The organism is Streptococcus anginosus (assembly GCF_900636475.1).
GTDB lineage: Bacteria > Bacillota > Bacilli > Lactobacillales > Streptococcaceae > Streptococcus > Streptococcus anginosus.
The window spans coordinates 346,028-403,698 of record NZ_LR134283.1 but is presented as its reverse complement, the minus strand read 5'-3'; the positions used below and the strand labels follow the sequence as shown (position 1 = coordinate 403,698).

54 protein-coding genes and 1 pseudogene (2 of these 55 running past the window's edge) are annotated in these 57,671 nt (G+C 38.5%); 10 read left to right on the top strand and 45 right to left on the bottom strand.

The window, feature by feature from the left end; translation table 11 throughout:
• Nucleotides 1-1,386 carry the 5' portion of a DNA helicase PcrA gene (gene pcrA, locus EL079_RS01990; protein ID WP_003032568.1) on the bottom strand. 897 nt of this gene lie to the left of the window's left edge, so only the first 1,386 of its 2,283 coding nucleotides appear in the window; the start codon lies at nt 1,384-1,386; its stop codon lies beyond the left edge, outside the window.
• A 152-nt stretch (nt 1,387-1,538) separates the two neighbouring features.
• Here pcrA and EL079_RS01985 point away from each other — a divergent pair, with 152 nt between their 5' ends.
• Nucleotides 1,539-2,741 (top strand): cation diffusion facilitator family transporter, encoded by a 1,203-nt coding sequence (locus EL079_RS01985; RefSeq protein WP_003032571.1) that lies wholly within the window; start codon nt 1,539-1,541, stop codon nt 2,739-2,741.
• Nucleotides 2,742-3,001: 260 nt separating this feature from the next.
• Here EL079_RS01985 and EL079_RS01980 read toward each other — a convergent pair whose 3' ends face one another.
• From EL079_RS01980 to EL079_RS01950, 7 genes are all read right to left on the bottom strand, one after another.
• Nucleotides 3,002-3,835 (bottom strand): amino acid ABC transporter substrate-binding protein, encoded by an 834-nt coding sequence (locus EL079_RS01980; RefSeq protein ID WP_018543522.1) that lies wholly within the window; start codon nt 3,833-3,835, stop codon nt 3,002-3,004.
• A 9-nt stretch (nt 3,836-3,844) separates the two neighbouring features.
• On the bottom strand, nt 3,845-4,474 hold the full coding sequence (locus EL079_RS01975) for an amino acid ABC transporter ATP-binding protein (RefSeq protein WP_003032573.1): 630 nt from the start codon (nt 4,472-4,474) through the stop codon (nt 3,845-3,847).
• Between the two features lie 9 nt (nt 4,475-4,483).
• Nucleotides 4,484-5,125 (bottom strand): amino acid ABC transporter permease, encoded by a 642-nt coding sequence (locus EL079_RS01970; protein WP_003032494.1) that lies wholly within the window; start codon nt 5,123-5,125, stop codon nt 4,484-4,486.
• A 142-nt stretch (nt 5,126-5,267) separates the two neighbouring features.
• Nucleotides 5,268-5,825 (bottom strand): signal peptidase I, encoded by a 558-nt coding sequence (gene lepB / locus EL079_RS01965; RefSeq protein ID WP_003032497.1) that lies wholly within the window; start codon nt 5,823-5,825, stop codon nt 5,268-5,270.
• Nucleotides 5,826-5,978: 153 nt separating this feature from the next.
• A complete protein-coding gene (gene pyk, locus EL079_RS01960; RefSeq protein ID WP_003032509.1) occupies nt 5,979-7,481 on the bottom strand; it encodes a pyruvate kinase in 1,503 nt (500 codons plus the stop codon).
• A gap of 59 nt (nt 7,482-7,540) precedes the next feature.
• Nucleotides 7,541-8,551 (bottom strand): 6-phosphofructokinase, encoded by a 1,011-nt coding sequence (pfkA, locus tag EL079_RS01955; RefSeq protein WP_003032502.1) that lies wholly within the window; start codon nt 8,549-8,551, stop codon nt 7,541-7,543.
• Between the two features lie 82 nt (nt 8,552-8,633).
• A complete protein-coding gene (locus tag EL079_RS01950) occupies nt 8,634-11,735 on the bottom strand; it encodes a DNA polymerase III subunit alpha (RefSeq protein WP_003032519.1) in 3,102 nt (1,033 codons plus the stop codon).
• A gap of 155 nt (nt 11,736-11,890) precedes the next feature.
• Between EL079_RS01950 and EL079_RS01945 the strand changes: the two genes are divergently transcribed.
• The 3 genes from EL079_RS01945 to EL079_RS01935 are packed head-to-tail and all read left to right on the top strand — an operon-like array spanning nt 11,891 to nt 13,770.
• Nucleotides 11,891-12,256 carry a GntR family transcriptional regulator gene (locus EL079_RS01945; protein ID WP_003032491.1) on the top strand — a complete coding sequence of 122 codons (366 nt, stop codon included), beginning with the start codon at nt 11,891-11,893 and terminating at the stop codon, nt 12,254-12,256.
• 3 nt (nt 12,257-12,259) lie between these two features.
• Entirely contained in the window at nt 12,260-12,955 is a 696-nt protein-coding gene (locus EL079_RS01940) for an ABC transporter ATP-binding protein (protein ID WP_003032516.1), read from the top strand.
• Between the two features lie 17 nt (nt 12,956-12,972).
• Nucleotides 12,973-13,770, top strand: coding sequence for a hypothetical protein (locus EL079_RS01935; RefSeq protein WP_003032492.1), 798 nt, complete (start codon nt 12,973-12,975; stop codon nt 13,768-13,770).
• Between the two features lie 135 nt (nt 13,771-13,905).
• Here EL079_RS01935 and recJ read toward each other — a convergent pair whose 3' ends face one another.
• The 9 genes from recJ to miaA all read right to left on the bottom strand — a co-directional run bounded on the left by recJ (nt 13,906) and on the right by miaA (nt 22,463).
• Nucleotides 13,906-16,140, bottom strand: coding sequence for a single-stranded-DNA-specific exonuclease RecJ (recJ, locus tag EL079_RS01930; RefSeq protein ID WP_003032528.1), 2,235 nt, complete (start codon nt 16,138-16,140; stop codon nt 13,906-13,908).
• 95 nt (nt 16,141-16,235) lie between these two features.
• Complete coding sequence (locus EL079_RS01925; RefSeq protein WP_003032540.1) at nt 16,236-16,652, bottom strand: GNAT family N-acetyltransferase; 417 nt, start codon at nt 16,650-16,652, stop codon at nt 16,236-16,238.
• Nucleotides 16,630-17,367 (bottom strand): class I SAM-dependent methyltransferase, encoded by a 738-nt coding sequence (locus EL079_RS01920; protein ID WP_003032493.1) that lies wholly within the window; start codon nt 17,365-17,367, stop codon nt 16,630-16,632. Before EL079_RS01920 ends, EL079_RS01925 begins: the two co-directional genes overlap by 23 nt.
• A 9-nt stretch (nt 17,368-17,376) precedes the next feature.
• A complete protein-coding gene (locus tag EL079_RS01915) occupies nt 17,377-18,132 on the bottom strand; it encodes an SDR family NAD(P)-dependent oxidoreductase (RefSeq protein ID WP_003032504.1) in 756 nt (251 codons plus the stop codon).
• A gap of 9 nt (nt 18,133-18,141) precedes the next feature.
• Nucleotides 18,142-18,750: a histidine phosphatase family protein gene (locus tag EL079_RS01910; protein ID WP_003032562.1), complete on the bottom strand. Its 609-nt coding sequence runs from the start codon at nt 18,748-18,750 to the stop codon at nt 18,142-18,144.
• Nucleotides 18,751-18,785: 35 nt separating this feature from the next.
• Nucleotides 18,786-19,715: a ribonuclease Z gene (gene rnz / locus EL079_RS01905; RefSeq protein WP_003032525.1), complete on the bottom strand. Its 930-nt coding sequence runs from the start codon at nt 19,713-19,715 to the stop codon at nt 18,786-18,788.
• 10 nt (nt 19,716-19,725) lie between these two features.
• Nucleotides 19,726-20,355, bottom strand: a complete 630-nt coding sequence (locus EL079_RS01900) for a cystathionine beta-lyase (RefSeq protein WP_018543524.1) — start codon at nt 20,353-20,355, stop codon at nt 19,726-19,728.
• A complete protein-coding gene (gene hflX / locus EL079_RS01895) occupies nt 20,348-21,586 on the bottom strand; it encodes a GTPase HflX (protein WP_003032924.1) in 1,239 nt (412 codons plus the stop codon). The genes EL079_RS01900 and hflX overlap by 8 nt, the downstream gene beginning before the upstream one ends.
• Complete coding sequence (gene miaA / locus EL079_RS01890) at nt 21,579-22,463, bottom strand: tRNA (adenosine(37)-N6)-dimethylallyltransferase MiaA (RefSeq protein WP_003032920.1); 885 nt, start codon at nt 22,461-22,463, stop codon at nt 21,579-21,581. Before miaA ends, hflX begins: the two co-directional genes overlap by 8 nt.
• 77 nt (nt 22,464-22,540) lie before the next feature.
• On the opposite strand from miaA, the gene EL079_RS01885 reads away from it, so the two are divergent.
• Nucleotides 22,541-22,711 (top strand): DUF3042 family protein, encoded by a 171-nt coding sequence (locus tag EL079_RS01885; RefSeq protein WP_003024081.1) that lies wholly within the window; start codon nt 22,541-22,543, stop codon nt 22,709-22,711.
• Nucleotides 22,712-22,816: 105 nt separating this feature from the next.
• Here EL079_RS01885 and EL079_RS01880 read toward each other — a convergent pair whose 3' ends face one another.
• The 3 genes from EL079_RS01880 to EL079_RS01870 are packed head-to-tail and all read right to left on the bottom strand — an operon-like array spanning nt 22,817 to nt 25,924.
• Complete coding sequence (locus EL079_RS01880) at nt 22,817-24,094, bottom strand: ABC transporter permease (protein ID WP_018543525.1); 1,278 nt, start codon at nt 24,092-24,094, stop codon at nt 22,817-22,819.
• A complete protein-coding gene (locus EL079_RS01875; protein ID WP_003024078.1) occupies nt 24,094-24,786 on the bottom strand; it encodes an ABC transporter ATP-binding protein in 693 nt (230 codons plus the stop codon). Before EL079_RS01875 ends, EL079_RS01880 begins: the two co-directional genes overlap by 1 nt.
• On the bottom strand, nt 24,770-25,924 hold the full coding sequence (locus EL079_RS01870) for an efflux RND transporter periplasmic adaptor subunit (protein WP_003031312.1): 1,155 nt from the start codon (nt 25,922-25,924) through the stop codon (nt 24,770-24,772). The genes EL079_RS01875 and EL079_RS01870 overlap by 17 nt, the downstream gene beginning before the upstream one ends.
• 260 nt (nt 25,925-26,184) lie before the next feature.
• Here EL079_RS01870 and gorA point away from each other — a divergent pair, with 260 nt between their 5' ends.
• The 4 genes from gorA (at nt 26,185) to EL079_RS01850 (ending at nt 29,832) form a co-directional block, all read left to right on the top strand.
• Nucleotides 26,185-27,534, top strand: a complete 1,350-nt coding sequence (gene gorA / locus EL079_RS01865; protein WP_003031332.1) for a glutathione-disulfide reductase — start codon at nt 26,185-26,187, stop codon at nt 27,532-27,534.
• Between the two features lie 691 nt (nt 27,535-28,225).
• On the top strand, nt 28,226-28,762 hold the full coding sequence (locus EL079_RS01860; protein WP_003031329.1) for a biotin transporter BioY: 537 nt from the start codon (nt 28,226-28,228) through the stop codon (nt 28,760-28,762).
• Between the two features lie 153 nt (nt 28,763-28,915).
• Nucleotides 28,916-29,389, top strand: coding sequence for a GNAT family N-acetyltransferase (locus EL079_RS01855; protein ID WP_003031318.1), 474 nt, complete (start codon nt 28,916-28,918; stop codon nt 29,387-29,389).
• A 101-nt stretch (nt 29,390-29,490) separates the two neighbouring features.
• On the top strand, nt 29,491-29,832 hold the full coding sequence (locus EL079_RS01850; protein WP_003031328.1) for an MFS transporter: 342 nt from the start codon (nt 29,491-29,493) through the stop codon (nt 29,830-29,832).
• An 86-nt stretch (nt 29,833-29,918) separates the two neighbouring features.
• Here EL079_RS01850 and EL079_RS01845 read toward each other — a convergent pair whose 3' ends face one another.
• The 20 genes and pseudogenes from EL079_RS01845 to EL079_RS01750 form a co-directional block, all read right to left on the bottom strand.
• Nucleotides 29,919-30,608 (bottom strand): YjjG family noncanonical pyrimidine nucleotidase, encoded by a 690-nt coding sequence (locus tag EL079_RS01845; protein ID WP_003031330.1) that lies wholly within the window; start codon nt 30,606-30,608, stop codon nt 29,919-29,921.
• A gap of 361 nt (nt 30,609-30,969) precedes the next feature.
• Nucleotides 30,970-31,233: a hypothetical protein gene (locus EL079_RS01840; RefSeq protein ID WP_003031341.1), complete on the bottom strand. Its 264-nt coding sequence runs from the start codon at nt 31,231-31,233 to the stop codon at nt 30,970-30,972.
• Nucleotides 31,233-32,603: a glycoside hydrolase family 1 protein gene (locus EL079_RS01835; RefSeq protein ID WP_003031308.1), complete on the bottom strand. Its 1,371-nt coding sequence runs from the start codon at nt 32,601-32,603 to the stop codon at nt 31,233-31,235. Before EL079_RS01835 ends, EL079_RS01840 begins: the two co-directional genes overlap by 1 nt.
• A gap of 3 nt (nt 32,604-32,606) precedes the next feature.
• Nucleotides 32,607-34,004, bottom strand: a complete 1,398-nt coding sequence (locus tag EL079_RS01830) for a PTS transporter subunit EIIC (protein WP_003031322.1) — start codon at nt 34,002-34,004, stop codon at nt 32,607-32,609.
• 133 nt (nt 34,005-34,137) lie between these two features.
• Nucleotides 34,138-34,587: a MarR family winged helix-turn-helix transcriptional regulator gene (locus tag EL079_RS01825; RefSeq protein ID WP_003031337.1), complete on the bottom strand. Its 450-nt coding sequence runs from the start codon at nt 34,585-34,587 to the stop codon at nt 34,138-34,140.
• A 190-nt stretch (nt 34,588-34,777) separates the two neighbouring features.
• Complete coding sequence (locus EL079_RS01820) at nt 34,778-35,116, bottom strand: hypothetical protein (protein ID WP_003031339.1); 339 nt, start codon at nt 35,114-35,116, stop codon at nt 34,778-34,780.
• Nucleotides 35,117-35,266: 150 nt separating this feature from the next.
• Nucleotides 35,267-35,829, bottom strand: a pseudogene (locus tag EL079_RS01815) (TMEM175 family protein).
• A gap of 143 nt (nt 35,830-35,972) precedes the next feature.
• The gene (locus tag EL079_RS01810; RefSeq protein WP_003031314.1) at nt 35,973-36,755 is read right to left on the bottom strand and encodes a nucleotidyltransferase domain-containing protein; all 783 of its coding nucleotides are present in this window, start codon (nt 36,753-36,755) and stop codon (nt 35,973-35,975) included.
• 90 nt (nt 36,756-36,845) lie between these two features.
• Nucleotides 36,846-39,251 carry a phenylalanine--tRNA ligase subunit beta gene (gene pheT, locus EL079_RS01805; protein ID WP_003031306.1) on the bottom strand — a complete coding sequence of 802 codons (2,406 nt, stop codon included), beginning with the start codon at nt 39,249-39,251 and terminating at the stop codon, nt 36,846-36,848.
• 123 nt (nt 39,252-39,374) lie between these two features.
• Nucleotides 39,375-39,902, bottom strand: coding sequence for a GNAT family N-acetyltransferase (locus EL079_RS01800; RefSeq protein ID WP_003031301.1), 528 nt, complete (start codon nt 39,900-39,902; stop codon nt 39,375-39,377).
• A gap of 5 nt (nt 39,903-39,907) precedes the next feature.
• On the bottom strand, nt 39,908-40,954 hold the full coding sequence (gene pheS, locus EL079_RS01795) for a phenylalanine--tRNA ligase subunit alpha (RefSeq protein WP_003031311.1): 1,047 nt from the start codon (nt 40,952-40,954) through the stop codon (nt 39,908-39,910).
• A gap of 311 nt (nt 40,955-41,265) precedes the next feature.
• A complete protein-coding gene (locus EL079_RS01790; RefSeq protein WP_003031334.1) occupies nt 41,266-43,131 on the bottom strand; it encodes an ABC-F family ATP-binding cassette domain-containing protein in 1,866 nt (621 codons plus the stop codon).
• A complete protein-coding gene (locus EL079_RS01785) occupies nt 43,128-44,327 on the bottom strand; it encodes a CCA tRNA nucleotidyltransferase (protein ID WP_018543528.1) in 1,200 nt (399 codons plus the stop codon). The genes EL079_RS01790 and EL079_RS01785 overlap by 4 nt, the downstream gene beginning before the upstream one ends.
• On the bottom strand, nt 44,324-45,091 hold the full coding sequence (gene dapB, locus EL079_RS01780) for a 4-hydroxy-tetrahydrodipicolinate reductase (protein WP_003031331.1): 768 nt from the start codon (nt 45,089-45,091) through the stop codon (nt 44,324-44,326). The genes EL079_RS01785 and dapB overlap by 4 nt, the downstream gene beginning before the upstream one ends.
• A gap of 10 nt (nt 45,092-45,101) precedes the next feature.
• Nucleotides 45,102-45,950, bottom strand: coding sequence for a DegV family protein (locus EL079_RS01775; RefSeq protein ID WP_003031309.1), 849 nt, complete (start codon nt 45,948-45,950; stop codon nt 45,102-45,104).
• A gap of 3 nt (nt 45,951-45,953) precedes the next feature.
• Entirely contained in the window at nt 45,954-46,328 is a 375-nt protein-coding gene (locus EL079_RS01770; RefSeq protein WP_003024043.1) for a DUF1149 family protein, read from the bottom strand.
• 160 nt (nt 46,329-46,488) lie between these two features.
• The gene (locus tag EL079_RS01765; protein WP_003031342.1) at nt 46,489-48,438 is read right to left on the bottom strand and encodes a PTS fructose transporter subunit IIABC; all 1,950 of its coding nucleotides are present in this window, start codon (nt 48,436-48,438) and stop codon (nt 46,489-46,491) included.
• On the bottom strand, nt 48,435-49,346 hold the full coding sequence (pfkB, locus tag EL079_RS01760) for a 1-phosphofructokinase (protein ID WP_003031304.1): 912 nt from the start codon (nt 49,344-49,346) through the stop codon (nt 48,435-48,437). The genes EL079_RS01765 and pfkB overlap by 4 nt, the downstream gene beginning before the upstream one ends.
• Entirely contained in the window at nt 49,343-50,086 is a 744-nt protein-coding gene (locus EL079_RS01755) for a DeoR/GlpR family DNA-binding transcription regulator (RefSeq protein WP_026248173.1), read from the bottom strand. Before EL079_RS01755 ends, pfkB begins: the two co-directional genes overlap by 4 nt.
• A gap of 159 nt (nt 50,087-50,245) precedes the next feature.
• Nucleotides 50,246-52,789: a M1 family metallopeptidase gene (locus EL079_RS01750; RefSeq protein ID WP_003031327.1), complete on the bottom strand. Its 2,544-nt coding sequence runs from the start codon at nt 52,787-52,789 to the stop codon at nt 50,246-50,248.
• Nucleotides 52,790-52,915: 126 nt separating this feature from the next.
• Between EL079_RS01750 and EL079_RS01745 the strand changes: the two genes are divergently transcribed.
• On the top strand, nt 52,916-53,884 hold the full coding sequence (locus tag EL079_RS01745; RefSeq protein WP_003031343.1) for an NAD(P)/FAD-dependent oxidoreductase: 969 nt from the start codon (nt 52,916-52,918) through the stop codon (nt 53,882-53,884).
• A gap of 181 nt (nt 53,885-54,065) precedes the next feature.
• Here EL079_RS01745 and EL079_RS01740 read toward each other — a convergent pair whose 3' ends face one another.
• The 5 genes from EL079_RS01740 to EL079_RS01720 all read right to left on the bottom strand — a co-directional run.
• Nucleotides 54,066-55,757, bottom strand: a complete 1,692-nt coding sequence (locus tag EL079_RS01740; RefSeq protein ID WP_003031336.1) for a phospho-sugar mutase — start codon at nt 55,755-55,757, stop codon at nt 54,066-54,068.
• Between the two features lie 382 nt (nt 55,758-56,139).
• Nucleotides 56,140-56,382 (bottom strand): hypothetical protein, encoded by a 243-nt coding sequence (locus EL079_RS01735; protein ID WP_155237280.1) that lies wholly within the window; start codon nt 56,380-56,382, stop codon nt 56,140-56,142.
• 45 nt (nt 56,383-56,427) lie between these two features.
• On the bottom strand, nt 56,428-56,883 hold the full coding sequence (locus EL079_RS01730) for a hypothetical protein (protein ID WP_003031317.1): 456 nt from the start codon (nt 56,881-56,883) through the stop codon (nt 56,428-56,430).
• The gene (locus EL079_RS01725) at nt 56,884-57,534 is read right to left on the bottom strand and encodes a hypothetical protein (protein ID WP_003031319.1); all 651 of its coding nucleotides are present in this window, start codon (nt 57,532-57,534) and stop codon (nt 56,884-56,886) included.
• Nucleotides 57,535-57,565: 31 nt separating this feature from the next.
• A protein-coding gene (locus EL079_RS01720) for a hypothetical protein (RefSeq protein ID WP_003031310.1) crosses the window boundary here: on the bottom strand, nt 57,566-57,671 show its 3' end. 530 nt of this gene lie beyond the right edge of the window; 106 of the gene's 636 nt are visible here — the last part of the coding sequence; its start codon lies beyond the right edge, outside the window; its stop codon occupies nt 57,566-57,568.

Genomic DNA, 57,671 nt, shown 5'->3' with positions numbered 1-57,671 from the left:
GAGATTGGCAAAGTCAAAAACAGCCTGAGCAGCTTTCCCCTTAACAAGTGAGAGCATAATCTGCGAAGAAGCATCCAAAAGAGACATCTCTTGACCAGCTGCAAAATTACGAATTTTCTCCACTGTACCCGGTCCGACTCCCCGCTTGGGCTCATTGACCACGCGCTCAAAACTAATGTTGTCGCTAGTGTTAGCAATAAGATTGAGATAGCTGATGACATCCCGAATTTCCTTACGGCTATAAAACTTAGTCCCCCCCACCATGGTGTAAGGAATATTAGCTTTGAGGAGAGCTTCCTCAATATTCCGAGATTGGGCGTTGGTTCGGTAAAGAACAGCAAAATCCCGATAGACATAGTCAGATGTGCTAGATAGTTCATCAATGGTTTTAGCTACAAAGAGAGCTTCGTCTTGCTCATCATTAGCCCGATAATAAACAATATCTTCACCATCAGCATTTTGTGTCCAGAGATTCTTTGGACGGCGGTTGCGGTTGTTTTTGATCACATCATTAGCAGCTTGCAGAATGGTCTTAGTTGAGCGATAATTTTCTTCCAAAAGAACAACTTTAGCTTCAGGATAATCCTTTTCAAAATCCAAGATATTTTGCATATCAGCACCTCGCCAGCCATAAATAGACTGGTCGGCATCACCAACTACACAGATATTTTTAAAGCGTGAAGCCAACAGTTTAACTAGTTGGTACTGAGCGTGGTTCGTATCTTGATACTCGTCCACATGGATGTATTGATAGCGCTGCTGGTAATAAGTCAACACATCTGGATTTTTATCAAAAAGGCGCAAGGTCAGCATGATTAAGTCATCAAAGTCCATCGCTTCTGACTGACGGAGTTCTTTTTGGTACATCTCATAGCACTTCGCCACAATCTCTGTATACATGTCTCCTGCTAAAGCTGCATAGGCCACTTCATCAATCAAATCATTTTTCGCATTGGAAATAGTACCTAGAATAGTCCGTTCATTCCACTTTTTAGGATCTAAATTGAGTGTTTTGAGAATACGCTTCATCAAAGTTCGCTGCTCGCCAGGATCGACAATCGTAAAATTACGATTATAGCCGATATGGTCAGCTTCCCTACGCAAAATCCGCACGCACATCGAGTGAAAAGTCGCAATCAAGCAATCTTCTGTTGCTGGATTTAAGGAAAATGCCCGCTCCTTCATTTCTCGAGCAGCCTTATTGGTAAAGGTGATCGCCAAGATATTCCAAGGATTGACTAACTTTTCATCAATCAAATAGGCAATACGGTGGGTTAAAACACGTGTTTTTCCAGACCCAGCTCCTGCCATAATCAGCAAAGGTCCTTCTGTTGTTTGAACCGCCTCCGCCTGACGGTCATTCATACCAGTTAATAAGGGATTCATCTTTTTTCCTCTTTCAAAGTCAATGACTCTATTATAACAAAAATCACTCATAAGCTAAACTAGAAAAGAAAATCTTTACTTTATTTCTTCCCCATAAACGTTTGAAAAAACAATAAAAAAGCGTTATAATAAACATTCTGAAAGGAAAACGCATGAATAATCCAGCAAAGAATCTTAAACTCGCAGAGCGCGGTGCTATCTTAGCCATTCTAGCCTATATCGTTTTATCCATTGCTAAAATCATTGCCGGATCTGTCTTACAGTCCTCTAGTTTGACAGCCGACGGTTTTAACAATGTTTCAGATATTGTGGCTAATATTGCCGTTTTGATAGGGCTTCGTATGGCACGCAAACCGGCTGACACGGATCACAAATTTGGTCACTGGAAAATTGAAGATTTAGCCAGCCTTATCACTTCTCTTATCATGTTTTTTGTCGGATTTGATGTTTTGATTGATACCGTTCAAAAAATTATTTCTCGCCAAGAAACGACTATCGATCCCTTAGGCGCCATCGTCGGGATTATTTCCGCCTTAGTCATGACAGGAGTGTATTTTTACAATAAAGTTTTAGCAAAAAAAGCACAGTCTAAAGCACTCGACGCAGCTGCCAAAGACAATTTATCTGATGCTATTACTTCGCTTGGCACAACCATTGCAATCATCGCAAGCGCTTTAAATTTCCCGATTGTGGATAAACTGGTTGCCATCATTATTACATTTTTCATTCTTAAAACAGCTTACGAAATTTTCATGGAATCTTCTTTTAGTTTATCAGACGGTTTTGATGAAAATCTTTTAAAAGAATACAAAGAAGCCATTTTAGAAATTCCCAAAATTTCCCGTGTTAAATCTCAAAGAGGGCGGACTTACGGTAGCAACATCTACCTTGACCTCATTTTAGAAATGAATCCCGACTTGTCTGTCTATGAAAGCCACGAAATTGCCGATCAGGTTGAAAATATGCTCAAAGAGCGCTTTGGTGTCTTTGATATTGACATCCACATTGAGCCTGCTCCTATCCCCGAAGATGAAATATTGGACAATGTTTATCGAAAGCTCTTTATGAGAGAGCAATTGGTTGAGCAGGGAAGCCAATTAGAGGATTTACTAGCGCCTGAATTTGTTTACATTTCTCAGGATGGCTACCAAATGAACAAAGAGGAATTTCAAATCGAAAAAGGAAAACAATCTCCTATCAAAAATTTTCAATTAACTTCTATCAGCCAAAAAACCAAATTAATTTGTTACGAAGAAGACGGGATTATTCATACCAGCCTTTGGCGTCGTCACGAAACGTGGCAAAATATTTTCCACCAAGAAACACGAAAAAACGAGAGTGAACAACAGTCGTAATCCCATAGAAATTGACTTTCCTATCTCACTCCCACAAGGCTAACAAGGAGTTTTGCTATAAAAAACAAGGCTGAGATAAAAATATTCTCAGCCTATAATTTTTAGGAATTTATCAGTAAAGCAAACTAATTTGGTCCTCATTTCTCACAATCAATAAATCATCAAACCCAAAGCCCTCACTAAGATGACACTCCTAGTGAAAACTTTGGGTTTTGTCTTTACTTCTTCTGTGGGGGCTGATGCAACAATCAGATGTTCTCTCATTTTTTGACTTCATCTGTCGCAATATCCTCACCAAACCATTTATTTGCTATTTTTTGAAATTGACCTGTTTGATATAATTTTTTGAATGCTTGGTTTATGTTTTCAACGAGCTGCTTATCCGTTTTTCTAGCACCAACCGCAAATGATTCGCTATCAAATCCGGCTGGGAAAACATAATAATCCGGCAAAATCCCCTCTTCTTTTAAATAATAATTAGCATAAACTCGGTCAATCAACAATCCATCAATCCGGCTATTTTGCAAATCAATCAACGCCTCTGTAAAACTTTGATATTGAGCAGCTTTATGATTTTTAACCAGATTCTTCAAAAGCTCCGGATGAGCCTCAAACTCATCGTAACCCGAAGAACCTGTCTGAGCGCCAAGAATTTTATCCTTCATGTCAGCTGTTTTTGCAATATTAGATGACTTTTTAGCAACTAATACCTGCTCATTTTTCATATAAGGAATGGTGAACTGTACTTTCTTCCGCCGCTCATTGGTTGCCGAATACCCATTCCAGATAAGATCAATCGTTCCATTTGTGAGCTCCGTTTCTTTCATATCCCAATCAATCGGCTGCCAATTCACTTTTATCCCATATTCTTTAAAAACAGCATTTGCCAAGTCAATATCAAAACCAACATATTGACCATTTTTTTGTTCAAATCCCATAGGAACAAATGTATTGTCAAAACCAATAGTAATGCTCTTTTTTTGTTGGTATTTTGACCAATTATCTACTTTAGGGTTGCTAACATTGCTACAAGCTGTAAGGAGCAAAAAAAGAATCAAACCACAGAGCATAAGAACATAACGTTTTATCTTCATATTTTCCTCCTACTTAGGCTGCACTTTGAGAATCGTATCTGCAATATTTTCTGCAAACTGCAAATCATGGGTCACCACAATTTGCATCATTCCTAGCTCACGATTCTGAAGAATCAACTTTTCAACTTCAAGACGCAATTCCGGATCCAATGCGGAAGTTGGCTCATCATAACCGATAATTTCTGGGTCAATCATCATCGCACGAGCTAATGCTACACGCTGTTTTTGACCACCTGATAAAGAATAAGGATACGCTTTTGCATATTCTGCTAGTCCCAATCGGGTCAACAAGCTAATTGCTTTCTTTTCTGCGTCCTCTTTTGTAAAATTTTTTGTTTTAATGGGTGATAAAGTTAAATTCTCCAGAACCGTTAAATGTGGAAATAGCTGAAAATCTTGAAACACAAATCCCAATAAATTACGTTTTTCAAGTTCATCCAAGGGAAGCTCTTCGCCATTGTAAATAATGTCACCCGAATCAATTGTTTCCAAGCCAGCTAACATCCGCAATAATGTCGTTTTCCCGCCGCCAGACGGTCCTACAATGGCAAGGATTTGCTTTTCTGGCACCTTTAAATTCAAGTCGGAAATAATTTGCTTTTCGCCAAAACGTTTGCTAATATTCTTTAATTCTAACATAAGCGCCTCCTACTTATAGTAACTATATCTCTTTTCAACTTGCTTCGATACAATCGTCACAAGACCAATCAAGACAAGGTAAATAGCCCCTGCTATAAACATCGGTGCTAAACTCGCATCACGATTGGCTGCAGTCCGACTAGCCAAGATTAAATCGGAAACACCAAGCGCATAAACAAGGGATGTATCTTTTACCAACGTCATCACTTCATTAAAGACACTCGGAAGCACCACTTTGACAACTTGCGGTAAAATAATAAACCGTATCGTTTGAAATGGTGTAAACTTCAAAACCTTAGCCGCCTCATATTGTCCTGCTGGAATAGATAAAATCCCACCACGGAAAATTTCGGCGAAATAAGCAGCATAATTTAGCGTGAATGCTATGATAGCTGCTGGAAGCCGATCCAAACGTACACCAATACTTGGCAACACATAATAAATAAAAATTAGTTGTAACAAGAGAGGTGTACCGCGCATAATCCAAATATAAATATTTATAAGCCAATGAAGCAGCTTAAAGTGGATTTGCATTAAAAAGGAAATCACAATTCCAAGTGGTATGGATAAAACTAAGACTAAAACAAATACTTGCAAAGTCACCAATGCGCTATTTAATAAGCTTGGCAAAACTTCAAAAATATAGTTCATGCGTACACCTCCTAAATAAATATTTATCATTATATCAAAAATTTTTATATATTCAACATCTTTTTGAAAATATATCCATGAATTTTTACTAAATATCGCAAAAACTTCATTTTCCAAAGAATAAAAAAACAAAATAGTTGAACTACTTTGTTTTAATAAATCCAAATTGATTAAGCGGGAGTACTCTAAATGAGATGACTCCTTTAATTTGTTTCTCTGTAATCAAGCCGAACTTCCGACTATCTTCCATATCTTGTCGATTATCATTCAGAATCAGATACGACTGCGCTGGAATTTTATTTGCATTCGATTTAGTTAATGTCCGAATGGTGAAATCATGAGTGAAATAACCCGTACTAGTAGCTTTTGCTAAGTACTCTTCCTTAGCCTTCGTTAAATAATCTTCTGACTTGATTTTATTATTTAAGTAAAGAACATCATCCATATAAACAACGGAGTCATTTTCTAGACCAATGACACGTCCGACATGCTCTTTTCTCTTCACCTCGTACAAGACAAAATCATCTCTTTTGATTGCTTCATTTTTATTGGCAATAACAACATCTTTATCTTGCAAAAAATGATTCGCATCTTTTGCAGTAATCCTGTATGGTGTAAAAATAAAAATTCGCAAACAAGCAATGATTATCACAACAATAGATAAAAAAATAACATTCCTAATTAAATCTCTTTTAACCATAGTCTCTCCTCTTCTTCTACTCATTATATCATGTTTTCAGAAAATAAACAAAGGTAGGAAAGTCAACTCTTATCTCTGCTCCCATTTACAACTAAAAAGCCTATCAATCAGATAATCGTTGGATTGATAGGCTAGTTTTCTGAATGAAATAGATTAACGGACTGTACGGATACGCATCGTATTTGTTCCACCAGTTCCGACCGGAACACCAGCTACAATCACAATATTGTCGCCAGATTCTACAAGACCACTTTCAAGAGCAACTTTTTCAGCAACTTCAAACATATCATCAGTAGATGCAGGTTTTTCAGTTACTACTGGAATAACACCCCAGTTCAACATCAATGAACGTTGTGTCAATTCATCAAATGTAATTGCCAAGATGTCAGCATCTGGACGATATTTAGAAATCAAACGAGCTGTATTTCCTGATTCAGTCATTGTTACAACCAATTTGATGTCCATTGAGTTTGTAGCATCTTTAACAGCTGAAGCCACAACTTCTGTCTTAGAACTACGTGCGTAATCAACTGATGACAAGCGTCCATACTCGTTCAATAGAGTTTGAGCGTTTTTATCAATTGTAGCCATTGTTGTTACAGATTCAAGTGGGTATTTACCATTTGCAGATTCACCTGAAAGCATTGTTGCATCTGTTCCGTCAATAACAGCGTTAAATACGTCTGATACTTCTGAACGAGTCGCACGTGGTTTTTCAGTCATTGTTTCAAGCATGTTTGTTGCTGTGATCGCAATTTTACCAGCTGCATTGACTTTTGTGATAATCATTTTTTGGTAAACTGGAACCATTTCAAATGGTACTTCAATACCCATATCACCACGAGCAATCATGATACCGTCCGCTACTTCAAGGATTTCATCCAAGTTTTCGATACCTTGTTGGTTTTCGATTTTAGCGAACAATTTCACATGTCCATTACCAGTTTCTTCACAGATTGCACGAACTTCGTTGACGTCTTTTGCAGTACGTACGAATGAAATAGCGATAAAGTTGATTCCTTGTTCAAGACCAAAACGAATATCGTCATTGTCACGTTCAGCAAGTGCTGGGAAAGGAATTTTTGTATTTGGAATATTAACACCTTTTTGTTTAGCGATAATACCGTCGTTTTCAACTTCTACTTCAAATTCACGTGTAACAGGATCTTTTGCAATAACGCGAAGACCAAGTTTACCGTCATCAACAAGAACTTGTTTTCCAACTTCAACATCGTCATAGATATCAAGTGCACCAGCAACATTCAATGCGATAACTTCACGAGTTGATTTGATACCTTGTTTAGTTGCAACACGGATTTTTTCACCTGTTTTGTAAGAATATTCTTTAGCATCGCCTTCAAATAATTCTGTACGGATTTCAGGACCTTTGGTATCAAGAAGATAACCAACTTTTTGACCAGCAATTTCTTCAGCACGATGAACAGTAGCCATACGGTCACCTTGCTCTGCGTGGTCACCATGTGAGAAGTTGAAACGGAAAGTATTAGCTCCAGCTTCGATCAATTTAGCGATATTTTGCGCTGATGCTTCAACGTCAAGCTTTTCACCCCAATATCCGTCTTCACCGAATCTTTTACCACCACGGATTTCTACCGCAGGACCTAAAGTTGCAACGATTTTTACACGTTTATTCATGATATATGAAAACTCCTTTTTATTTAAATGGTCTTTATGACCAGAATAACAAATTAAAATTACATTGAAATACTACGGTTTAATTTAGCGAGATCAAGATCAGCTTTGTGTGGATTATTAACAATAATCTTACCGTCTTCTGTTAAACTAAACAAAGCACCTTCTTCTGCTGTACCGAGAATTGGATTTTCAACCATTTGTTCGTTTCGAATACCAACCGCAACACCACCAATACCTTTTTTAAGAAGGCTAACGGCATGAGCACCCATACGTGAAGCAAGAACACGGTCACGTGCAGTTGGTGAGCCACCACGTTGAATATGTCCAAGTTCCGTCACACGAAGATCGCTCACATCACCAGCTTCTTTCAACTTCTTACCAAATTCATCGGCCGACATAACACCCTCTGCCAGAACGATAATGTTATGCTTCTTTCCTTCTTCATAGCCACGTTTAATGCTAGCGACGATATCCTCAATCTTAAAGTCTTCTTCGGGAACGATGATTTCATCAGCTCCTGTAGCAATACCAGCCCAGAGAGCAATGTCTCCAGCATTGCGTCCCATGACTTCAACAACAAAAGTACGACGGTGACTAGATGATGTGTCACGAATCTTATCAATGGCGTCCATTGCAGTTGTTACAGCAGTATCAAAGCCGATTGTGAAGTCTGTACCAACAATATCATTGTCAATCGTGCCAGGAAGTCCGACAGCTGGGAAACCATGTTCTGTCAAACGCATAGCACCATGGTAAGAACCATCACCACCGATAACTACGACTCCTTCAATACCATGTTTTTTAAGTTGCTCAATCCCTTTTAATTGTCCTTCTAATTGGGCAAATTCTGGATAACGAGCTGAGTGAAGGAAAGTACCACCACGTGAAATAATATCTCCAACTGATGCAGCATCAAGCGGATAAATTTCACCAGCAACCATACCGGCATAGCCGTCATAGATACCGTAAACTTCCATTCCTTCTGAAATTGCTTTACGAACAACTGCACGGATAGCAGCGTTCATACCAGGGGCATCACCACCACTAGTCAAAACAGCAATACGTTTCATTCGTTTGCGCTCCTTTTTCTTTTTACATTCACCCTTGATTATACCACAATCAAAATCAAAATTCCTCTTTTTTCCTAACTTTTTATTGATAAATCGTTTTCATGGTTATTTTTTTCAATTCTTCTTGTAATTTCTCTGATTTTTGAACACGATATTGAGTAATTGCTACTGTTTTTCTTTCTTTTTCATATCGAAGAACAACCGGGATATCTCCTCGAAATTGTCGTAAAATAGCGGATATTGCTGCATCGCTTTTATGATCTTCTACTTGTATCCAAAAACGTTCTGTAACAGCTTCCTGCAAATCATTTAAAATCAGCTGCAAACGCTCCTCGCGTTTTTGAACCCGACCATTCAGATAATAAAAGCCTTTTTCATGCAAACCTTTGCTGAACTGTTTAAAAGCATCTGGAAAGACTGTTACCTCCATTTTTCTTTTAGCATCACTCACTTGTAAGAAGGCCATATTTTCACCCGTTTTGGTACGGATAACACGAATGGACAAAATCTCTACTAAAATCGTTGCATGATTGTTTTCAACCAAGTCTTGAATAGGGGTAAAGGCTTGAGTAGCAGATTTTGCAAGTTTTACCAAGGGATGCTCGCTCAAACCGACACCGATAATTTCTTTTTCTAACTCAAATTTTTCTGCTTCTGTATAATCCTCTGCTTCTGTCCAGCTATAATTTGTATCTGCAAAAAGACTGCCCAGCTCATCTGCAAAGACAAATAAGTTCGGAAGATTTTGTAGGATTTTTTGGCGATTCTTTTCAAATACATCAAACAAACCGACTTGTACCAAAGGGGTTATCAACTGAATCTTATGATATTGCGTTGGCAACTTCATAATAAAATCTTCCACATTTGTAAATGGGCGGTTTTCAATAATCCAATAAGCAAAATCTCGTGGCAAACCTTTGATATTTTTCAGTCCTAAATAAATCTGCTTATCTTGAAACTTATCTCTATAAGGAATGTTATTGATATTTAAAGAAGCAACTTGAAAGTCGAATTCTAGCGCATCTGTGATGTAATCACTGCTTGAATAATTCAGCATAATATCAAAGAAAATATCAGGATAATGCACCTTGAAATAAGCCAACTGAAAAGCAAGTGCAGAATAGGCATAAGCGTGACTACGGTTGAAGCCATAACCTGCAAACTTTTCCATAACTGCAAATACTTCTTTTGCTTTAACCTCAGAATGCCCAAGTTCGAGAGCTCCTGTGACAAATTCTGCTTCCATTTTGTGCATTTCGGCAACATTTTTCTTACCCATAGCACGACGTAAAATGTCAGCTTTTCCGAGTGAAAAGCCCCCAAACCGTTGCGCCACTTGCATTACTTGCTCTTGATAGAGCATAATACCGTAAGTTGGCGCCAAGATGTCTTCCAAACTTGGGTCCAGCATTTCTACTTTTTCTTGTCCATGCTTTCTTCTGACAAAATTATCTATATAGTCACTAGCTCCTGGACGATTGAGTGAAGTTGTTGCAACCACTTCTTCAAATTGAGCAGGCTGCACCCGTTTCAAAAGGTTAATGGCACCTGCTTGCTCAAATTGAAAAATCCCTTTGGTTCTACCAGCAGCAAAGAGCTGTAAGGTTGCTGTATCTTCTAAGTTAATCTTTGAAATATCAATAGCGACACCGTATTTCTCCAAAGCTGCTTCTTTCATTCGTTGAACAAAAGTCAGATTGCGCAAGCCAAGGAAATCCATCTTGAGCAGACCGTTACTTTCAACCCCATGTGCATCATATTGCGTGATATACATATCTTCCCCGTATTTAAGTGGAATGTGATCTGTCAAATCATTGTCACTCATCACCACACCCGCTGCATGGATAGAGGTTTGACGAGGGTTCCCTTCAATTTTTTTCGTAATTTCAAAAGCTTTTTGATATTCCAGCTTACTGTTGATAATCTGGCGGAAGGACATATTCTTTTCATAAGCAGATGTCAGATTATCTCGAAAACTAATTTTACGGGTAATATTGGTCAATTCATACTCTGGAACACCATAACGTTTAAAAACATCACGAATCGCTTGCTTAGCTCCAAAAGTCGAATAGGTCACGATTTGAGCTGCATGCATGGTTCCATAACGATCGCGGACATAGCGAATAAATTCTGGACGATAGACATCAGGAATGTCAATATCAATATCGGGCATAGTATAACGTTCTACATTTAAAAAACGCTCAAAAAGAAGATTTTTCTCAACAGGATCAATCCCTGTAATCTCTAGCGCATAGGCAACCAGACTTCCAACTGCAGACCCACGCCCCATACCCATATAATAGCCCTGACTACGACCAAAACGCAATAAATCCCAGACAATCAAAAAGTAGTCGTCAAAACCCATTTGGTGGATGACAGACAGCTCTTGCTGCAATCGCTCTTTATAAACCAGACTATTTAACCTTTTTTTCTCTAGCCCTGCTTCTGCTCGTTCTTGTAATTCTTCTGCTGCTGGTCGTTCTGGATTAAAACGTGGTAATTTCAACTCTGTATTGATTTCGTAATGAATGCCTGCAACTAGCCGCTTTAAATTATCCAGACTTTCTGGATAATTTTCTTGAAAGGATTGTGTGAATTGCTCAGGTGATAAGAGATACTCGTGATTTGGCAAATTTCCAACTTCCCGCAAGCTACTATTTTCACGAATGGCACATAGCATTTGCAAGGTTTCTAAATCGCCTGCATCAAAATAGCGAACTGTCTGCAAAGGTAAGGTTGCATGAGAAAACGCCTGCTTAGGAGTGTCAGGAAATACGCCAATATAAAACTCTCGTCCCAAATCTAAGGCTTCAATGCCCTCAAACACAGGCACAATAATCGCTATCCCTTCCAATAAGTGCTGAAATTCTTCCCACTTGCTTTTTCCTATCATCTTTAAAGTAGAAAGTTTCATTAAATTGCGATAACCTTGACTGTCAAGAGCTAGAAAGCGAAGATTAAGAGGAAGTCCAGTATAATCCAAGGTCATTTCCACGCCTAAAAGCGGCTGAATCCCTTGCTCGGTCGCCGTTTCCATGAAATGATAAGCCCCATAGAGATTATCAATATCCATTATCCCTAGAGTTTGATAGCCTAAATTTTTAGCTGTTTCTACATATTTTTTTATAGAAATCAAACTATCCATAAATGTATAAACAGTTTTGGTATCTAATTGAGCAACCACGGCATCCTCCTTTGATCTTTCTTTTTTCTATTATACTAAATTTCTGGCTTGCTTGCTAAAGAAAAAATAATAGAAGTTTTTTCTAAAGGCTTGCTATTTTTTAAAAAATATTGTATTATTTAATTAGAACAAAGATACAGAAGAAAGGAGAAATTATGAGTTGGACTTTTGATAATAATCTTCCCATTTATTTGCAAATCATGGACAGGATAAAACTACAAATCATCTCCAATCAACTGCATGCTGGCGAAAAGCTACCTGCTGTTAGAGAATTGGCTGCTGAAGCGGGGGTCAATCCAAATACAATCCAGCGTGCTTTATCTGACTTGGAAAAGAAAGGGTTTGTCTATTCTCAACGAACATCAGGACGTTTCGTCACAGATAACCGCGACTTGATTTTACAAGCAAGACAAAAACTTTCTGAGGAGGAAGTAAGAAAATTTGTAGAAAATATGACTCGCTTCGGTTATCACAAAGACGAATTACCAACTATCATTGCAGATTATATAAAAGGAGTTTAGGAAATGGTATTACTTGCATTTGAAAACGTTTCAAAATCATATGGCAGCACACCTGCTTTAGAGCACATCAATTTTGAAATTGAAGCTGGAAAAATTATCGGCTTACTTGGTCCAAACGGCTCTGGAAAAACAACAATGATTAAACTTATCAACGGTTTGCTTCAGCCAAATGACGGAAAAATCCTCATCAATGGGCTTCAACCGTCTTCAGAAACCAAGAAAATCGTATCTTATTTGCCAGATACGACTTACCTGAATGAAAATATGAAAGTCAAAGATGCTTTGCAATACTTTCAAGCCTTCTATGCAGACTTTGAGATAGAGCGTGCACAGGCACTCTTGCAAGATCTTCATATTGACGAAAATCTGGCATTCAAAAAATTATCCAAAGGAAATAAAGAAAAAGTTCAGTTGATTTTAGTCATGAGCCGCCAAGCCAAACTGTATGTTCTGGATGAACCTATTGGAGGGGTTGACCCAGCAGCGCGGGACTACATTCTAAAGACGATTATCAACAATTACTCACCTAGCGCTTCTGTTCTCATTTCAACACATTTGATTTCAGATATTGAACCAATCCTAGATGAAATTATCTTTATTGATAATGGCAAGATTGTTCGACAAGGGAATGTAGATGATATTCGCCATGAGTCTGGTGAATCTATTGACCAGCTCTTCCGCCAAGAATTTAAGGCTTAGAACAAAGGAGATTGACTATGTTTTGGAATTTATTAAAATACGAATTTAAAAATGTGAACAAGTGGTATTTAGGTTTATACGGAATCGTGCTATTTTTATCCGTTAGTATCGGGCTTTGGCTTGGACAGTTGGCAAATGGAAGGAACTTTTTCGACCGTTTGCAGTCTTCTACTAATGAAGCAGGGAGTATGACAAGTACTTTCTTCGGTTTTACAATGCTGATTTTCTCAGGTCTCCTTGTAGCACTTGCCATTTCAACACTCTTTCTGATTATTCGTCGCTTTAAAAATAGTGTTTATGAAAGAGAAGGATATCTAACGCTCACTTTACCAGTTAACGAACATCAAATTATCCTCTCAAAATTACTCGGTGCTGTTATATGGACGATTCTTAGCACACTTGCATTGTTTCTTAGCTTTGGAATCATTGTTCTTATCGTAGGGGTAGCTTCTCATACACAATTTGAAATGGGAACAGTTCTACAATTATTCGGCAAGCACTTTTGGGAAATTGCTAGTGAACTATTGAAATCATTTGGATACTATCTTGTAGCCCTTATTCCAAATATCCTATTGATTTATCTTTCTATCTCTATTGGTCAACTTTTCCAAGACCACCGCGCCGCTATAGCCTTTCTAGCTTATTTTGGAATTCAATTTGCTCTGATTATCGCTGCTAATCTATACGTTTCAGCCTTCCCATCACTTTCAACTTCTTTAGGTAGTTTGAGCGGAGTCATAACCTCTCTTCTTTTGGGACTTATCTACTATGCCGGAACGTATTACATCCTCAAAAATAAAGTGAATTTGCAGTAGATAACACAAGCTGTAGCAATACTTAGATAAACAATAAAGTCATGAGATTCATCTTACTCATGACTTTTTTATTATGTGACTTTCAGTCCGTCTCGCGGCCTTCGGTGCGAGACAAATAAATAGTTCATCTAAAATTTAGTTTGAAAATTCATCTTTTTCTATCAGATAATCATAAATTTCCTGCACCGTTCCTAGAGCCATAAGCTCCTGCTCCTTGACTGTTTTCTTCAGTTCTTGATAAATATGGCTGTTTTCAATAGCCTTTTTTTCTGCTTTTTTGTTTACTTGCATCACTCCATCTTGAATTGTCACAAAGTCCAGCTCTTCAAATATCTGAATCATCTTGATGAGTAGAATTGGGTCAATCTTGAGATAAGCAGCTAGTTCTTTGAGCTTATAACGAATGTCAAACTCTGGAAATTGATAAATTGTTTTATAGAGTTTTGCAAACTGGTCTCTCGTTCCGAAACCTGTCAGATAATAGGGCTGAGCAATCTCATTTTTAAAGTAAATTGCTTCAAAATGTCCTTGCTGAATGATTACTTTGAGCTGATTTAGGCGTTCAGGCAAGTCATACACCACAACTGCTCTGCTCTTTTCCAAATTAGGCATTTCTTCTGAAAAACGCAGGACGGGCACATTTTCAGGCAAAGGAGCATTTTTACCTCGGATATTAAAGAGCTGAATCCCATTGACCCTAGCATCTACCAGCATAAGCTGGAGACTAGTTTGACCGCTCCATTTATTGACCGACAGAGTAACCGCCAGCTCTAAGTTTTTAGTTTGGGAAAATTCTGTTGCAAGATTACCTAGACCAAAAGCTACGACTTCAAAAGCTACGTTAGCCTGGGAAATTTTCAGCTTAAGGTGAGTATTTCCCGCCCCCATGGTACGGGCATTTTCAACCTTAAAATCTTTCAAATAAAAAACAGGCTTTTTATTGTCCATGCCAAAAGGAGCTAACTTTTCAAAGTTTTTGAGGGTCTCTAGTGTCAAATCTGGCAAGGATAATTCCTCATCCAAAAAGAGCTCATTCTTAGTGGACAAATCCACTTGATTATCTTCAATATATGCTACCAAAACCTGACTGAGTGCTTCTAACTTGCTGGCCTCTAGAGTCATCCCAGCTGCCCCTGCATGCCCACCAAAAGCCACAAATAAATCTCGATGAGGGTCTAACGCTTCAAAAATATCAACTGCTTCAATGCTGCGGGCGCTGCCTTTTGCTAAATCATTTTCAATATTCAAGACAATGACCGGCTGGTGCAATTCTTCCAAAAGCCGCCCTGCCACAATTCCCAAAACACCTGGATTCCAACCTTCACCAGCTAGAACCTGAACAGGTTTATTGAGATTAACCATGGTCTTGGCTTCATCATAGATCTTCTGAACAATTTCTTTGCGCTCTTCATTTTTCTGGTTAATCATCAGGGCAATATCACGCGCTTCTTCCTCATCAAAGCCCGTCAGAAGTTCAATAGCAGGATTTGGATCATCAAGTCGACCTAGAGCATTGAGTCTAGGGGCTATCTGAAAACCAACTGTTTCTTCATCCACTTCATTTTCCTGAATACCTGCAATCTTAAAAAGCTCCTGCAAGCCGATTCGTTGAGTGTTTTTGAGGACACTTAGCCCATATTTGACCAGAATGCGATTTTCATCTGTTAGGCTGACCATATCTGCTATAGTTCCAATAGCGACTAAATCTAGCAACTCTACTTGTACTTCCTCTAAAAGAGCAGTTGCTAACTTAAAAGTTACACCGCAACCAGCTAAATATTTGAATGGGTAGCTTGCTTCTGGATGTTCTGGGTGAATAATTGCATAAGCATCAGGAAGTACCTCTGGCATAGAATGGTGATCCGTCACAATGACATCCACTCCCATAGACTGAGCTAGTTCGATTGCTTCATGTCCTGCAACACCATTATCCACTGTAATGATGAGTGAAATTCCCTGATTTTCAATAAAATACTTGTAAACACTCGCGTTAGGACCATAACCGTCTGTAAATCGATTGGGCAAATAGACCTGACACTCTGCTCCAAGTTGTTCTAGTGCTTCTTTAACAATAGAAGCCGAAGTCATGCCATCCGCATCATAATCGCCATAAATCAAGATCTGCTCATAATTTTCAATCGCTTGACGAATGCGCGTCACTGCCTTATCCATATCATGCAGTTCATAAGGATCATGCAGCTGGTCCAAACTAGGATCTAGAAAATCTCGCAGTGTTTCTTCTGTCTGGATTCCTCTCTGGTAGACCAGATTAGCTACCGAAGTCTCCAAGCCAAGTTTTTTAGCTTTTTTAATAAAGCTCTCATCTGAAAAATTTGTGGCAATCTGCCAATCATATTTTGATGTAATCATGCTTTTATCTTTCTGTTGCAATATAAAGTCTATTATAACACGAAAAGACTAGCTTTCACTAGCCCAAACCTCCAATTTTATACACAAGCATTTATCTAATAGCTTTTACCTCTATAAATCAAACCCGTGCAATTCAAATCCGACAGTTCCCGAAATCCTAAAGAGCGATAAAAGGCTAAATTTTTGTCTGACTGCTCTGTTACTAGCTGAATCTGATAAACATCTGCAAATGTCTCCAGCGTTTGTCGAACCAATTCTCGACCGATACCTTGGCGCTGATAAGACAGAAAAACTAACAAGTCCTGAATGAAAACACTAGAAAATCCGTCTCCGACTGCTTGAAGGAGACCAACTAACTGTTCCCCATCATAGGCTGATACAGTAAACAGTAAATGCTGAAATGCTTGCTCTAACATATCTGCTCGTTCTGTATAGTTAGTCCAGCTAACAGATTGGTAAAGCGGAAGCAAGTCTTCAATTGCAATTTGTCTATTTGCAAAGTAACGAATCATTCTTGTCTCCTTTTTGCAGCCAAATGTGCTGAAAAGCCGCAATGTCCCGATAAGGAGACTGTTGGCAAACTACAAGCTCTACCTCCAGCATCTTTTCCCGCCAGTCATTAGCAGTCTTCACTGCATTGTCTTGCAGACCATAGAAAATTCGGATTCCTTGATAGTCCTGAACAGTCAGTTCAGTGTCAGCTTTTTGTAATACGTCTGCTATTTCATAATAGGTCACTTGTCCCATTGTATGCGATTGATAGGACTTACCTGATAATAAATCCAATGCTAAATTTGTATCATTTGCAAACACAACCGTCTGCATAATCCGCCCCACTTCATTGTGCTTGATGAGAGAAATCTGTCCGCCTTCTTTTAGCACTCTGCTAAATTCAGCTAGGTAAAGAGCTGGCTCATCCACATACTCCAGAACATTGTGGCAAATGATAAGGTCAAAACGAGCACTTGGAATTTCCTTCAACATTTCCAGACTGCCTTGTAGTTGATGATAATGAAAATTCTGCTTTCGCTCTGCAATCATCTCGCCATTTGGCTCTATGGCTGTTATCTGATTGTGTTGTGCTAAAAAATCCGCTACCAAGCCAAAACCACTACCGAAATCCAGCACTTCCTTATTTTTTATATGCGCTAGCTGAGCAAAGAGAATATCATAATAAAGTTTGCCCCAAGGTTGGTTTACAAATTCTTTGTAAGCTGTCACATCCATAAATTTCTCCTACTTATAATTAAACATTTTACTAGCTAGTTTGTCACCAATATTTGGAAGAAGCGTATAAAGTTTGTGGGCTGCTTTCAGGGCAAAAGGCATCGTCAGCTCCCGTTTCTTCTTTCCAAAATTGTCCACAATTTGCTTAGCGACGACATCCGCTTCTAAAATATACTTATCAACCGCTTTGACATAACTGCCGTCAGGGTCAGCTTTGTCGAAGAAAGCCGTCTTAATTGGCCCCGGATTAACCGTAGTTACATAGACATTGTAAGGCATGAGCTCTAAGCGCAGGGCGTTGGAGAAACCAATTCCAGCAAACTTGGTAGCTGAGTAAAGACTGGATTTGGCGCTGGCAATCAGCCCAGCTGTGCTAACAAGATTGACAATATGCCCATGACCCGCTTGCTTCATCTGCTCTCCGAAAAGACGAGACAGATTCATAAGAGCAAATGTGTTGACTTCAAACATGGCATGAATATCCTCGTTGCTAATCTTGTCAAATTCCTCAAAAATACCGTAACCAGCATTGTTGACTAAAACATCCACCTGAGCATACTTCTGGTAAATTTCTTCAGTAAAAACTTCTAAAGCTTTGTAATCTGTAATATCTAACTCAACTAATTCACAATGCGCATGATTTGAATAAAGTTTTGTTAATTTTTCTAGGCTGCGTCCCACTAAAATCAGCTGATCATTTGGCAACAACTTCACCATTTCCTGAGCCACACCGCCACTAGCCCCTGTAATAACGATTGTTCGCATGTGTTCTCCTTATTTTTCTTTCAAAAAATCCGTTTGGTTTTCAACCTCAAAAACAAGCGTTTTTGTATTCAATAGACTAATGCTGCAATGTTTGACGTGGAATAGATTGCTTTTATTCGTCCATTCTATTTGGTTCACTAAATGATAGATAATGTTGATCACTCCACCATGTGTGACTACAATTTGTGTCTCATCTGAATCATCATTTTCCTGCAAGAAGCGTTGAAACCAAGTTTTTATCCGTTGATAAAATTCTCTCGGACTTTCTCCATTTGGATAATGCTCGTCCATCGCGAGACTTCTAAAATAAAGACGAGGAAATTTTTGATCAGCTTCACTATTTAACATTCCTGCTAAATCACCATTATTCGTTTCTCGTAAGCTGCTTTCTTTCTCCAATGGCAATTGAAGTGTCTCTGCTAAAATTGTTGCAGTTGTCTCAGCTCTTTTTAAATCACTCGTAATCATTTTCGTAAAATGATAGTCTTCTTTGTGTTGGACTAAGTAATCTGCTAACGTTTTTGCTTCTCTTTTCCCTTCAGGAAGCAAATCGAGCTGACCCCAGCCACCTCTGTGTTGATCAGAATCTTTCCCATGTCTGACAAATAATATGTTCATGAATTTCTTTCCTCTAGCTGATTCTCGCTAAAATTTTATAGCTCTACTTCTTCTAAATCCTTGACCAAGTGAACGTTTTTAAAAATGGAACTGGCATCTCTGCGCATTTGACCTATATCTTTTGATAGAAAGCGTGCGCTAATATGATTGAGAAGGAGACGCTTGGCACCAGCTTCTCTAGCAACTTCTGCTGCCTGCATATTGGTAGAGTGACCGTGATTGCGAGCGATTTTCTCATCTCCTTTGCCATAAGTGGACTCATGTACCAAGACGTCTGCATTAACAGCAAGCCGCACACTGGCATGCGTTTTACGCGTATCTCCCAAAATAGTAATGATCTTGCCAGGTCGCGGAGCTGAAATGTAATCTGCTGCTATAATTTTCGTCCCATCTTCTAGCACTACGTCTTCCCCATTTTTTACCTTACCAAAGAGAGGGCCAAAAGGAACACCTGCGACTTTCAATTTCTCAGCATCCAACGTACCTTCCAAATCTTTCTGCATAATGCGGTAACCCACACAAAAAATGCTATGATCTAGTTTCTCTGCATAAACTGTAAATTTATCGGTTTCTAAAATTTTCCCTAAGTGTTTTTCGTCAAATTCGTGAAAATGAATCCGATAAGGCAGGCGCGAACCCGACACTCGCAGACTCGTCATGACAAAACTTTTAATACCGACCGGTCCATATATTTCAATATCTGTTTGCTCTTCATTAGCTTGAAATGATCGAGTGGATAAAAAACCCGGTAGACCAAAAATATGATCCCCATGCAAATGAGTGATAAAAATCTTTCTAATCTTTCTGGGACGAATCGTCGTCTCTAAAATGCGATTCTGGGTTCCTTCACCACAATCAAACATCCAAATTTCATTGATTTCATCCAATAGTTTCAAAACCAGACTAGAAACATTCCGAGCCTTAGAAGGCTGACCAGCTCCTGTACCTAAAAATTGTAGTTGCATCTTTTTCTTTCTATTTTTTCTTAATATAAATCATCGCAGAGCGATTCTTAGAACGATAATAAAGCTGACCAGCATAGTCTTGAGCCAACTGAATCAGCTCTTCCTGATTGTACCCTTCCAGTTTCAGGCGACCATCTGCTAGCTTATAAAGATCTGTCAGAGCAGAGAGCGGCTGCTTTTGGACTACTTCTTCAGGAATTGCTGGTATCATCCGAATGACATTTTCCTCTTCATAAACCAGATAGTGAGGAAAAATCTGAGCAATTTCAAAAAGCAAATTGGGCTCAATTTCCTCTGGAGTTTCCGGAAAAATCAAGCCAGTTTCGACTTCATTTTCAAAGCAGAAACCATAAGACCTACCTGAAAGATTCAAGCGAATAAAAGGCTTTTCCTCTTCAAAGTTAGGGTGGTCGTTAAAAAGAGCCAATTCTTTACTTAATTCTAAAAAATAATCCGTTGCAGCTTCCGGACTCTTTTTTTGATAGAGTTCCGAAAAATACGCATTTATAACACTTGGCGGTGGTGTGATAAAGGTCAACTTTTGCAAATCGGACAACTTGTCCAAAACATTTCCTAGATAAACACGGTCTAAGCTCGTGAAACCGCCATATTTAAGTGCTAATTTGATATAATCAGTCATAAAATTCTTCTAGTCTCCATTTATTCTTTTCTGCTATATAGCCAGAAATTGTTTCACTTTCTTCCAGATACTCTCTCTTATCAATGATTGCCAGACTTTCTAATTCATGTAACTTATAAGCCTTGCTAGGACTAACCTTGATACGAAAAGGGACAAAGAGTTCTCTCATCTTATTCAACAGAGCATTCTGCAAAATTGCTCTGCTATTTTCATTTTTCGCCGAAATCAGGGCATAGGGAGTTAAGGTTGGAGTAAAATTCTCTACTTTGTCTGCTTTATTATAGAGGGTCAAGCGAGGAATATATAGCATATCCAAGTCCTTCATAATAGCCAAGACTGTTTTTTCATGCTCTTCGTGGTTAGGGTCGCTAGCGTCAATCACATGAACCAAAAGGTCCACATTTTTGCTCTCTTCTAAAGTAGATTTGAAGCTAGATACTAGCTCGGTCGGTAAGTCTTGAATAAAGCCGACTGTATCCGTCAAGGTCACATTGAGCCTGCCTGTCAGATTGACACTTTTGGTTGTCGCATCCAAAGTAGCAAAGAGTTCGTCCGCCTCATATTGGCTCTTGTTGGTCAAGACATTCATAATGGTAGATTTTCCAGCATTGGTGTAGCCAATCAGACCGACTTTAAAAACACTGGAGTCCAGACGTTTCTCCCGTACAGTTGCGCGGCTTTTCTCTACAATTTTGAGTTGGCGCTCAATATCGTGGATCTGATTGCGAACACTACGACGATTGAGTTCCAACTGACTTTCACCAGGACCGCGGGAACCAATTCCCCCAGCCTGACGGCTAAGCATAATCCCCTGTCCGACCAAGCGAGGCAAAAGATATTTAAGTTGAGCCAAGTGAACTTGAAGTTTTCCTTCGTGGCTTCTAGCCCGCATAGCAAAAATATCCAAAATTAATTGCATGCGATCAATAACCTTAACCCCTAGAATTTCTTCCAAATTGATATTCTGGCGAGGTGTCAGACGATTATTGACAATGACGGTGGAAATCTCATCTGCTTCTACCATACGCTTGATTTCTTCTAATTTTCCAGCACCAACAAAAGTCTTGCTGTCATACTTCTCTCGTTTCTGAGTGTAAGAGGAAACCACCTGAGCACCAGCAGTCTTGGCTAAACTGGCTAATTCTTCCATAGACATAGCAAAATTAGCCGCCCCCTGCAATTCTACTCCGATGAGGATCACTCGTTCCTGCTGTTTTTCTGTTTCAATCATTCAAAAATTCCTCTATATCCTGCATGATCCGTTTTTGGACATTCGGATCTGAGACCTGATAAAAAGTAGCATTCATGCGATTTCTAAACCAGGTTAGCTGTCGTTTGGCAAAGCGACGAGTATTTTGTTTGAGTTTATTGATAGCTTCCTCCAAGGCCAACTCTCCAGCAAAGTAGGGGAAAAGTTCCTTGTAGCCAATTCCTTTGCTGGCTTGGACATGTGGATAATAATCATAAAGCCACTTTGCCTCTTCTAAAAGCCCAGCCTTCAACATTAGATCCACTCGCTGATTGATACGCTCATAGAGAACTTCTCGGGCATCATCTAGACAAATTAGCAGGGCATCATAATCAGACTGTTTGTTTTCAAGCTCCTTCCCCAAATGAGCAATTTCTAATGTTCGCATAGCTCTCCTACGGTTAATCTGGGGAATAGTCAATCCTAGCTTTGCTATTGTGCTAAACAATTCCTCATCTGTTAAAGTATCTAACTCTGATCGATAGGCTAAAATATCCTCACGAGAAGCTGAACCACCCAAATGATAACCTTCCAGTAGACTTTGAATATAAAGTCCTGTTCCTCCCACAATGATAGGTATTTTCCCTTTTGCTACAATCGTTTTAATAGCAGTTTCTGCCTCCTTTACAAAATCAAAAGCTGAATAAGCTTCACTCACTTCTCGCACATCTATCAAATAATGAGGAATCCCCTCTTGCTCTTCTGGAGTGATTTTAGCCGTTCCTATATCCAGTTTTTTATAGACTTGCTGACTATCACCGCTAATAATCTCACCATTAAAACGTTTTGCAATTTCTACACTAAGAGCTGTCTTTCCTACTGCTGTAGGGCCTATAATCACAATTACCTTTGTTTTCATCTTTTCCCTTGAAAAAAATTTAATTTTTCGTTACTATATATTATAACATAAATAAAGTTCAAAAAAGGAGAAATCTAATGGCTAAAGGATTTGTTAAAGGGGTTGTTACTGGGGTTGCTGGTACTGTTGCTGCTGTTGCAGGTGCAGTTTATACATTTAAGAAAAAAGTGATTGAACCTGAAGAAAAGAAGGCAGCTTTTATCGAAGAAAATCGTAAAAAAGCAGCTCGCAAACGTGTATCACACTAATAGCTTATATATTATAAAAACTCCAATGGATAACTCACTAGAAAAATGAGTATCTGTTGGAGTTTTTTTGTAAAATATTTTTCTCATACTGCAACGGTCAGTTTTTTATTCATAACGCAAGGATTCAATCGGATCTAATTTAGAAGCCTTATTAGCCGGCAAAATACCGAAAACAATCCCGATAGTTGCAGAAAAGAGCACACTTCCGACAGCAGATACTGTCGTAATGGTAGGTGGAGCTCCGAAAAATGCATCCAAACTATGACCGATAGATGCCACGATAAGAGCTGCTAAAGCAAGCCCAATCAAACCGCCAATCGCTGTCAACACCATTGACTCAATGACAAATTGCATCAAGATATTACCACGTGTGGCTCCAAGGGCTTTCCGAAGACCGATTTCACGGGTTCGTTCTGTTACCGATACAAGCATAATATTCATGACACCGATACCACCAACGAGAAGTGCTATCCCGGCAATCGCTCCAAAAACCACTTGCACAATGGCAACCTGACTTTGGATCGCAGCCAATTGACTGGCTTGATCAAACATCTGGTACTCGCCTTCTCTCACACCAGACAATTTTGTCATCAAGCGCGCAGCTGCGCTTCCGTCTTTCAGCACATCATCTAATTTTTTAACATGTACCACGACATTCATAATCTCAGCAACATTGTATTCAGCTGCCAACTGAGTGTTAGCCATTAGTAAATTTCCGTTGTTCATATTGGCTAAGCGATTTCGCGTTTCATTCGGGTCTTTATAAACCCCAATCACACGGTAATTATTAGATCCCAGCTGGACAATCTGATTGAGCGCCTTATCTGCACCTCCAAAAAGAATATCAGCTAGTTTCGTATCCAGTAATACAACTCTTGCAAATGTTTGATAATCATTTGATTTCAATGTCCGTCCTGCAACGATTTGGTATTTCTTTACCGTAAAGTAAGTGGAATTGATACCTGTTATAGGAATATTGTCCGCCTTTTTCTTACCATAATTTACTGTAGCGGTTGTGTTATTTGTAACATAATAATTGTCAATTCCGCTAATATCATTAACCGCTTGCTTGACCCAAACTTCTTGGATTTGAGGCTCTTCTTCTGTCGAAACTGTCTCATCACCATTTCCACTTTCAGCATCGTCACGCATCTCTTGATACGTCATAACACCATCACCGTTTTTACTTCTCTTGTGTGAGTAAAATAAAGAAACATCTTGCTGGGCACCACCCAAAACATCTGTGAAGGCATTGGACATACCACTTCCTAGAGCCACAATAACCACAACAGACATAACACCAATGATAATGCCCAACATCGTTAAGAAAGAGCGCATTTTATGCCCCATAATGGAGTTGATTGCAAATTTCCAATTCTGCATCATGCTTCTCCTTTCTTACTGTCTGACGAGATGACACCGTCTCGAATAACGATTTGTCGTTTTGCAAAGGCTGCAATCTCAGGCTCATGAGTGACCATGATAATGGTTTTTCCTTCACGATTTAGCTCCGTCAGCAATTCCATAATTTGCTCACCCGTCTTAGTATCCAAGGCTCCCGTCGGCTCATCTGCCAAGATAATGGAGGGATGATTGACCAAGGCACGCGCAATAGCCACCCGTTGCTTTTGCCCACCAGAAAGTTCTGATGGTAAATGGTGCATCCGCGTTTCTAACTCAACTTTTTTAAGATATTGCTCTGCTAAAGCTTTCCGTTTGGATTGAGAAACCCCTGCATAAATCAAAGGAAGTTCTACATTTTGAAGAGCATTTAATTTTGACAAGAGGAAGAATTGTTGGAAAACGAAGCCAATCTGCTGATTACGCACTTTGGCTAGCTTTTTCTCACTGAGCTTGGCAACTTCTTCACCTTCCAAGTAATATTCACCACTCGTTGGGCGATCCAACATACCAATGATATTCATCAAGGTTGACTTTCCTGAGCCAGAAGGCCCCATAATCGCAACAAATTCACCTTCTTCAACTTCTAAATGAACATCTTTCAAAACTTGAAGCTCCTGATCTCCATTACGATAACTTTTGCTAACATTTTTTAAATCAATGAGTTTCTTCATACGATTTCACCTCTTGACCGTCTTTCAAGCTATCTGTTGGATTGGTGATAACTTTACTATCTTTTGTCAAACCAGATGAGATTTCTTGATTTTTAGCATCTGCATTTCCTAGTGTCACTTGCACTTTTTTTGCAGTTCCTTTTTCTAGTGTCCAAACATAGTTTTTATTGTTTTCAGAAACAACGCTGCTGACCGGCACTAGAATCCCTCTTGTATTGTTTTTTACTTCAACATTGACGGAAAATCCTTGCTTCAAATCACCAATTTCGCTTGTAATATCTACTGTATAGGGGTATTTTGCTCCTGAATTTGCAGTACCTGCACCAGCTGCTGCTGTATTTTGACTGTCTTTTGGATAATTTGAGATATAGCTGATTTTCCCAGTCCATTTCTTATCTGGATAGACCTTGGACGTAATCGTCACTTCTTGTCCGACTGAAAGATTTGCCAGATTATACTCTGATAGCTCTCCCTTCACTTGGAGGTTTCCGTTATTGACAATATGAACGAGTGTTTGATTAGTACCTGTCGTAGACTTAGAAACATCTCGATTGACTTCTACTACAGTTCCATTATTTGTACTGGTGACAGTCGTTGCATCTAGTAATGCCTGTGCTTTATTGATATTGTCCACAGCATCTGCGCGATTGTCCTGCAAATCCTTTAATTGAGAATCCACCGAACGTTGTGCAGACGCAGTTGTTTTATTATCTGCCGCTTCATCACCCGTCACATCAACAGTTGTTCCATACGTTTTCAAATCATAAATTTGGCGTTCAATCTTGTTTAAAGCACGAACAGCAGCATCATATGTAGCTTGTGCTTCAACACTCTTGTATTGAACTAAAGCTTGTCCGGCTGTAATTTGATCTCCAACATTTACAAGAACATTATCCAAATCGCCCTTTGTCCCGTCATAGTAGACATATTGCTCATTATTAGCTGCAACATTTCCTGACAGCAAAACAGATGAAGCAACTGACCCTTCTTTTGCTTTCTGCACTTGAATCGTTTCTTCTTTATCTTTATCAGCAGTACTATTACCATTAAACAATAACATCGTACCTATCGCTCCTAAAACGACAACCACAGTTACACCAATCAAGCTGTACAACTGCCACTTTTTCAATTTTTTCATCTCTTTCTCCTCCTGATGAAAACGGTCTATTTTTTATATTATAACACATACGATTAAAAATAAGATAACGTCTATAAGAAATCCTTTACTCTTTTAACATTCATCTACCTTCTTTCTAGTTATTTTATATTGTGTTAAATATATAATACAATAATACAGTTGAATAATCAAGTCTTTCATTAATTTTTGTAGCAGATTTTTGCAATCATTTTCTAAAAACGTTACAATAATTTCATACTACAGATAAAAAGGAGACTCGTATGAGAACATTTGATATCATTGCCATTGGTGGCGGTAGTGGAGGAATTGCAACCATGAACCGTGCTGGAGAACACGGTGCAAAAGCTGCCGTTATTGAAGAAAAGAAATTAGGGGGCACCTGTGTCAACGTCGGCTGTGTTCCTAAAAAAATCATGTGGTATGGCGCCCAGATTGCCGAAGCCATTCGCGATTATGGACCAGACTATGGTTTTACTTCGGATAATCAGCAGTTTGACTTTAAGACGCTTCGGAAGAATCGCGAAGCCTATATTGATCGTGCCCGCAATTCTTACAATAATAGTTTCAATCGAAATGGCGTTGAGTTGATTGAAGGTCGCGCCAAATTCATAGACCGCCATACAGTTGAAGTCAACGGCGAGCTTATCCAAGCCAAGCATATTGTCATCGCAACTGGTGCTCACCCTCATATTCCAGCAGTATCCGGAGCAGAATTCGGTGAAACCTCTGACGATGTTTTTGCATGGGAAAAACTCCCTCAATCCGTTGCCATTCTTGGTGCCGGCTATATCGCAGTTGAACTAGCTGGATTTCTTCATGCTCTGGGTGTAAAAACAGACCTTTTCGTTCGTCGAGATCGTCCTCTCCGCAATTTTGATTCTTATATCATCGATGGTCTTGTGGAAGAAATGAAGAAATCAGGTCCTACTCTACATACGCACAAAATACCAGAAAGGCTTGAAAAACTTGAAAACGGAGCGATTCGTATTACCTTCGAGGACGGAACGAGCCACACCGCTCAACACGTCATCTGGGCAACTGGGCGCATTGCAAACACCAAAGGGTTGAATTTAGAGGCGGCTGGTGTTACCCTAAATTCTCGTGGCTTTATAGCAGTTGACGAATTTCAAAATACAGCAACATCGGGTATTTATGCTCTAGGAGATGTTACAGGCGAAAAAGAATTAACCCCTGTTGCTATCAAAGCAGGTCGTACCTTAGCCGAACGCTTATTTAATGGAAAAACTGAAGCTAAAATGGATTATTCTAACATTCCAACTGTTGTCTTCTCTCACCCAGCGATTGGAACAGTTGGCTTGACCGAAGAACAGGCGATTCAACAATACGGAGCAGAAAATATCCATATTTACACTTCTAACTTTGCTTCCATGTATTCAGCTGTCACCCAACACCGACAACAAGCCAAGTTCAAGCTCATTACAACGGGACCAGATGAGAAAGTCATTGGTCTCCACGCTATTGGCTACGGTGTTGATGAGATGATTCAAGGTTTTGCTGTTGCTATTAAAATGGGAGCTACCAAAACAGATTTTGATGCGACTGTCGCCATTCACCCAACCGGTTCAGAAGAGTTTGTCACCATGCGTTGAGCATCATAAATGTCTTACTCCCCGAATTTTTCCAACTTTATCTCAATAGTCAGAATGGCTGCCAACGTCTCTGACTATTTTAGTTTACACGATAACTTCTTCTCATTCCATAACTTATTCTTTCATATTATCTGCTAGGGAGTGGGACAGAACTAAAAGTTTTCGATTTTTAGTTCGTAGTCCAACCCCCGCAAGGGTGATTAGGTGCTCTTCCGAGCTTGAACAGTGAATGAAGAGCCCAATCATAGTGGCTTGCTGTGCAAGGCTGATTTCCCGCCTTTAACAATTCACTGAATTGTTGAAGCTACGTTATTCATTTATTACTAAATCTAATAGAAACTGGGACAATTTTTGCCCAGTCTCTCCTTTTTCCTGTGATTTTTTAGTTGATAAAGAGGTACATTTTGTTATGATAATATTAAAGTGATTTTACGAGGAGGTGCTTTTATGCAAAAGACCAAAACAATTCTGACAACTGTCTTACTTATCTTTTTAAATGTCTTTGGACTAATTGCATTTTTGATATTATTCCTTCGCAGTAAAAATAAAAGGAAAGCAATATCGCGGAAAAAGTAAATATTTTGATAAAAAGGTGAATTCAGGCTATGCTTTCGCCTTTTTATTTAACCCTTGACATTTTTCTTATTTGTTTTATAATAGTTACCATATTATAAAACAAAGGGTTACAATTATGAAAAAATCATTTACACTCGTTTTACCAGCAATTGGCGCAGCTTTGATAGCCGTTTTTGCTCAAATTACCATTCCTATCGGTCCAGTGCCTTTTGCTTTGCAAAATATGGCAATTGGCCTAGTGGCTACTATTTTTCATCGAAAAGAAGCTCTATTAGCAGTCGCTCTTTATCTTCTCTTAGGCGCTATTGGTCTTCCTGTCTTTGCAGGAGGAAACGGTGGATTTCAAGCACTTGTCGGTCCAAATGCAGGTTATCTCTGGTTTTATTTGTTCTACGCCCTAGTAACAGCTAGTCTAACTTCCAAAAATAGCAGCTTTTTAACGATATTCGTATCAAATCTACTCGGAGATGCTTTGGTTTTTGTCGGTGGTGTACTTGGTTTAATGTTTCTAGCAGGTTTTCAACTTGATAAAGCTATTACAGTCGGAGTCATCCCCTTCATTTTAGCAGATCTCATAAAACTGATTGCAATTAGCTTTATCAGTAGACCTATTTTTAAAAGCTTAAAAGATCATCCCTACTTTAAAAATTGATAAAGTTGTCTCACTCCCATTATTAGAACTCACGTGTTGTGGGTTCTTTTTACATTGCTCAAAAAGATTTTTTCATTTTCTTCTTGACAAAAATGACCAACAGTCCTATTATATTTTATAAAAAATAACTGACAGTCACAAAAGTAGCTCACCATGCCTATTAGAAAAGCAGTCCCAAGCGATATTCCAGCACTCAATAATCTCTTAGAGCAAGTCTTGCTTGTTCATCACAACGTCCGACCAGACATTTTCCAAGAGAGTGGTCGCAAATTCAACGATGAACAATTGAAAACACTGATGTCTCAAGAACATACACCAATCTTTGTCTATGAAAATGAAGAAGGTAAAATCTTGGGTCACCTCTTTTGCATCATTAAAGAACCACACAGTCTCGTATTGACACCTATCAAAACACTTTTCATTGAAGACCTTTGCGTTGATGAAAGTGCTCGTGGTCAAAAAATTGGTGAGCAGCTTTGCCATTTTGCAGAAAAATTTGCCCAAGAAATGGGCTGTTACAACTTAACCCTTAATGTATGGAATGATAACGCTGGTGCCTTACGGTTTTATGAACATCAAGGTTTTAAACCACAAGAAACTATCATGGAAAAAGTTTTTAAAAAATAGGAAAAGTTCATGAATAAGAGAGAAGAGAAGAAAACGGCGACAAAGCAGAATATTACGTTTTTTTCTTCGGTATCAATATTATCGGGGTTTCAATCATCAGTATGCTTAATCGTCGGTTAGTTGATCGTTTTTCTCTACGAAATCTCTTGCGCATTGCCACTAGCTGTGCTCTTGCTTTTGCTCTTTTACTACTACTGTTTAATATTGGAAATTTTCGTAGTCTTTGGGCAGTCGTCTTTCCTATGCTTCTCATTTTTAGTTCCAATGGTATCGTTGCAGCATGTTCAAATGCCGCAGCTCTCAATAGCGCAGAGGATTCGATGACAGGTTCAGCAGCCGCTCTCCTTGGCTCTCTCCAATACGAAAGTGGGATCCTTTCTTCCTTGCTCCTCGCTCTTTTTTCAGATGGCACTCCTAAAGCCATGGTAGTCATTATTTTCTAGCCATTCTAGCTTCTACTCTAATGGCTTGGATAGCACGAAAATAAACTATAAAATAATAAGACAGAGGTGGTATGATCTCTGTCTTATTATTTTATCAGCAAATCCAACAAATCTTGATAGGACTGAAAATTATAAGTCGGTTTCGCTTGCGTATGATTACTCAAACTTTTAGGGTTATACCAAGCCGTATCAATGCCTGCATTGTTTCCGCCCGCTATGTCTGCTGTCAAAGAATCTCCAATCATTAGAGTTCGATTTTTGTCAAAATTTGGTATTAGCTCTGCTATTTTTTCAAAAAATAGAGCATCGGGTTTTTGCGTGTGGAGTTGCTCAGAGATGAAAATCTGATTAAAATAGGGGGAGATATCCGAGTGAGCCAGTCGACCAGTCTGAATGAAACCGATACCATTGGTAGCAGCGTAAAGTTCATAATCTGCCTCTGTCAAAATATCCAAGAGCTCACTAGCTCCAGTATAGGTCTGACCCTGCTGGGCAATATGCTGCTGGTAATGGAGAGCCAACTCGGCACCGTCCTTATCCATACCAAAGTGGTTAAAGAGACGAGAAAAGCGTGTGTTAATCAGCTCAGATTTGGTCAGTTTTTCCTGTTCCAAGTCCCGCCAAAGAGCTTTATTCATAGGAATATAGTAGTCTTTATAAGCCTGAATATCAGCCACACCCTGCTCTTTTAGAAAAGCAGTCAAAGCCAAATCCTCCGCCAAATCAAAATCTAACAAGGTGTGGTCAAGGTCAAATAGTAGAAATTTGTAATGCAATTTTGTCGTTTTCCTTTCTAGGGAGGTGCTAGATTTTATGATTTTACTCAGATTCTAAATTTATCTTATTATACCACAAAGCAAAGAAAAAATGATTAGCTTTGTCAGCTAATCGTCCACTTTTAATATAGAACAACTGCTATTCTCTTTCTACAAAAATCATTAGATTTGTCTTTATTGACTGCTTTTAAACTAGCTACCAAAGTTTATGACAGTTTTCTTTGCGTTTCATACAGCCTCTGGCATCAGTGGTTTTTACTCTGTCTAGCACGATACATTTAATTTTCATTGGTTCTCTCCTCTCAATTACTTATTCTTAATGTTAATAGAAAAAGCACTTACAAACCAAGTGCTTTAATAATCATTTTATTTCAATTAACCGCATTGCAGCATTAGACACAAATAAAGGTTTCATTTCTGCTTTATATTTCAAAAATAATTCCATTTCAGCATCTGCGTCGTAATTACTCCAATCTGTTACAATATACACTTTCTCATCGTTACGATAAACTTTAGAAAAATTTACACTACCCAGCTGGCTTAAATCTCTTGTAAATTTTTTAGCGATAGAAATATATTCCAATTCTCTACCCTCTTTCAAGATATTCTCAACTATTTGAAGCATTATAGCACCTCCCCGTTGCTTTCAATCACTTTCTGATACCAAGTAAAACTATCTTTCTTATATCGTTTAAGACCATCAGCATAATCTACATAGATAAAACCATAGCGTTTATTTCGATTCCCACTTGCACTGTATAAATCTATAACTCCCCAAGGTAAGAATCCTAAGATTGGCACAAAATCATCATCCCTAGCTGCTTTAACTTCTCTGATGTGCTCTCTCAAGTAATCAATACGATAATCATCATGAACTTTTTTATCATCAGTTAAAATTTCATCTTCAACACCACAACCGTTTTCTACGATCATTAGAGGCAGCTTATAACGCGAATAAACATCATTCATAAAATTTCGTAATCCGATTGGATCAATCTGCCATCCAAAAGTGGTCTTATCCAAATATGGGTTTGTGTACCCTTGGTAAAGCATTTGCATTGTTTCAGCATTTGTGTCCTTCGTTTCGCCTTCATCCTGTATACAAAGAGAATAATAATAGCTAAAAGAAATAAAGTCAATTTTAGATTCAGAAGATTTCAAGAGCTCAATATCTTTTTCCGAAATTGCGACTTCAACTCCCTTTTTCTCTAACTGCATTCGATATTTATTATCAATCTTGCAAGAGGTTATAAAATCAAGATCATCCCACATCGTAGCTTGATTATGCTCTAATGTTGCTTTTACGTCTTCTGGTTTAGGAGAAAGCGGATATGCATAAGCACTTGCTAGCATATTACCAATAAGTGCATCTGGTAATATTTCGTGGCACAGTTTTACAGCTGTAAAGTGGCATAACATTGAATGGTAATAACAATCCCATTTTACTTGTTCATAATCACTAGCTGTTGGTGCAACCTTCTCTTTGAGATACATATTTGGGATTAATAAACTAAGATTGTTCTCATTAAGTGTAAGCCAGTATTTGACATATTGACCAAACTCCTCAAAACAAGTACGACAATACCTTTCAAAATGTGCTACAATCTCTCTAGATTTGAAACCATTATAATGATCTACCAAGTATTGTGGCATATCCCAATGAAATAATGTAACAATTGGTTCAATCCCAGCATTTTTGAGTTCTTTGAAAACTGACTTATAGAACGCAATCCCCTCTTCATTTGGAGACGATTCGACTCCTGTTGGATAGAGCCTAGTCCATGCAATGGACATTCTAAATGAATTGAATCCCATTTCTTTTAGTAATTGAATATCCTCTTTGTAGTGATGATAAAAATCAGAGGCTTCTGAATATCTAATCCCTGTTTTTTCTTCACGAATGTCATAGATACTTTTTCCTTTTTTTCCAAGTAGTCCTCCACCTTCAAATTGAAAAGCTGAGGTGGAACCTCCCCATAGAAATTTTTTATTCATTTGTTATCCCCTTTTACCAAATTTATCAAGTTTAATATTTGATTTTGATAGTGCAATCGTGATAAGTGCAGAAGATACAAAAGAGATAATAATTGTTAAGACACCAATGATTACATTAAATACTCCTTTATCACCAAACATCGCTGGAATACCAACAACACTTGATGAAGCGATTGCATACATTCTAAATTGGAATATTCCAGCAAATAAACCGCCAATTGCACCACCAATCATTGAACCTAAGAATCCATATTTAGAAGGTAAGTTGAAACCATACATTGCTGGTTCAGAGATACCAAGAACTGCAGATAATGAGGCAGAGATTCCTTGAGCACGTTTATCCTTATCTTTCGAAAGCATTGCAATTGCAAATGCAGCTCCAGCCATCGCTAAATTTTCAGCAACCATACTTGGCATCAATAATTGATCATAACCAACAGTTGTTAGTGTCGCAACAATAACGGGGAAAGCGAATGAGTGTGTACCAGTTGCAATCATCACAGGTGTAAAGAAAGCAAGTAGAGCAACTGCAAAGAAACCTAAATTGTCACCAAGCCAAACAACACCAGTTCCAAGAACGTTAGCAATATTTGTACCAAGAGGACCAATGACAATCAATTGAATTGGTAGCATAATGGCCATAACCAATAATGGTGCCATAAAAGCTCGAATGATATCCGGTAATAGCTTATTGAAGAATTTTTCAAGATAAGAGAGCAACCAAATTCCCAAAATAATAGGTAGAACAGCTTTTGAATAATCAATTGCTTGTACATTGATAGAGAAAAATTCTAGTGACTTAATACCTTTGTCTGCAAAACCAACGAACCCTGGCCACAGCATGATCGCTGCTACAAGCATTGATAAAAATTGATTAGCTTTGAACGCCTTTGCCGATGTTGCTGCAATAAAGAATGGTAAAAAGTAAAAACCAGCCTCATAAACAATATTAAACAAATATAAGGTACTATTCGTTTCGGGAACACCAAGTAATTTTGCAATAGTAATGACAGCCCCCATCATACCAGAAGCCATCAATACTGGTACTACTGGTGTAAAAATTCCAGATACAACTGCAAAAAATTTATCCATTGTTGATTTTTCAACTTCTTCTACTTGTTCACTGCCAGCTTGATTTTTATCAAGTTTTAAATTTTCATTTACTACTGCAAAAACCTTACTTACATTAGGGCCGATTACTACTTGAAACTGCCCATTTTGCACAATGACATCTAAAACATCTTTTTCAGATTTTATCTCATCAATGTTAGCTTCTGCTTTTGAAGTATCTTTCAAAGTGAAACGTAGTCTAGTAGCACAATGAAATACATCTGCAACGTTATTTTTACCACCCACTAGATTAATAATTCTTGAAGAAAATTCTTTGTAATCTTGAGCCATTTTAGTCACCTCTAAAAATAAATAGTATACGATATATCATTTACAATTACATTGTATACTATTTATTTTGTTTTGTAAAGCCCTTTCATAAAAAAATTTTAAAAAAAGATATACCTTAAAATAGTATATCTCATCATTTGTTATTTGAAAGTGTCATTACTTTTTGATTCAAATCAGTAAGTAGTTCAAACTGTTCTATAGACAACAGTCCTTTGAGCTGAGTTTCGATTTTTTCATAAATATCACTACACATAGGTTCTAACTCTTTCCCCTTATTTTCCAAGGAAAGAACATAATACCGACCATCTTTTTGACTTTTGATTTTTTTAACCAAACCTTTTGTTTCCATAGATTTTACAGAAGCCGTCACTGTCGGATTACTCAATCCAAATTCTTTTTCTAGATTTTTTTGGAAAACTTCTTCATTGGGATGATTTGCTAAAAAAATTAAGATGAGCGCTTGGATATGGCTGACATTCAAAGAAGCTAATTCGTCATTTATTAGTCTAAAAATTACTTTATCGAGATTATGTAAAGTTCGAACGATACCTATATTTTTATGTTGTAAAACCAGATTTCCCATAAGCTACCTTCTGTCAATTCTATTGTATACTATGTATTATAACAAAATTTTAGCACTAGTAAAACTAAAAGAGATGGAGGGCATTTCTATTCCAATAAACACTACTCGTATGAAAATAAACATCCCTCCCTCTATGAGTCTATGAAAATCGAATCAGTCAATTTCTCACTATCACTTCTATACATTCAAGCTATACTCTAGGTTTGATACTGCCCTCTTTAATGTAAAAAATCTTGGTATCAACGCTTTCAACTATCCCTTGCAAATACTGTTCAACTTCCATGACAGTTGGTCTAGGCACAAGCATGGTACTTTGCGAAGTCTGTGAAACAGAAAGAGCAGAATCTGTTAAAGAATCATAGGTATGTCTATCGTCATGACGAATGATAATTTCTTCTGTCTCTAGTTTTTTTAATTCATCTAAGATATTCAATGTGTGATTTTCCTCTCCGTAGATAGATTCAGCAAGTTCACGTTGTTTCATTGACTTACTTTCCAAGAGCTCAATAATTGTTTCCTTTTGTTCCATTGTTATCTTGAACTTCCACACTATTCCTAGTTATAATTTGCAAGACTTATTATATCATACAGTACCAACAAACAATATTTTTCATAATCAGCTACTTCATCTTCAAATTTTGGACTTATTAGAAAAAAGCTGGAACAACACTCTCTTCATTTATAATCTAAATTGATTTGGAATGACAAGTGCACAAAGAGTGATAAGCACTGAAACAATTTCTGCAGCTGGGAAAATCGTCAGCGAAAGAATGATTCCTAAAATTTTAATTGCAATGTCCCACTTCATCCAATGCAAACGACTGATATTCAATTGTTCAATTTCTGCTGTTTGATTGACTTCGACCAATGTGTGATAATACCAAAAGACTGAGAATGAAATCAACAGAACAATGACTCCATAAAATACTCGCATCGTAGCATTGTTAAAATTTGAAGCAACTAATTTTGTCATATAAGGGAAAAATGATGAAAAGAAAAGCATGACTATAGCAGCCCAGACTGTTTTTTGACTAATCTTCTCCACTACCTGCGATGAAGAGTGAAAATTTACCCACATGGCACCGAGCCAGAAAAAGGACAATCCATAGGCAAAAAAATTAGTTCTGAGCTCCCATAGGCCTTGTAAATCAAAGGTTCTCGGCTTTTCCAGTTTCAATACCAAAATGGTCATAATAATAGCAATCACCGCATCAATAAAAGCCCTAAACGCTCTTTATCCATTACTTGACGATTCATTTTTCTCTCTTTTTAAATAGTTCTTTAAAATATGTGACATTATACCACTTTTACAGTTGTAAATCAAAAGCATTAAAAAACGGCTTAAGCCGTTTTTTAGTCCTCAACAATTCAATTTGCAGAGAATTTTATGATAAAATTTCTGCTAAATTTGCAATCATATCTTTTAATTGTTTTTCAAGAATTTCAGGGCTAGCAGTAATGCTCATTAGTAAAGTATTTAAAGATTGCTCAAATTGATTAGGAAGAAGGTTCGCATGCGCTGCTGCATATGATATCATTCTCTTCTCGCCGGGGTGGGTCAATTCATTAACTGCAAAAATGATGTCAAAATAGGATTCTAAAAAGGCTGCTACCCGATGATTGACACTGACAAAGTCTTTTCGTTTTGCCGCTTTTAAAATCTGCGTATCATAGGATGGCAAATGCCCGGTTAACAGACTGAAATTTCGTGAAATGATGTTGTCTTTTAATTTTGGAGGAAAAGGAACGTCAAACCGTTTTTTCAATTTTCCGAACTCTCCATTAGCATCATAAAGAATCTTGCAGGTTTTTAAATTGTGCCAAAAGCAAGTGGTGTAGCCATTTCCTGCTTGGTGCTTTTCGACGACATTTTCAATATCTCGCGCAAAATCACGAATATTCCGATAAAGAATATCAATATCAATGTCATTATTTAAGGTACAGTCGTCTTCCAATTCCCAAAATTGATTGCTTATTTCCATATAAGAACAATATTGGGTCAAAATCAACTTCCGACTGTCTTCATCTGGAATGCTCGTGCAGTAAATATATAAATCATAGTCCGAAGTCTCATCATAAGTTTCTCCGCTACGAGATCCGCCTAAGGCAATCGCTGTCACTTCTGGTAAATTGGAAAATGCTTTCCAAAGTTGTGTAAAAACTGTCATTTTCTCCTCCGATATAAAACTTTTCCTTATTATACATTATATTACTACAAGAAAAGACTCCTAAACTTCAATTTAGGAGCTTTTCATGTCTTACCGCACTTCTGCACCAATCGTTACTTCAAGAGACTTTTGGATTTTTTCCATATAACGAGCTACTTCCTCATCTTCCAGAGTATCCTCTGGATTTTGGAAAGTTAAGGTGTAAGCCATTGATTTCATGCCGAGTCCCAGTTTTTCACCTGAGAAGACGTCAAATAATTTGATATCTGTCAAGCGTTTCACACCAGCAGCCTCAATAGCTTCAACGACTTCTTTGTGACTGATTTCTGCTTTCAGAAGCAGTGCTATATCACGTGTTACAGCTGGGAATTTGGTAATTTCTACAAATGGTTTTGCTGGTTGAATAGCTTGTTCAATCGCTGTCAAGTTGACTTCTGCTACATACGTTTCTGGGATATTATAATCCTTAGCAGTTACTGGATGAACTTGACCGACAAAACCAACGACTTGTCCGTCTAATGAAATAGTCGCTGTACGACCTGGGTGCATACCAGCTAATGCTTGTGTCGCTGTGTACTCTACTTTTAGACCCAGACGGTCAAAAAGTGCTTCCAAAATTCCTTTTGCATAAAAGAAATCAACTGGTACAGCTGGAGTTTGAAAATCCTTTTCAGTAACCAAACCTGTCAAAGCAAAGGCAAAGCTGTTGATTTCAGTTGGCAATTCTTCCTGTGGATTCCCCGTTTGCTCGAAGACTTTTCCGATTTCATACAGAGCTAAGTCTTTATTTTTACGTGCTACATTATAGGCAACAGTATCCAAAATGCCAGCTACCATATTTTGACGAAGAACGCTGCGATCTACTGTCATCGGCCACATCAGCTCTGTCAAGTTACTTGGATTAGTGCTAAATTGCACAGCTTTTTCAGGAGTAGTCAAAGCATAGGTGATAACTTCTGTCAGACCAGCACCTTCTGCAACTGTACGAACTTTGCGACGAAGTTTTTGGGTTTCTGTCAATTGACCAGCTGTTCCGTCACCTTTTGGAAGAGTTGCTGGTAATTTATCATAACCATAGATACGCGCAATTTCCTCATAAAGGTCTGCTTCAATGTGAATATCCCAACGGCGACGTGGTACGCTGACCGTGAATTTCTCTGCATCGCCAGTAAGACCAAAACCAAGGCGACGGAAAACATCTTCAATATCTGTATAGGTTAATTCCGTCCCAAGTACACGATTGACATCTGATAATGTTGAAACAACTTCAACATCTGATGTGTCTAATTGACCCGCTGAGACGATACCGGCTTGTACCGTTGCACCTGCAAGATCTGCAATCATGCTAGCCGCAGCATCTAGAGCTTCTGTTACTGTCGCTAGGTTAATTCCTTTTTCAAAGCGAGAGGATGATTCTGAACGAAGATTGAGACGTCCGCTCGTCTTACGAATGGAAGTTCCGTCAAAAACTGCTGCTTCAAGCACTACACGGCTTGATTGAGAAGAAATTTCCGTTGCCGCTCCACCCATGACACCAGCAAGAGCGACTGGCTTATCTGCTACCGCAATCACAAGATCGCTCGTTTCTAATTCGCGCTCTTCATCATCAAGAGTTACTAGTTTTTCACCCGCACGCGCTTCGCGCACCACAATTTGATTGCCCTTAAAAGTATCTAAATCAAAGGCGTGCATTGGTTGACCAAAGTAAAGCAAAATATAATTTGTCACATCTACTACATTGTTGATAGGACGAATCCCTGCATTCATAAGCAGATTTTGAAGCCATTGCGGACTTGGAGCAATGGTTACATTTTCCAAAATACGCGCTGCATAAAAAGGCGCCTTGTCCGTTTCAATCGCAACAGAAAGTTGTTCTCCAGCTTGCTCTTGTGTTTCCAACAACGGAAAATCTTTAAAATGAACCGACTTGTCGTAGATAGCTGCTACCTCATACGCTACTCCACGCATTGAAAGCGCATCTGCACGATTCGGTGTGATAGAAAGCTCAATAATTTCATCATCCAAGTCAAGATAAGGAAAAACGGAATCCCCCGGTACAGCTTCTTTTGGTAGGATTTGAATGCCGTCGGAAAATTCTTTTGGAACAACCGAGTCCGAAATGCCTAATTCTCCAAGGGAACAAATCATTCCAAGGGATTCTAACCCACGGATTTTTCCCTTTTTAATCTTGTAATTATCTGCAATACGAGCTCCTGGAAGAGCTACCATAACCTTGATTCCCGTTCGTACATTTGGAGCGCCGCAAACGATTTGTCGAAGCGCTTCTTCGCCAACATTCACTTGACAGACATGTAAGTGCGTCTCAGGAACCTCTTCACAGCTAACCACTTCACCAACTACAATTTTTGACAACCCCTCAGCAGGAGAGCTAACCCCTTCTACTTCAATCCCTGTCGTTGACATTTTTTCAGCTAATTCTTCACTCAGAACAGTTACGTCAACTAGTTCTTTTAACCATTTATAACTTACTAGCATAATTCATCTATATGAGTGCATAGAAATCTTTGAGAACTACTGTTTCTGCTCAAAAATTTTGCCTCATATTACTTCCTTTCTTTTTGAGGCTGGGACAAGTGCCCAAGCCAAGTGCTTTTTCGCTTAATTTAATTCTTTCCGAATGAGCCAGTCAATATCAACCGTTTCACCAGTCGCATATTCATGCTCACTAAAACGTTTAAAACCATATTTAAAGTAAAAGTTTTGTGCCTTAAAATTCTTTTCCCAAACACCTAACCAAACCCACGAAAACTTTCGTTTAGTAGCTTCTTGCATGGCAAAATCAAACATTTCCTTGCCAAAACCCTGTCCTTGATGAGATTTCAAAACATAAATCCGATGAACCTCAAAAGCATTCTCCATTGAGTGCTCTGCCTCTACGGGCTCAGTCTGTGCTTGCCCCCAGTTAAATTTGAGCAAACCAACAATCTTTTCTTTCTCATCTAGTGCAAAATAAGTCTCCGACTCTACTTGCGCCAAATCCTTCTGAATCTGCTCAAGGGAGAGTTCATGGGTAAAATAATCTTGCATATCTTCCGCTTTGATATAAGGGTCGAAAGTTTCTTGATAGGTTTGCACTTCCAGTTCTCGTAGAACTTCAGCCTGTTCTTCTTTTACTTTTACTAACATAGCATTTATTTAAATTGTTCTGAAAAACGAACATCACCTTGATAGAAGCCACGAATGTCATTGATACCGTAGCGCAACATAGCCACCCGTTCTTGACCCAGCCCAAAAGCAAAACCAGAATAAACATCAGCATCAATGCCACTCATTTCAAGGACGCGTGGGTGTACCATTCCAGCTCCCATAATTTCAATCCAGCCAGTCTTTTTGCAGACATTGCATCCTTGCCCACCGCATTTAAAGCAAGAAACATCCACCTCAACAGACGGCTCTGTAAATGGAAAATAAGACGGACGCAGACGAATACTGCGGTCTTCTCCAAACATTTTTTGCACAATGAGCTGCAATGTTCCTTGAAGGTCTGCCATAGAAATATTTTTCCCGACAACCAAACCTTCAATTTGATGAAATTGATGAGAATGCGTCGCATCGTCCGTATCCCGTCGGAACACACGCCCTGGCGAGATCATCTTCAAAGGTCCTTTAGAAAAATCATGAGCGTCCATAGCACGAGCTTGAACTGGGCTGGTGTGAGTGCGCAGCAAAATTTCTTCTGTAATGTAAAAAGTATCCTGCATGTCACGTGCTGGGTGATCTTTTGGTAAATTCATCCGCTCAAAGTTGTAATAGTCTGTTTCAACTTCAAAACCATCTACGACTTGATAGCCCATTCCAATAAAAATATCTTCAATTTCTTCACTTGTCTGGCTAAGAACATGACGATTCCCAGCAGGAATTTTCCGACCAGGAAGGGTGACATCTACTGACTCCCTAGCCAACTGATTGGCAACTTTTTGTTCTTCCAATAATTTTGCAGATTCTTCAAAAGCAGCAGTCAACACATCTCGTGCTTCATTGACATGCTTCCCGATAATTGGACGCATATCAGCAGAGACATCTTTCATGCCTTTTAAAATCTCTGTTAAAGAGCCTTTTTTCCCAAGAACAGAAACTCGTAGATTTTGCATTTCTTTTTCATTTTCAATCGAGATTTTTTTCAACGACGCCAGCGTTTCTTCTCTAAGCTTATTTAATTGTTCTTCAATGGTTGACATAATTCCTCCAAATATAAAAACCGCATGCCAAACTCCATATGCGGAGCGTTGACACGCGGTACCATCCGTTTTTATCTGGTTTCCCAGACCTTAATTCTCAATCCTATTGCAAGTGAATTCACCTAGTTTTCATCTAAAGAGCTCTCAGTCTCTGGCTCTGGCTCTTCTCCCTGTCAAACTTCCCCTAAGCTACTAGTCTTGCGGATTCTTATTTAATTAGTTGATATTATACCAAATTTTATAGGACTTGTAAATAGACCTTGTTTAAAAATGCAATTGTATTCGACACACATTATAAACAGTAGTCAATTCTATACTAACTCGCTCAAGTATTCATAGCGCTCATATTTCTCCAAAAGTAAATCGTTTTTGCTATCCAACTCTTTTTGGAGTTCAGCTAGCCGACCGAAGTCCGAAGCATATTCCTGCATTTCCCGCTCAATAGCTGCAATGTCCTCCTCAATCTTCTCTATATCTCCCTCAATAGACTCCCACTCCTGTTTTTCAAAGTAGCTTAAGCGCTTCTTTTCCTCTCGCACTTTTGCTACTTTTTCCTTTTCCGACTTTTGGGAAATGGCAGATCTCTCTAGCTCAAACGCCTTTTCATCCAGATAATCAGTATAATTACCGAAATATTCTCTGATAGTTCCCTCTTTAAAGGCTAAAATCTTATCTGCTACTTTATCAAGGAAATACCGATCGTGACTAACAGTCATAACTGGGCCGGCAAAGCTTTGCAAAAAGTTTTCCAGCACCGTTAATGTCGCAATATCTAAGTCATTAGTCGGCTCATCCAACAGCAAAACATTCGGCTTTTCCAACAATAACTTGAGAAGATAGAGCCGCTTTTTCTCTCCTCCGGATAATTTTTCAATCAAAGTTCCATGAGTGGAACGAGGAAAGAGAAATTGTTCCAAGAGTTCGGCAATTGATGTCGTCCCCGCAGATGTCTTAACTTCTTCTGCGACCTCCTGCAAGAAATTGATAACGCGTTTGGACTCATCCAACCCTTCAATTTGCTGTGAGAAATAAGCCACACGAACCGTCTCACCAATAATCAGTTGACCAGATTGAGGTGCTAATTTCCCAGCAATCAGATTGAGCAAGGTGGATTTTCCAACACCGTTATCCCCCACAATCCCAATCCGATCTTTATTTTGAACTAACAAATTGAAATGAGAAAGAATCTTCTTGTCTTCATAAGCAAAGTCCACATCTTTAAATTCAATCACTTTCTTCCCAATACGGCTGGTCTCGAAATTCATTTCTAAGTCTGTCTGAGTCGTTTGATCAGATAAATCCTTTTTCAAATCTTGAAAACGATTGATACGTGCTTGCTGCTTGGTTGCTCTAGCCTGTGGCTGGCGACGCATCCAGGACAATTCCTGCTTATAAAGCTGTTGTTTTTTATGGAGAAAGGCAGCATCTCGCTCGTCTTGTTCTGCTTTCAAACGGACATAATCTTGATAATTTCCTTGATATTCAAGCAAATCTCCGCTGTCCAATTCAAAAATTCGCGTCGAAACATGGTCTAGAAAATAGCGGTCATGGGTAATGAAGAGAACCGTTTTTTTGGAATTCTTCAAAAAATTCGTCAGCCATTCGATGCTATCAATATCCAAATGGTTGGTCGGCTCATCAAGGAGCAATAAGTCATCGTCTCCTAACAAGACTTGCGCCAATTGCACGCGGCGTCGCAAACCACCTGACAGGTCGCCGACCTTAGCAGATAAGTCGGTCAAACCCAGCTTAGACAAAACGGTCTTAACTTGACTTTCAATTTCCCATGCTTGAAGAGCATCCATTTCAGCCATAATCTTCTCTAAACGAGATTGATTGCTTTCATCATAGTTAGACAGCAATAACTCATACTCACGAATGAGCTGCATTTCTCGCAGATTGCTTGATAAAACCGTATCTAGTACCGTTTTGTCGTCATCAAAGTGCGGTTCTTGGGTTAAGTAGCCAATCTTATAGCCCGATTTAGCTGAAAAAGGATTAATGTCCCCATCAAATCCAGATTTTCCAGACAGAACATTCAAAAGGGTCGTTTTTCCAGTTCCATTAACCCCAATCAAGCCAATCCGATCCAAACTATGAATAATAAAGGAAATATTTTTAAAAACAGTCTTATCTCCCACCGTTTTAGTCAACTTTTCAACAATAAAGTCACTCATCTTCTCTCCTCTACAAAAGCTAAAATAGCTTCAAGGCAGTTGTCCAAGGTACCATTCACAATAGCTGTCTCAATCTCAGTCAAGAGCTGTCCTAAAGCAGGACTCGGCTTAAAGCCAAATTCTTTGATTAACAGACCACCATTGACGACAATTTCATGTTTATCATGAATCGTTAGTGAATCATAAGTAGAATGAATCTTTTCAAAATTAACAGCTAATCCCTGTGCTTGACGAATTTCTTCTGCTTGTATCATCAGGTCCAATTCAAAACGATAGCATTCTTCTTTATCCAGAAAATGCGTTTGGCGAATATTATAAATCGTGACAATTTGCTCTACGCGCTTCTGAAATTCATTTGAAGTTTTCCAATGCTTGAGGAATTTTTTAACATTTTTTACTTGAAGAGCCATTAAAAGAGCAGCCCAAGCTTGTTCTGAACTCGTAAATTGAAAATCTGCTTTAATATCAAACATCGTTTTCAATTGTGATTGGCTGCTGCGCATGTCAGGTAAATAGTCCGTTGCACCACTGGCAAGCAGACTTTTCAATCCTTTACGCCAATAAGACGCTGTCAGTAGTTTGTCAAATTCAATGAAAGTTCGCTCCACAGAAATTTTTTTTAATAGTGGCGCACACATTTTCATAGCCTGAAATGTGTCTGTATCTAATGAAAAGCCTAAGGATGCTTGAAAACGAAATCCTCGCATAATGCGCAAGGCGTCTTCGTTGAAGCGTTCCGAAGGTGTTCCTACAGCACGTAAGATCTGCTGTTTCAGATCATCCAACCCTTCAAATAAATCAATCACATTCCCTGCTTCATCCAAAGCCAAAGCATTGATCGTGAAATCGCGCCGTTTTAAATCTTCTTTTAGAGAACGAACAAACGTGACATGGCTAGGTCTGCGATAGTCTACATAGATATCCTCTGTCCGAAAAGTCGTCACTTCATATTCATGATTGTCTTCTAAGACTAAAACCGTCCCATGCTCAATTCCGACATCAATCGTTCGCTCAAAAATACGTTTGGTTTCTTCTGGATAACTGGAACTTGCAATATCCACATCATGAATCGGTCGATTCAATAAAGCATCGCGAACTGAACCGCCAACAAAATACGCCTCAAAACCGGCATTCTTAATCTTCTTTAATACTGGTAAAGCCTCCTGAAATTCAGAAGGCAGATTTTCTAATCTCATAATAAATATTCCAATCCGTAGACAAGCTCTTTTTTCTTGACCACTTCCTTAATACCTAAATTCACCCCCGTCATGAAAGACTTACGGTCGTACGAATCATGACGAAGTGTCAGTCCCTCACCTTGACCACCAAAGATGACTTCTTGGTGAGCCACCAAGCCTGGTAAACGAACCGAATGAATGCGCATGCCGTCCATTTCTGCGCCACGTGCTCCTTTTAATAACTCTTTTTCGTCCATTGCCCCCTGATGTTTTTGGGGGCGAACCTTGCTAATCAATTCAGCTGTTTTAATCGCTGTGCCGCTCGGCGCATCCTTTTTCTGATCATGATGTAATTCAATGATTTCCACATCTGGAAAATATTTAGCTGCTTGCGTTGCAAATTGCATCAAAAGAACCGCTCCTACAGCAAAATTAGGAGCAATCAAGCCTCCTAGCTCTTTTTGCCGAGAAAACTCAACTAACTCTTTGATTTCATCCGATGTAAATCCAGTCGTTCCAACCACAGGTGCAAAACCATGCTCTAATGCAAAACGAGTATTTTCATACGCCACCTTAGGAGTTGTAAAATCAACCCACACATCCGCTTCTACACCACTCAAATCTTCTTTCTGATTAAAAACGGGAACACCAGCTACTTCTTTTTCTGGAGTAAGTGGGTCAAGCAATCCAACGAGCTCTAATACAGGATCTTCTGTCACCATGTTATAAGCAGCTTGTCCCATTTTTCCTTTGAAACCAGCAATAATGACCTTTATACTCATGGAATTCTCCTTAAATAATCGGAATATAGGCTAAGGCAATACTTCCAGCGCCCAAGTGAGTTCCAATCACACTACCAAATGTCGCAATCGGAATCTCTCCGGAAACACCATCTTCTAACAATAATTGATGTAAATGTTCTGCTTTTTCCAGTGCATTTCCATGAATAATCATCACTTGGTAATTTCCTTGTGCAGTTTGCTCTTTGACAATCTCAATCAGGCGTTTCGTAGCTTTTTTCTCGGTACGAATCTTTTCATAAACCTCAATGACGCCCTCGTCATTAAAGTAAAGAATCGGTTTGATACTGAGCAAGTTTCCCAGAATTGCAGCGCCATTCGACAAACGACCGCCTTTCACCAAATGATTTAAGTCATCTACCATGATGAAGGCACCAATTCCCTTGATTTGAACGTCAAGATTGCTCAGAATTTGCTCAAACGTTAACCCTTGTTCAGCCCAGTTTAAAATATGCTCCACCATCATTCCAAGCGGCGCACTTGTGATTTTTGAATCTGGAAAAGCAATTTCTAAACTTGGAAATTCATCTTTCAAATACTGGATATTTTGATAAAAGCCAGAAATGCCACTCGATAAAAACAGACCAATGACATAAGTATAACCTTGCCCTTCTACTAAAGACAGAGTGTTCACTAAGCTGGCAATACTCGGTTGGCTAGTCTTTGGCAATTCACTAGAAGCTGCCATTTTTTGATAAAATTCGCTAGCAGAAAGATTCTTTCCTTCGATGTACTCAACCCCGTCGATACTAACGGGAATATCTAAGACAAATAAATGCTCATTTTCGATGACTTTGCTATCCAAATATGCTGACGAATCAGTAATTACGGCTAATTTCATGCATTAAAACTCCAAATTAATACCTGGCAAATCCAAGGCGATTTCTGTTACTTCATAGGTCAAACGATTTAAGACGGACAAACTTGGACGAGCTAATTGTTCCACTTCGTCCTGCTCAAATTCACTTGGCTCATTGACAATTTGTCCCATGATATGGTTGACTTGTGAGATTGTTCCACTAATTACAAAAGCATCAAAGACAATCATAAAGCTCACAATTACAACGATAGAAGTTACTTGTCCTTCTTGATCTTGATTTAACAATTGAAAATTGACATCCACTTTTGTTTCTGGGGTTCCGTTTTCTTTTTCCCACTCTAAATTACGTGCATCATAGTGATATTGACTGACAAATTCTTTTTCGCGTTGTAATTCCATTTCATTTCTCCTCAAAATATGCGTTATTAAAATTATAACATATTTTCCAGCGCCTGACTATTTTAATCAGTATGAAAATCATCTCCTTTCAATGTTTCTTTTAGATTAAAAAAGGAGCTAGAGAATTTTTCTCCAACTCCTAGAACGATGAAACTCATCATTATTTATTCAATGGTTTGCGAAGCGCTCCGAATAACACACCACTTACAATTGCGCCAATCAAGATGAAGATGATATAGAGAAGAGCATTTGAAGTAAGTGCAATAACGAAGATACCTCCGTGTGGTGCCATAAGTTTAATACCAGCCATGCCGACAAGTGCGCCTGCTAAAGCTGAACCAACCATAAAGCTTGGAATGGCACGGGCAGGGTCAGCAGCACCAAATGGAATAGCACCTTCAGTGATGAAGGATAGTCCCATAACAATGTTTGTCAAGCCTGAATTGCGTTCTTCTTCTGTGAATTTATCTTTGAATAGAAGGGTTGCGACAAAGACTGCAAGGGGTGGAACCATACCACCAGCCATAACCGCTGCCATTACAACTGAACCACCTGTTGAAACAGTTGCTGCAAGAGTTCCTGTACCAAAGATATAAGCTGCTTTGTTGAAAGGACCACCCATATCGATAGCCATCATACCACCTACAACGAGTCCAAGAAGGACAGCTGAACTACCAGATAAGCCTTCTAGGAAACTATTCAAGCCAGTATTGATAGCTGCCATTGGAATATTCACCAACAGCATCAAGAAGCCAGTTAGCAAGGTTCCCAACAGTGGATAAAGTAGAATGGACTTGATACCCTCAAGCGATTTTGGAAGACCACTCAAGGCTTTTTTAAGGAAGTTTACAACATAACCTGCAAGGAAACCACCCACTAGGGCTCCAAGGAAACCAGAAGGTACACCAGCAAGTGCAAGAGTCGCTTTCCCACCTGCTGCAAATGGAATTTTACCAAAAGCAAGACCTGCTGAAGCCATACTACCTGCTACAAAACCTGGCGCTAAACCTGGCTTTTCAGCAATAGAATAAGCGATATAACCAGCAAGTACAGGAAGCATAAAGCCAAAGGCCAAGCCACCAATATTCTTAAACATAGCTGCCAACTCATGATAAGTACCGAGATTTGCCAATTGATCTTTTGGCACTCCCATTGCTTGGTCAATCAAGAATGCCACTGCAATCATGATACCACCGCCGATAACGAATGGAAGCATTTGGCTAACACCACTCATCAAGTGTTTGTAGAATCCACCTGCTGCATTTGTTGAAGAGGACACAGCTGCTTTATTGGCTGCATGATATACTTCTGCTTTTCCTGACAATGCCAAGTTAATCAATTCTTCTGTTTTACGAATACCATCAGCAACCGGACGATTAATCAGTGGTTTCCCATCAAATCGATCCATTTCTACAGCTTTATCAGCTGCAATAATAACTGCTTTTGCTTTTTGAATATCTTCTGCTGTCAGTTTGTTTCCGATACCACTGGCACCATTGGTTTCGACTTTGATACCAACTCCCATTTCGGCGGCTACCTTTTGAAGAGCTTCTTGCGCCATATAAGTATGTGCAATTCCCGTTGTACATGCTGTTACCGCAACAAGGAAATCACCATCTTTGGTTGCCGGTGCTACCGTTGTAGGTTCTGCCGCTTTTTCAGATGCTTGGTCAAATAATGCAATCACTTCATCTGGTGAAGTTACTTGACGAAGTTTGTCTGCAAATCCATCTTTCATCAGGTACTGTGACAATTCTGCAAGTGCAGCCAAGTGAGTATCGTTCGCTCCTTCTGGTGCAGCAATCATGAAGAACAAATCTGTCGGTTGCCCGTCTAAACTTTCATAATCCACACCCTTGTTTGATTTTGCAAAAAGAACAGTTGCTTCTTTGACTGCCGCATTTTTACTGTGCGGCATGGCAATCCCGTCACCTAAACCCGTTGACGTTAAAGCTTCACGAGCCAAGATTCCTTCTTTGAATGTTTCAAAATCTGTCACATAACCGTGGTCAACTAAACTGCGAATCATTTCATCAATAGCAGCTGTTTTTTCAGTTGCTTGTAAATCAAGCAACATCACATCTTTTCTCAGTAAATCCTGAATTTTCATATTTTTTCTACCTCTACTTTTTCATACGTTTCGTTAATAAAATCGGCTGTTGCCAAGTCATCAGAGAAAGTTGTTGCCGTCCCGCAAGCTACTCCCCATTTGAAGGCTTCAACAGCATTTCCTGAACAGACAAATTCGCCAGTAAAGCCTGCAACCATTGAGTCACCAGCTCCGACAGAATTTTTTACGATTCCCTTGATTGGTTTTGCAAAATAAGCTCCGTCCTTTGTTACCAAAAGCGCACCGTCTCCTGCCATAGAAATAATGACATGTTGCGCACCTTTAGCTAGAATTTCACGAGCGTATTTTTCAATCTCATCCAATTTTTCCAGCTTCACTCCAAAAATATCACCTAACTCGTGATTGTTGGGTTTTACCAATAATGGTTGAAACTCTAGTGAATCAATAAGTGTTTGTCCCTCGAAATCACAAACGACTTGTGCTCCAGTTTGTCTCGTCAAGCTAATTAACTCTTTATAGACGACATTTCCTAGATTTTTATTGCTTGACCCTGCAAAGACAACTGTATCTTTCTCTGAAAGCCCTGAAAGAATATCTTTTAAGGCTACCAATTGCTCTGGTGAGACAGTCGGACCCGTTCCATTGATTTCTGTCTCAGCGTCTGCTTTAATCTTAACGTTGATACGCGTATCCTCTGACACTTGGACAAATTTAGTCGCAATCGCTTCATTTTCCAAGGTATCAGTAATAAATTTTCCAGTAAAGCCACCGATAAAGCCAGTCGCTGTATTGTCAATTCCCAAACGTTTGAGCACACGACTGACGTTGATGCCTTTTCCACCAGCAAATTTATCATCGCTCTCCATACGATTCACGCTTCCAACATTGACCTTATCCAAACGGACAATATAGTCAATAGAAGGGTTAAGCGTAACAGTATAAATCATACTTCAATAACCTCCGTTTTTTCTTTTATCTTTTCCAATTGCTCATTAGCGCATGCACTCGTAATAATGCTAGCACGTTTGATAGGGGCGACTTTCACGAAAGAGGAATGACCGATTTTTGAAGCATCAGCTAAGATGTAGGTCTGCTTGGCGTTTTCAAGAATCGCTCGTTTGACTGCTCCTTCTTCCATATCAGGCGTTGTATAGAAATTTTCATCAATTCCATTCATACCAATAAAGGCTTTGTTGAAATTCAACTGACCAATTTGATTCAAAGCAACACCACCGATACTAGCATCTGTTGAGCTTTTGACAACTCCTCCGATAATAACCGTTGGAATGTTTTTCTCAACTAACTTTGTAGCATGGTGAATGGAGTTGGTTACAACCGTCATATGTTTGCTTGAAAGCTCATTGATTAACAATTCATTTGTCGTTCCAGCATCAATAAAAATAACATCCTGTTCTTGTATCAATTCCGCCGCTTTTTGAGCAATTCGCAATTTATCTTGAACGTTTTTGATAGATTTTTCTTGATTGCTTTCTTCCTCTTGAAGGAAATGAATGCTTTCTGCTCCACCGTGAATCCGGCGCAGCTTTCTTTCATCTTCCAATTCATCTAAATCCCTACGCACTGTTGATTCAGACGTATTTAACAAACGAACTAAGCTATCCAGAGAAACAACTTGATGACGATTGATTTCTTCTAAAATCACCTGTTTGCGCTCTGATTTTAAGATAGACCTCACCCCTTCCTGCAATCGTTTACAGATTTATTATACACCAATTCATTTCAAAGTCAAGCACTTTCTTTCAAAAACTATCACTTTTTTAATAAAACAGCAAAATGCAATAAGAAAAGGCTGAAATTCGCATTCAACCTTTTCTTTTCTATACTGTTATACTGTCGCTTTGATTGCTGCTTCAACAGCTGCTTTTTCTTTGTCAATCAAATCAATACGAGCGGAAATTTCTTTGATTCCCATACTAATGTTACGGCTGATAGCTAAATCAGACAATTGTGGCTCAAAGAAGGCCTTGTATTCTGCCAAGCGTTCACGCGTTTTAAAGATATTTGCTGGATAAATGACAAATTTATCAAAACTCATATCTCCACCAAGAGCTGCTTTAATCCAATCCCAATTGTCACGTGCCCAAGTCCAGACAGTTCCTTGTGTGAAATCGTGTTGCAAGAAAGTAAAGTACCAGCTCATTGCTAAATCCTGCGGTTTTACAACATCCTTATTTTTCCATTCTTCTAAAAGATGGGTGAGGGTTGTTTCGTCCTTGGTATAAGAAAGAGTCGAAGCCAATTGACGTTGGAAGTTACCGTCAACCGTTGCAATGTAGGTTGCTAGATATTGAGCGGTCAATTCTTTTGTCTCATGGTGTTTGATTTGGTTAATCAAAATTTGCAAACGAGTGGCTGCTGGAAGTTTTTCCAAGTTTTTTTGATGCGCTTCAAAGATTTGGCTTGCTTTTTGGCTCGCTTGTTCATCATCAGCTGCAATCATATTTGCCACAACAATTTGACGTACCAATTCATCTTCATCTGTTTCACCGTCTTTCGCTTCAAAGCCAAGTCGGTCAAAGTTATCTTCATTCAGCTTAACGAGTAATTTTTTAAAGGCTGCCTCTGTTTCTGTCCCTTCGTCCACAAAAGTCTTCAAACCATTTAGAACAGCCTTCACAGCAGATACTACAAGATAAGATGTTTCATTGGTTAACTTTTCAACCACTGGAATCAAATCTGCAAATGAAACAAAATCAGCTTCCGCCAACAGACGACGTTCTTGTACTACTTGTAACTTACTTGTATTATCCAAGTCCGTAATAGTTGCTAAAATATTATCCAACAATTCCCCTTGATAATCAGTAATGTAATGCGCCGTATTTTCTGTATTGAAACGAAGTGCTCCTTCATTTTGCGCTGCCAGAGCTGCATAATTTGGAATTTCAAGCGTTTCGGTTTCTAAAGTATCTGGAATGCCAGTCCAATTGCTATTCAATGGCACAACCCATAAACGGCCTTTTTCTTCTTTTTCTCCAATAAAGAATTGTTTTTGAGAAATTTTGAGAGTATCATTTTCCACAACCGCTGTCAAAACAGGATAACCTGGTTGTTCTAGCCACGAATCCATAAAGGCTGCTACGTCACGTCCTGAAGCTGCACCAAGAGCATTCCATAAGTCACGACCAATTGTATTACCATATTGATGTTTGGCAAAATAAGCATTCAAGCCTTTTGCAAAAGCTTCATCTCCTAGCCAACGACGAAGCATGTGCATGAGACGACTTCCTTTAGCGTAAACAATCGCAGGATCAAATAAGGTATTGATTTCGTCTGGATGTTTTACTTCCACATGGACAGATTGAACACCGTCAGTCGCATCCCGTTTTAGAGCCAGAGGAACGCCACTTGTTTGGAAGTCCTCAAAAATGTTCCAAGTCGGCTCAATAGCGTTCACACAGACATATTCCATCATATTGGCAAAACTTTCATTGAGCCAAAGGTCATCCCACCATTTCATTGTAACCAAATTACCAAACCATTGGTGAGCCAATTCGTGAGCAATCACAAGAGCTACTTGCTGACGGCTTGTAACAGTTGAATTTTCATCTACTAAAAGATAAACTTCACGATAAGTGACCAAGCCCCAATTTTCCATAGCTCCTGCAGAAAAGTCTGGTAAAGCTACATGTAAGGATTGAGGAATTGGATACTTCACCCCATAATATTCTTCATAAAAGTCAATAGAGCGAACTGCAATATCTAGGGCAAACTCTAAGTTTGAAGCAGGATGCGCTTTAGTAGAGTATACCCCCACCAAAGTGCCATTCTTTGTTTTAGCTGTAACGCCCTGCAAATCACCAGCTGCGAACGCTAAAAGATAAGACGACATGCGAGGAGTTGTTGCAAACTTCCAGATGCCAGTTGCTTTTCGATGTGCTACATCAACTTCTGGCATGTTTGAAAGTGCGATTTCTCCTGCTTCTTGATCGAATTTCAAAGAAAGGTCAAACGTAGCTTTTGCTTCTGGCTCATCTACACTTGGAAAGGCTTCACGTGCAAAATGACTTTCAAATTGAGTAGAAAGAACTTCTTTTTTGACTCCATCAACAGTATAGTAAGAAGGATAAATCCCCGTCATATTATCTGTAATTTTACCTGTATAAGTCAGCATTACTTCAACAACTCCTGCTTGACCAAGCTCAACGTAAACTGCTTCATTTTCATTATCTACAGAGAAAGGACGAGCTTCGCCAGCTACCTCAACGGACTGGATTGTCAAATCCTTCTGATGAAGAGAAATTTTTTCACCTTTTGCTTCTCCGCTAATGCTGACCTTACCTGTGAACGTTTTTTGCTCCCGATTCAAATCTAAAAAAATATCATAATGTTCTGGAACAAATGTTTCAATAAAATGTGCAACTGCTTGCATGTATATCTCCTTAATAATATAATCTGTAACTATTGTAACATAATTCACGTGCCCTAACACAATTTCTCTATCGTTTTCCTCTTTTTGTGATAAAATAGAAATACGTTACTATTTTAAGGAGAAATCATGTCTGAAATTTTTGATATTACGATTGTTGGTGGGGGGCCTGTGGGTCTTTTTGCTGCTTTTTATGCTCACATGCGTCAAGCAAAAGTGAATTTGATTGATTCGCTACCTCAGCTCGGTGGACAGCCAGCTATTCTCTATCCTGAAAAGAAAATTCTGGATGTTCCTGGTTTTACTAATCTAACAGGTGAGGAATTGATTAATCGTTTGATTGATCAAGTAAAAACATTTGAAACAAGCATACATCTCAATGAGACTGTATTAGATATTGAAAAAAAGGATGAATTATTTACCTTAACAACTAGCAATGGGAAGCACATTTCAAGAGCCATTTTGATTGCTATGGGAGGTGGTGCTTTTAAACCTCGCTCACTTGATTTGGACAATGTAGAACAATTTGAAAACATTCATTATCACGTTTCCAATATCAATCAATACGCTGGACAAAACATTGTGGTTCTAGGAGGTGGTGATTCTGCAGTGGATTGGGCACTTGCTTTTGATAAAATCGCTCCGACACATATCATCCATCGTCGAGACACCTTCCGTGCTTTAGAACACAGTGTCAATGAACTAAAAGCTTCTACTGTCACGATTAAAACACCATTTATCCCAAGTCAACTTATAGGTGAAGGAAACAAACTCACTCATCTTGAGATTACTAAAGTGAAAAGCAATGAAACAGAGCTCTTGCCGCTTGATCAGCTTTTTGTCAATTATGGCTTCAAATCATCTGTTGGAAACTTAAAAAAATGGGGAATAGAACTCAATCGCCACAAGATTATCGTCAATAGCAAACAAGAAACTTCTGTCGCAGGTATCTATGCTGCTGGCGATTGCTGTAGCTATGACGGAAAGATTGATTTGATAGCCACAGGACTAGGCGAAGCTCCTACAGCTATCAACAACGCCATGAATTATATCTATCCCGACCAAAAAATACAGCCAAAACATTCGACCAGTCTTTAAAAAGCAAAAAGAAGCTGGGGCAAAAGTCCGACCTCAAATATAAAAAGCGAACAAAACTAGTTTTCTGGTAATCAGAATTCTGCTTTGTTCGCTTTTCGCATTTAATTATAGATTTGAAGGTCTTAATAATTAAGATTTTTAAAAATTGAAATCTTTTTGTCCCAAACTCTTTTATATGTGCTTATTTCACACTATCCATTTTTTCTCGGCAAGCCTTTTCGATGAGGTCAAGTTTTTCAACACTTTCCTTTTCATCTTTACCAATTGAATAGATGTATAGTTTGATTTTAGGTTCGGTCCCTGACGGTCTGAGTGCATACCATGAACTATCTTTAAAGTAATATTTCAAACAGTTTTGTTTTGGAAAATCAAGGTAGCCATCTTTAAAGTCAATCACTTTTTCAAGTTCCATTGCTCCAATTGTTGTCAAAGGATGTTCTCTAAATTCTTCCATCATGCGACCAATTCGCTCCTGACCTTCTACACCTTCTAACTCAAGCGAAACTTGTCTTTCATTATAGAAACCAAATTCTGCATAGATATCATTTAAAACATCTAACAGAGTCTTATCCTGTTTCTTAAAGTAAGCAGCCATCTCCACGATCATCATAGAAGCACTGACAGCATCTTTATCTCTAACAAATGTTCCATAACAGAAACCGATACTTTCTTCGTAACCGAAAACATACGTTTTTTCTTTAGTACGATCATACTCGTTGGCTTTGCCACAAATATTTTTAAATCCAGTCAGGGTTTCTACTGTTTCAATACCATATTTCTTCGCAATCGCTCTAGATAAATCACCTGTAACAATAGATTTCACCATGACAGGATTTTCAGGTAAATTATTGAGAGCAGAACGTTGTGAGAAAATGTAATAAGAAAGCAAAGCACCAATCTTATTTCCATTTAAAAAGACATAATCACCGTTTGCATTTCTTACTTCCAGCGCAACACGATCGCAGTCTGGGTCATTGGCAATCAAAATATCACAGTTATTTTCTTTTCCAAGCTTTTCAGAGTAAGCAAATGCTTTCGGAAATTCTGGATTGGGATAACCAACGGTTGTAAAATCTGGATCAGGAAATTCTTGTTCCTTTACGACGAAGATATTTTCAAATCCTCTTCTTTTCAGAATTTCTCTGACAGGAATATTTCCTGTACCATTCAAAGGCGTATAGCCAACCTTGATAGATTTATCAACATCTTCATTGATTGTTAGATTGAGAACTTCTTGGTAGTAATCTTCTTCGACAGATGGATCAATATAATTTGCAAGACCGCTTTCCAAGGCTTCTTCAAAAGGAATGGATTTGATGTCTTCAAAATTCACAATTTCATCCATATGACCTGCAATTTGTCCTGCAATATCATCTAAAATCTGTGAACCTTCTTCCCAATACGCTTTATAGCCATTGTATTCTTGTGGATTATGGCTAGCCGTTACCATAACTCCTGCTTTACAGTGCAATTTTCTAATTGCATACGAGCACATTGGCGTAGGATGAATGCCATTGTAAATATAAGTTTTGATGCCATGAGCAGCCATGATAGAGCAGGTCAACTCAGCAAATTCTTTTGATTTATATCTGACATCATAGCTGATTGCAACACCTCTTTTAATCGCTTCTTCACCATGGTCTTTCAAGGTTTCAGCCAATGCCTGGGCTGCTTTTCCTACCATGTATTTATTCATACGGTTGGTACCAGCACCCAATTTCCCACGAAGACCAGCGGTCCCAAACTCAAGACCCTTGTAGAATCGATCTTCGATCTCAGCTTCATCATCCTGAATAGACAGCAAATCAGCTTTCGTTTCTTCATCGAAGAAATCATTGTTTAGCCATTGTTCATAAACTTCTTTGTAGTTCATATAACGACTCCTTTTAATATGTTATTTCTCAATAATTCCATTCTATACTACCTTTTTGTTTTTATCAATCCTTTTTCCAATTTTTCTTTAAAACGCTTGCAGTTTTTTGTTTAAAACAGTTATTTATATGTAAACTTCACAGATTTTATCTCTCTGTGGGTGATTGTTGATTAGGTAAATTTTAATCAATAAATTGAATATCATTCTCATCTAATGCAAGAATATCCTGATAAGCAACATCTAGCTTAGATAATAGATCAACAGACTTAACGTAATGCGCATGTAAAAACAAGACTGCAGGATGAACTTTCTCGAATTCATAGTCTGGTGCCTGCTAAAGCTTGATATCATGGTAGCAATATTACAGGAGACATATTAGAAACTACTTAACTTGTGCTAATTTGTCTTGATAATTTTCTTCAATAGCTTTTGCAATAAAATCTTTTTTTATTTTTGTAATAAATCTAATATCATTAAACAAGTGAAAAATAGTTGAAATATATCCCCCAATGTCAACCTTTTTCACCAAATCTCCAGTTCCTCTCTTTACTGTAATAAGTGCAATACCAGCATTTACCAAAGACGCTATGCTTTCAGAAATTATAATAACTTTTCTTGTTCTCACTTCATGTAAAGTTACATTTTTCTTTAGTAATTGAAGTAACTGGTCTTAAGTTATCGTTTCGTTATTCTTTTTATTTTCTTTGCAAATAATCGTAATTCTATGAGCAACAGAAATTACGTAATTAATCATCTCTGCTAATGCTGTCTGAACTCCGACTGATCCCAAAAAATCCAATTTCGCATAGTCTATTCCTGACTCACATAATTCCTTGATAATATCCGAATCTACCAACAACTGCAAAAATGGTAAGCTTAATCCTTCTTTCGAATACTCGTCAGATTTAATATGGTAGGCTTGCTTAATAAATGCTAGACCTATTGTTGCCTTTGATTCTTTATATCTTTTTACCGTATATTCAAACATCTTTATCGGATTTGCCTCAGCTATAGCAGCTGGCTTACCCGATGTGTCCTTTCCTACATGTAATGTACGAAATGCATTGTCTTTTCCAAGTGACATAGTATTTGTTAAAATATTACAAGTTTCCAATAAATAACCCAATCAAGGATCATGTCCTAATGTCTTGGCTCTATGATTCGTTCCGCTAAGCTTCACATTAAATTTTTTTGTACCACTCACCACATCGTATGGAACATGATTTATATCTGCTATTTCTTGAACTGAGGCATGATAATATCTTGAACCCTCTGTTTTGTCGCTCTCCGCCTTATTCTTCATAGTACTTGCTTTGTCTTTATCATATACAGATTTCTTAGCCTCATCAGCGGTAGTATTGTGTGACGGTCTATCCTTCTTATTTTTGAACGCATCAAAATTAACAGAGGGTTGTAAGAATTGACGAATCATTTGTAATACTACTGCAATAAGAATAAAAAGAGCATCAGTTTTATTCAAACCTGTTTGACTTTTGAACTCACTTTCAATATCATCGTATTCTTTCTCAAGTTGAGCCAGATCCTCCTCAGATAACAAATCTTCCATTCTTAAAATCGTATCATACCCTTGGCTGTTAACATACTCTACTAAAGAGGCATAATTCGATATCTCAGGAAGTATATTAATTGATTCGACAACCGCTTCGCTACCAGTCATCTTCTTATGAGTATCCATAAGCTGTTCTGCAAAATCACTAGAATGATCAGCCATAAATTTCATGACCATTATCATCTCTTTTTCTTTATATGAAATCATATTTATGTCTCCTCATTCAAGGCCTTATTGATTACAGAATTCTCTTATTTACATCTACATTAAGAAAATCATCAATCTGTATTGAAATATCTTGTGCAAATTTCTTTGTTTTTTCTTTGTATTCAGTGAATTTATTA

Bases quoted from the DNA above. Each gene is read 5' to 3' on its own strand.
- EL079_RS01770 (WP_003024043.1), bottom strand. From the start codon at position 46,328: ATGGAATTACAACGCGAAAAAGAATTTGTCAGTCAATATCACTATGAT.
- EL079_RS01775 (WP_003031309.1), bottom strand. From the start codon at position 45,950: ATGAAATTAGCCGTAATTACTGATTCGTCAGCATATTTGGATAGCAAA.
- EL079_RS01935 (WP_003032492.1), top strand. From the start codon at position 12,973: ATGTTTTGGAATTTATTAAAATACGAATTTAAAAATGTGAACAAGTGG.
- EL079_RS01975 (WP_003032573.1), bottom strand. From the start codon at position 4,474: ATGTTAGAATTAAAGAATATTAGCAAACGTTTTGGCGAAAAGCAAATT.
- EL079_RS01860 (WP_003031329.1), top strand. From the start codon at position 28,226: ATGAAAAAATCATTTACACTCGTTTTACCAGCAATTGGCGCAGCTTTG.
- pfkB (WP_003031304.1), bottom strand. From the start codon at position 49,346: ATGATTTATACTGTTACGCTTAACCCTTCTATTGACTATATTGTCCGT.
- lepB (WP_003032497.1), bottom strand. From the start codon at position 5,825: ATGGTTAAAAGAGATTTAATTAGGAATGTTATTTTTTTATCTATTGTT.
- rnz (WP_003032525.1), bottom strand. From the start codon at position 19,715: ATGCAACTACAATTTTTAGGTACAGGAGCTGGTCAGCCTTCTAAGGCT.
- EL079_RS01790 (WP_003031334.1), bottom strand. From the start codon at position 43,131: ATGAGTGACTTTATTGTTGAAAAGTTGACTAAAACGGTGGGAGATAAG.
- EL079_RS01725 (WP_003031319.1), bottom strand. From the start codon at position 57,534: ATGATTTCATATAAAGAAAAAGAGATGATAATGGTCATGAAATTTATG.
- EL079_RS01800 (WP_003031301.1), bottom strand. From the start codon at position 39,902: ATGTTAGTAAAAGTAAAAGAAGAACAGGCTGAAGTTCTACGAGAACTG.
- EL079_RS01925 (WP_003032540.1), bottom strand. From the start codon at position 16,652: ATGATTCGTTACTTTGCAAATAGACAAATTGCAATTGAAGACTTGCTT.
- hflX (WP_003032924.1), bottom strand. From the start codon at position 21,586: ATGATTGAAACAGAAAAACAGCAGGAACGAGTGATCCTCATCGGAGTA.
- EL079_RS01740 (WP_003031336.1), bottom strand. From the start codon at position 55,757: ATGAACTACAAAGAAGTTTATGAACAATGGCTAAACAATGATTTCTTC.
- EL079_RS01985 (WP_003032571.1), top strand. From the start codon at position 1,539: ATGAATAATCCAGCAAAGAATCTTAAACTCGCAGAGCGCGGTGCTATC.
- EL079_RS01855 (WP_003031318.1), top strand. From the start codon at position 28,916: ATGCCTATTAGAAAAGCAGTCCCAAGCGATATTCCAGCACTCAATAAT.
- EL079_RS01850 (WP_003031328.1), top strand. From the start codon at position 29,491: ATGCTTAATCGTCGGTTAGTTGATCGTTTTTCTCTACGAAATCTCTTG.
- EL079_RS01940 (WP_003032516.1), top strand. From the start codon at position 12,260: ATGGTATTACTTGCATTTGAAAACGTTTCAAAATCATATGGCAGCACA.
- pheT (WP_003031306.1), bottom strand. From the start codon at position 39,251: ATGCTAGTAAGTTATAAATGGTTAAAAGAACTAGTTGACGTAACTGTT.
- miaA (WP_003032920.1), bottom strand. From the start codon at position 22,463: ATGAAAACAAAGGTAATTGTGATTATAGGCCCTACAGCAGTAGGAAAG.
- EL079_RS01970 (WP_003032494.1), bottom strand. From the start codon at position 5,125: ATGAACTATATTTTTGAAGTTTTGCCAAGCTTATTAAATAGCGCATTG.
- EL079_RS01875 (WP_003024078.1), bottom strand. From the start codon at position 24,786: ATGAAGAAACTCATTGATTTAAAAAATGTTAGCAAAAGTTATCGTAAT.
- recJ (WP_003032528.1), bottom strand. From the start codon at position 16,140: ATGATTACATCAAAATATGATTGGCAGATTGCCACAAATTTTTCAGAT.
- pfkA (WP_003032502.1), bottom strand. From the start codon at position 8,551: ATGAAACGTATTGCTGTTTTGACTAGTGGTGGTGATGCCCCTGGTATG.
- EL079_RS01945 (WP_003032491.1), top strand. From the start codon at position 11,891: ATGAGTTGGACTTTTGATAATAATCTTCCCATTTATTTGCAAATCATG.
- EL079_RS01870 (WP_003031312.1), bottom strand. From the start codon at position 25,924: ATGAAAAAATTGAAAAAGTGGCAGTTGTACAGCTTGATTGGTGTAACT.
- EL079_RS01840 (WP_003031341.1), bottom strand. From the start codon at position 31,233: ATGCTTCAAATAGTTGAGAATATCTTGAAAGAGGGTAGAGAATTGGAA.
- EL079_RS01900 (WP_018543524.1), bottom strand. From the start codon at position 20,355: ATGACTGATTATATCAAATTAGCACTTAAATATGGCGGTTTCACGAGC.
- EL079_RS01915 (WP_003032504.1), bottom strand. From the start codon at position 18,132: ATGCGAACAATCGTTATTACAGGGGCTAGTGGCGGTGTGGCTCAGGAA.
- dapB (WP_003031331.1), bottom strand. From the start codon at position 45,091: ATGAGTATAAAGGTCATTATTGCTGGTTTCAAAGGAAAAATGGGACAA.
- EL079_RS01910 (WP_003032562.1), bottom strand. From the start codon at position 18,750: ATGAACATATTATTTGTCAGACATGGGAAAGATTCTGATCAACACAGA.
- EL079_RS01810 (WP_003031314.1), bottom strand. From the start codon at position 36,755: ATGACAGTTTTTACACAACTTTGGAAAGCATTTTCCAATTTACCAGAA.
- pyk (WP_003032509.1), bottom strand. From the start codon at position 7,481: ATGAATAAACGTGTAAAAATCGTTGCAACTTTAGGTCCTGCGGTAGAA.
- EL079_RS01820 (WP_003031339.1), bottom strand. From the start codon at position 35,116: ATGGAACAAAAGGAAACAATTATTGAGCTCTTGGAAAGTAAGTCAATG.
- EL079_RS01835 (WP_003031308.1), bottom strand. From the start codon at position 32,603: ATGAATAAAAAATTTCTATGGGGAGGTTCCACCTCAGCTTTTCAATTT.
- pheS (WP_003031311.1), bottom strand. From the start codon at position 40,954: ATGTCAACCATTGAAGAACAATTAAATAAGCTTAGAGAAGAAACGCTG.
- EL079_RS01765 (WP_003031342.1), bottom strand. From the start codon at position 48,438: ATGAAAATTCAGGATTTACTGAGAAAAGATGTGATGTTGCTTGATTTA.
- EL079_RS01785 (WP_018543528.1), bottom strand. From the start codon at position 44,327: ATGAGATTAGAAAATCTGCCTTCTGAATTTCAGGAGGCTTTACCAGTA.
- gorA (WP_003031332.1), top strand. From the start codon at position 26,185: ATGAGAACATTTGATATCATTGCCATTGGTGGCGGTAGTGGAGGAATT.
- EL079_RS01885 (WP_003024081.1), top strand. From the start codon at position 22,541: ATGGCTAAAGGATTTGTTAAAGGGGTTGTTACTGGGGTTGCTGGTACT.
- EL079_RS01880 (WP_018543525.1), bottom strand. From the start codon at position 24,094: ATGCAGAATTGGAAATTTGCAATCAACTCCATTATGGGGCATAAAATG.
- EL079_RS01920 (WP_003032493.1), bottom strand. From the start codon at position 17,367: ATGGATGTGACAGCTTACAAAGAATTTGTAAACCAACCTTGGGGCAAA.
- EL079_RS01980 (WP_018543522.1), bottom strand. From the start codon at position 3,835: ATGAAGATAAAACGTTATGTTCTTATGCTCTGTGGTTTGATTCTTTTT.
- EL079_RS01745 (WP_003031343.1), top strand. From the start codon at position 52,916: ATGTCTGAAATTTTTGATATTACGATTGTTGGTGGGGGGCCTGTGGGT.
- EL079_RS01750 (WP_003031327.1), bottom strand. From the start codon at position 52,789: ATGCAAGCAGTTGCACATTTTATTGAAACATTTGTTCCAGAACATTAT.
- EL079_RS01830 (WP_003031322.1), bottom strand. From the start codon at position 34,004: ATGGCTCAAGATTACAAAGAATTTTCTTCAAGAATTATTAATCTAGTG.
- EL079_RS01825 (WP_003031337.1), bottom strand. From the start codon at position 34,587: ATGGGAAATCTGGTTTTACAACATAAAAATATAGGTATCGTTCGAACT.